The 54,035-nt window shown below is 43.3% G+C and carries 52 protein-coding genes and 2 pseudogenes; 22 read left to right on the plus strand and 32 right to left on the minus strand.

All coding sequences use genetic code 11. The features are described from left to right. Positions 1-154: 154 nt before the first annotated feature. From JGK07_RS06715 to JGK07_RS06730, 4 genes and pseudogenes are all read right to left on the minus strand, one after another. Positions 155-3,102 (minus strand): annotated as a pseudogene (locus JGK07_RS06715) (UPF0182 family protein). 585 nt (positions 3,103-3,687) lie between these two features. After that, complete coding sequence (locus JGK07_RS06720) at positions 3,688-4,980, minus strand: glutamyl-tRNA reductase (protein ID WP_293224295.1); 1,293 nt, start codon at positions 4,978-4,980, stop codon at positions 3,688-3,690. Positions 4,981-5,132: 152 nt separating this feature from the next. Continuing rightward, a complete protein-coding gene (glpX, locus tag JGK07_RS06725; RefSeq protein ID WP_293176740.1) occupies positions 5,133-6,170 on the minus strand; it encodes a class II fructose-bisphosphatase in 1,038 nt (345 codons plus the stop codon). Between the two features lie 66 nt (positions 6,171-6,236). After that, on the minus strand, positions 6,237-6,476 hold the full coding sequence (locus tag JGK07_RS06730; RefSeq protein WP_293189110.1) for a hypothetical protein: 240 nt from the start codon (positions 6,474-6,476) through the stop codon (positions 6,237-6,239). A 43-nt stretch (positions 6,477-6,519) separates the two neighbouring features. Between JGK07_RS06730 and JGK07_RS06735 the strand changes: the two genes are divergently transcribed. Next, complete coding sequence (locus tag JGK07_RS06735) at positions 6,520-7,137, plus strand: CP12 domain-containing protein (RefSeq protein ID WP_293176760.1); 618 nt, start codon at positions 6,520-6,522, stop codon at positions 7,135-7,137. Between the two features lie 132 nt (positions 7,138-7,269). On the opposite strand, the gene JGK07_RS06740 is transcribed toward JGK07_RS06735, so the two are convergent. The 10 genes and pseudogenes from JGK07_RS06740 to JGK07_RS06785 all read right to left on the minus strand — a co-directional run bounded on the left by JGK07_RS06740 (position 7,270) and on the right by JGK07_RS06785 (position 22,615). Then, entirely contained in the window at positions 7,270-8,064 is a 795-nt protein-coding gene (locus JGK07_RS06740; protein ID WP_363319244.1) for a dienelactone hydrolase family protein, read from the minus strand. A gap of 101 nt (positions 8,065-8,165) precedes the next feature. Beyond that, the gene (locus JGK07_RS06745) at positions 8,166-9,083 is read right to left on the minus strand and encodes an AraC family transcriptional regulator (protein WP_293176734.1); all 918 of its coding nucleotides are present in this window, start codon (positions 9,081-9,083) and stop codon (positions 8,166-8,168) included. 109 nt (positions 9,084-9,192) lie between these two features. Then, positions 9,193-9,579: a VOC family protein gene (locus tag JGK07_RS06750; RefSeq protein ID WP_293189112.1), complete on the minus strand. Its 387-nt coding sequence runs from the start codon at positions 9,577-9,579 to the stop codon at positions 9,193-9,195. Positions 9,580-9,718: 139 nt separating this feature from the next. Then, entirely contained in the window at positions 9,719-10,393 is a 675-nt protein-coding gene (locus JGK07_RS06755; protein ID WP_293176730.1) for an SOS response-associated peptidase, read from the minus strand. Between the two features lie 106 nt (positions 10,394-10,499). Then, a complete protein-coding gene (uvsE, locus tag JGK07_RS06760; RefSeq protein ID WP_293176728.1) occupies positions 10,500-11,444 on the minus strand; it encodes a UV DNA damage repair endonuclease UvsE in 945 nt (314 codons plus the stop codon). Positions 11,445-11,642: 198 nt separating this feature from the next. Then, the gene (locus tag JGK07_RS33125; protein ID WP_363319246.1) at positions 11,643-15,431 is read right to left on the minus strand and encodes an AAA family ATPase; all 3,789 of its coding nucleotides are present in this window, start codon (positions 15,429-15,431) and stop codon (positions 11,643-11,645) included. Positions 15,432-15,767: 336 nt separating this feature from the next. Continuing rightward, a pseudogene (locus JGK07_RS06770) lies at positions 15,768-16,592 on the minus strand (sigma-70 family RNA polymerase sigma factor); the annotation flags it as partial. A gap of 695 nt (positions 16,593-17,287) precedes the next feature. Beyond that, positions 17,288-20,587: a helicase-related protein gene (locus tag JGK07_RS06775; protein ID WP_293176726.1), complete on the minus strand. Its 3,300-nt coding sequence runs from the start codon at positions 20,585-20,587 to the stop codon at positions 17,288-17,290. Positions 20,588-20,749: 162 nt separating this feature from the next. After that, positions 20,750-22,402 (minus strand): AarF/ABC1/UbiB kinase family protein, encoded by a 1,653-nt coding sequence (locus tag JGK07_RS06780; protein WP_293176724.1) that lies wholly within the window; start codon positions 22,400-22,402, stop codon positions 20,750-20,752. A 57-nt stretch (positions 22,403-22,459) separates the two neighbouring features. Continuing rightward, positions 22,460-22,615: a hypothetical protein gene (locus tag JGK07_RS06785; RefSeq protein ID WP_293176722.1), complete on the minus strand. Its 156-nt coding sequence runs from the start codon at positions 22,613-22,615 to the stop codon at positions 22,460-22,462. A 143-nt stretch (positions 22,616-22,758) separates the two neighbouring features. On the opposite strand from JGK07_RS06785, the gene JGK07_RS06790 reads away from it, so the two are divergent. Further along, the gene (locus JGK07_RS06790) at positions 22,759-23,343 is read left to right on the plus strand and encodes a Uma2 family endonuclease (protein ID WP_293176720.1); all 585 of its coding nucleotides are present in this window, start codon (positions 22,759-22,761) and stop codon (positions 23,341-23,343) included. A gap of 58 nt (positions 23,344-23,401) precedes the next feature. Here the strand turns inward: JGK07_RS06790 and JGK07_RS06795 are convergent, their stop codons facing one another. The 3 genes from JGK07_RS06795 to JGK07_RS06805 all read right to left on the minus strand — a co-directional run bounded on the left by JGK07_RS06795 (position 23,402) and on the right by JGK07_RS06805 (position 26,447). Continuing rightward, positions 23,402-24,463, minus strand: a complete 1,062-nt coding sequence (locus JGK07_RS06795; protein WP_293176718.1) for a mannose-1-phosphate guanylyltransferase — start codon at positions 24,461-24,463, stop codon at positions 23,402-23,404. 46 nt (positions 24,464-24,509) lie between these two features. Then, positions 24,510-25,439, minus strand: coding sequence for a trypsin-like serine protease (locus tag JGK07_RS06800; RefSeq protein WP_293176716.1), 930 nt, complete (start codon positions 25,437-25,439; stop codon positions 24,510-24,512). 393 nt (positions 25,440-25,832) lie between these two features. Continuing rightward, entirely contained in the window at positions 25,833-26,447 is a 615-nt protein-coding gene (locus tag JGK07_RS06805; RefSeq protein ID WP_293196774.1) for a thylakoid membrane photosystem I accumulation factor, read from the minus strand. Positions 26,448-26,765: 318 nt separating this feature from the next. Between JGK07_RS06805 and JGK07_RS06810 the strand changes: the two genes are divergently transcribed. Together JGK07_RS06810 and JGK07_RS06815 are read left to right on the plus strand one after the other, a co-directional pair. Further along, complete coding sequence (locus JGK07_RS06810) at positions 26,766-27,674, plus strand: undecaprenyl-diphosphate phosphatase (RefSeq protein WP_293196775.1); 909 nt, start codon at positions 26,766-26,768, stop codon at positions 27,672-27,674. Positions 27,675-27,747: 73 nt separating this feature from the next. Next, a complete protein-coding gene (locus JGK07_RS06815) occupies positions 27,748-28,533 on the plus strand; it encodes a methyltransferase domain-containing protein (protein WP_293196776.1) in 786 nt (261 codons plus the stop codon). A gap of 258 nt (positions 28,534-28,791) precedes the next feature. Here JGK07_RS06815 and JGK07_RS06820 read toward each other — a convergent pair whose 3' ends face one another. Beyond that, positions 28,792-29,022 (minus strand): hypothetical protein, encoded by a 231-nt coding sequence (locus tag JGK07_RS06820; RefSeq protein ID WP_293196777.1) that lies wholly within the window; start codon positions 29,020-29,022, stop codon positions 28,792-28,794. 279 nt (positions 29,023-29,301) lie between these two features. Here JGK07_RS06820 and JGK07_RS06825 point away from each other — a divergent pair, with 279 nt between their 5' ends. Next, positions 29,302-29,424 (plus strand): hypothetical protein, encoded by a 123-nt coding sequence (locus JGK07_RS06825; RefSeq protein WP_293196790.1) that lies wholly within the window; start codon positions 29,302-29,304, stop codon positions 29,422-29,424. Between the two features lie 135 nt (positions 29,425-29,559). After that, positions 29,560-30,117, plus strand: a complete 558-nt coding sequence (locus JGK07_RS06830; RefSeq protein ID WP_293176708.1) for an adenylate kinase — start codon at positions 29,560-29,562, stop codon at positions 30,115-30,117. A 30-nt stretch (positions 30,118-30,147) separates the two neighbouring features. On the opposite strand, the gene JGK07_RS06835 is transcribed toward JGK07_RS06830, so the two are convergent. Both JGK07_RS06835 and JGK07_RS06840 read right to left on the minus strand, forming a co-directional pair. After that, positions 30,148-30,285: a hypothetical protein gene (locus JGK07_RS06835; RefSeq protein WP_293176706.1), complete on the minus strand. Its 138-nt coding sequence runs from the start codon at positions 30,283-30,285 to the stop codon at positions 30,148-30,150. A 120-nt stretch (positions 30,286-30,405) separates the two neighbouring features. Then, positions 30,406-30,657, minus strand: a complete 252-nt coding sequence (locus JGK07_RS06840; RefSeq protein WP_293176704.1) for a helix-turn-helix transcriptional regulator — start codon at positions 30,655-30,657, stop codon at positions 30,406-30,408. Between the two features lie 148 nt (positions 30,658-30,805). Between JGK07_RS06840 and JGK07_RS06845 the strand changes: the two genes are divergently transcribed. The 12 genes from JGK07_RS06845 to JGK07_RS06900 all read left to right on the plus strand — a co-directional run bounded on the left by JGK07_RS06845 (position 30,806) and on the right by JGK07_RS06900 (position 34,686). Further along, positions 30,806-31,003, plus strand: coding sequence for a hypothetical protein (locus JGK07_RS06845; RefSeq protein ID WP_293176702.1), 198 nt, complete (start codon positions 30,806-30,808; stop codon positions 31,001-31,003). Between the two features lie 103 nt (positions 31,004-31,106). Further along, entirely contained in the window at positions 31,107-31,439 is a 333-nt protein-coding gene (locus JGK07_RS06850) for a hypothetical protein (protein ID WP_293176700.1), read from the plus strand. A gap of 92 nt (positions 31,440-31,531) precedes the next feature. Continuing rightward, on the plus strand, positions 31,532-31,762 hold the full coding sequence (locus JGK07_RS06855; RefSeq protein ID WP_293189130.1) for a hypothetical protein: 231 nt from the start codon (positions 31,532-31,534) through the stop codon (positions 31,760-31,762). A 73-nt stretch (positions 31,763-31,835) separates the two neighbouring features. After that, a complete protein-coding gene (locus JGK07_RS06860; RefSeq protein WP_293189132.1) occupies positions 31,836-32,090 on the plus strand; it encodes a hypothetical protein in 255 nt (84 codons plus the stop codon). Positions 32,091-32,210: 120 nt separating this feature from the next. Beyond that, entirely contained in the window at positions 32,211-32,435 is a 225-nt protein-coding gene (locus JGK07_RS06865) for a DUF433 domain-containing protein (protein WP_293189134.1), read from the plus strand. 27 nt (positions 32,436-32,462) lie between these two features. Then, on the plus strand, positions 32,463-32,798 hold the full coding sequence (locus tag JGK07_RS06870; protein WP_293189136.1) for a DUF5615 family PIN-like protein: 336 nt from the start codon (positions 32,463-32,465) through the stop codon (positions 32,796-32,798). A 111-nt stretch (positions 32,799-32,909) separates the two neighbouring features. Continuing rightward, the gene (locus JGK07_RS06875; RefSeq protein WP_293189138.1) at positions 32,910-33,140 is read left to right on the plus strand and encodes a hypothetical protein; all 231 of its coding nucleotides are present in this window, start codon (positions 32,910-32,912) and stop codon (positions 33,138-33,140) included. Then, positions 33,115-33,411: a type II toxin-antitoxin system RelE/ParE family toxin gene (locus JGK07_RS06880; RefSeq protein WP_293189140.1), complete on the plus strand. Its 297-nt coding sequence runs from the start codon at positions 33,115-33,117 to the stop codon at positions 33,409-33,411. The genes JGK07_RS06875 and JGK07_RS06880 overlap by 26 nt, the downstream gene beginning before the upstream one ends. 117 nt (positions 33,412-33,528) lie before the next feature. Next, positions 33,529-33,735, plus strand: a complete 207-nt coding sequence (locus tag JGK07_RS06885) for a hypothetical protein (protein ID WP_293176690.1) — start codon at positions 33,529-33,531, stop codon at positions 33,733-33,735. A gap of 79 nt (positions 33,736-33,814) precedes the next feature. Then, positions 33,815-34,030, plus strand: a complete 216-nt coding sequence (locus tag JGK07_RS06890) for a hypothetical protein (RefSeq protein WP_293189142.1) — start codon at positions 33,815-33,817, stop codon at positions 34,028-34,030. Positions 34,031-34,084: 54 nt separating this feature from the next. Beyond that, a complete protein-coding gene (locus JGK07_RS06895; protein WP_293189144.1) occupies positions 34,085-34,339 on the plus strand; it encodes a CopG family transcriptional regulator in 255 nt (84 codons plus the stop codon). After that, positions 34,336-34,686, plus strand: a complete 351-nt coding sequence (locus tag JGK07_RS06900; RefSeq protein WP_190739752.1) for a type II toxin-antitoxin system PemK/MazF family toxin — start codon at positions 34,336-34,338, stop codon at positions 34,684-34,686. Before JGK07_RS06895 ends, JGK07_RS06900 begins: the two co-directional genes overlap by 4 nt. Positions 34,687-34,766: 80 nt before the next feature. Here JGK07_RS06900 and JGK07_RS06905 read toward each other — a convergent pair whose 3' ends face one another. Further along, complete coding sequence (locus JGK07_RS06905; protein WP_293189147.1) at positions 34,767-35,684, minus strand: GTPase; 918 nt, start codon at positions 35,682-35,684, stop codon at positions 34,767-34,769. A 230-nt stretch (positions 35,685-35,914) separates the two neighbouring features. Here JGK07_RS06905 and JGK07_RS06910 point away from each other — a divergent pair, with 230 nt between their 5' ends. After that, positions 35,915-37,276, plus strand: a complete 1,362-nt coding sequence (locus JGK07_RS06910; RefSeq protein ID WP_293189149.1) for an ATP-binding protein — start codon at positions 35,915-35,917, stop codon at positions 37,274-37,276. Between the two features lie 191 nt (positions 37,277-37,467). Here JGK07_RS06910 and JGK07_RS06915 read toward each other — a convergent pair whose 3' ends face one another. The 8 genes from JGK07_RS06915 to JGK07_RS06950 form a co-directional block, all read right to left on the minus strand. Beyond that, positions 37,468-38,127 (minus strand): Uma2 family endonuclease, encoded by a 660-nt coding sequence (locus JGK07_RS06915; protein ID WP_293176680.1) that lies wholly within the window; start codon positions 38,125-38,127, stop codon positions 37,468-37,470. 68 nt (positions 38,128-38,195) lie between these two features. Then, a complete protein-coding gene (locus JGK07_RS06920; protein WP_293176678.1) occupies positions 38,196-38,771 on the minus strand; it encodes a Uma2 family endonuclease in 576 nt (191 codons plus the stop codon). Positions 38,772-38,920: 149 nt separating this feature from the next. Then, on the minus strand, positions 38,921-39,178 hold the full coding sequence (locus JGK07_RS06925) for a BrnA antitoxin family protein (RefSeq protein WP_293189151.1): 258 nt from the start codon (positions 39,176-39,178) through the stop codon (positions 38,921-38,923). Positions 39,179-39,261: 83 nt separating this feature from the next. Continuing rightward, positions 39,262-39,468, minus strand: a complete 207-nt coding sequence (locus JGK07_RS06930; protein ID WP_293189153.1) for a type II toxin-antitoxin system HicB family antitoxin — start codon at positions 39,466-39,468, stop codon at positions 39,262-39,264. A gap of 39 nt (positions 39,469-39,507) precedes the next feature. Further along, entirely contained in the window at positions 39,508-40,347 is an 840-nt protein-coding gene (locus JGK07_RS06935; RefSeq protein WP_293189155.1) for a TdeIII family type II restriction endonuclease, read from the minus strand. Between the two features lie 14 nt (positions 40,348-40,361). Next, positions 40,362-41,732, minus strand: a complete 1,371-nt coding sequence (gene dcm / locus JGK07_RS06940) for a DNA cytosine methyltransferase (protein ID WP_293224298.1) — start codon at positions 41,730-41,732, stop codon at positions 40,362-40,364. A gap of 153 nt (positions 41,733-41,885) precedes the next feature. After that, positions 41,886-43,739 carry an ATP-binding protein gene (locus JGK07_RS06945; protein WP_293189159.1) on the minus strand — a complete coding sequence of 618 codons (1,854 nt, stop codon included), beginning with the start codon at positions 43,737-43,739 and terminating at the stop codon, positions 41,886-41,888. A 202-nt stretch (positions 43,740-43,941) separates the two neighbouring features. Further along, a complete protein-coding gene (locus JGK07_RS06950) occupies positions 43,942-47,937 on the minus strand; it encodes a magnesium chelatase subunit H (protein ID WP_293224299.1) in 3,996 nt (1,331 codons plus the stop codon). 640 nt (positions 47,938-48,577) lie between these two features. Between JGK07_RS06950 and JGK07_RS06955 the strand changes: the two genes are divergently transcribed. Together JGK07_RS06955 and JGK07_RS06960 are read left to right on the plus strand one after the other, a co-directional pair. Continuing rightward, the gene (locus tag JGK07_RS06955; RefSeq protein WP_293176662.1) at positions 48,578-49,564 is read left to right on the plus strand and encodes a calcium-binding protein; all 987 of its coding nucleotides are present in this window, start codon (positions 48,578-48,580) and stop codon (positions 49,562-49,564) included. A gap of 221 nt (positions 49,565-49,785) precedes the next feature. Then, on the plus strand, positions 49,786-50,829 hold the full coding sequence (locus tag JGK07_RS06960) for a calcium-binding protein (protein ID WP_293176660.1): 1,044 nt from the start codon (positions 49,786-49,788) through the stop codon (positions 50,827-50,829). An 81-nt stretch (positions 50,830-50,910) separates the two neighbouring features. Here JGK07_RS06960 and JGK07_RS06965 read toward each other — a convergent pair whose 3' ends face one another. After that, a complete protein-coding gene (locus tag JGK07_RS06965; RefSeq protein ID WP_293224300.1) occupies positions 50,911-51,570 on the minus strand; it encodes a Uma2 family endonuclease in 660 nt (219 codons plus the stop codon). 120 nt (positions 51,571-51,690) lie between these two features. Further along, a complete protein-coding gene (locus JGK07_RS06970; RefSeq protein ID WP_293224301.1) occupies positions 51,691-52,164 on the minus strand; it encodes an ankyrin repeat domain-containing protein in 474 nt (157 codons plus the stop codon). 37 nt (positions 52,165-52,201) lie between these two features. Here JGK07_RS06970 and JGK07_RS06975 point away from each other — a divergent pair, with 37 nt between their 5' ends. Next, complete coding sequence (locus JGK07_RS06975) at positions 52,202-53,467, plus strand: lipid-A-disaccharide synthase (protein WP_293224302.1); 1,266 nt, start codon at positions 52,202-52,204, stop codon at positions 53,465-53,467. Between the two features lie 232 nt (positions 53,468-53,699). On the opposite strand, the gene JGK07_RS06980 is transcribed toward JGK07_RS06975, so the two are convergent. Beyond that, positions 53,700-53,834, minus strand: coding sequence for a YqaE/Pmp3 family membrane protein (locus tag JGK07_RS06980; RefSeq protein ID WP_293242042.1), 135 nt, complete (start codon positions 53,832-53,834; stop codon positions 53,700-53,702). Between the last annotated feature and the right edge of the window lie 201 nt (positions 53,835-54,035).

The raw sequence follows: 54,035 nt of genomic DNA on the forward strand, positions 1-54,035 counted from the left end.
AACCTAATACTTGTTTTTACCGGATATAGACATGAGGTGCGTCGCTATGAGATTTTTCATCTTTTTTTGAGATTGTTGATGGCGACACACCCTACAAGTATTATGGTAAGTGGCTCGCGCCGGACACGGCAATGCCGTTTCCCTACAAATATTATCAATTCAACGCGGGGGCTGCGCCTTCTACTGGCCTCACAATTGCGGGTTTATTCGTAGATTTTGGCTGAAAAAGTGCCTTCAGTGCCTTGTCGAGATTCTCCGCCATCACAATTCTATTTTCGTAGGCAACAATCACTCTAATTAAAGTTGGCAAACTATTGCGTTCAGCCTCCAAATAAAGAGGTTCCACGTACAGCAAAGATTGTTCGATCGGAATTACTAATAAATTGCCTTGAATCGCCTTTGACCCCTGCCGATTCCACAGAGATATTTGTTCGGAAATCACCGGATCTTGGTTGATTAAAGCTTCTATCTGTTCCGGGCCGTAAACTAATCGCTGTTTGGGGAATTGATACAATAGCAATTTACCATAATCATCATCATCCGATCGCCCTGCAATCCAAGCAATTAAATTATTACGACTGACTGGCGTAAATGGCAATAGCAAAATAAACTCTTCTGATGTTTCTGTCGGTAGTTTTGTAATCAAATAATACGGTTCTACGGGCTGCTGTTTGCCACCATAAATCTCATTAGGAACGCGCCACAAATCCTCCCGATTGTAAACAAATCTACGGGATATCTAATATGTTTGCGGAGTGCCGGAGGCATTTTGTCCAGGGGTTTGAAGAGTCCGGGAAAGATAGCCATCCAACTCTTAATAATCGGATCGGAAGGATTGCTAACGTAGAAGTTGACAGAGCCGTTGTAGGCGTCAATGACGACTTTTACCGGGTTGCGGATGTAGTTAAATTCATTGCTTCCTGGATCTGAATAAGGGTAGCGATCGCTCGCTGTATAGCCATCGATAATCCAGTAAAGATAGTTGGGAGATTTATCGTTTACCGAGGGTGAAGGTTTAATCTTGTTGCCAATTTTATCCGGTTTTTTTTCGATTTCGCCTTTGCTGAGATTGGCGTTTGCTACTACCAAATACGGGTCGGAATCGTAGCGCAAAAAAGGAGCAATCGCCCGGACTCTTTTGTTAATATTGCGGCGATAAAGTAACTTAGTTTCGGGTGTGAAATTGCGGGTTAGCGCCATTTGCCAATTTTTGAGATAACTCGCAAACAGCAAGCGCTTCCATAGAGAGTCGATCGCAATTCCGCCCGTACCGCTGTAGGTATTGTAAACATTGTCTTGGCCGCTGGGATAGTCGAATTCCTTGACTTTTGTCGGTGCGATGGCGTCTGTATCGGTGACTTCGCCGTAGTAAATGCGCGGATAGCCGATCGGGATACTGGCCCGAATGCTATCTTTAGTGACATCTAAAACAGTATCTCCTGTCTGGGCTGTCACCCCAATATCCTTGACAAAATAATCGGGTAAACCGCCGGCACCGACTGTGTTTACGGGAGATAGAGTAAAGCCGTAACCGTGAGTGTACACGAGGTGTTCGTTTACCCAAGTTTGAGCTTCCGGCGCCACCGCTGTGTAATCTAATTCCCGCGCCGCCAGAATTACTTGCTGGCTTTCCACATCTCCCTTTTTTGCTGTGGCGTTTTTGATTGTGTAGCGATCGATATCAGCATCAGGAAATGTATAATAAGGTCGAATTTGCTGTAACTGTCGGTTGGCTTGCAGCAGTGGCTGTTTGTCCCACAGCCGGATGTTGCTAATAGTAAGTTGATTTTTTTCTAAGTCTTGATATGTAAGTTTTCCGCCTGGATCGAAGGTTTTGATTTCAATTTTCTTGAGGTCAAAAGCTTGTTGAGTAAAGGCAATGCTGCGCTGGATGTAGGGCTGTTCGCGGGCTAGTTCGTTGGGTTTGACTATCAGTTGCTGCACGATTTTTGGCAGCAGCAAACCTAGAGATATACTTAAAGTTAAAAATGCTAAGATGATTTTTTTTAAGTTATTATTGTTGATGTTTAATTGGAAAACAGGCCAAAGCATGAAAAGTGCGATCGCCCCAGCCACCACACTCAAAAAGCCATAGACGGGAAGCCGCACCGTCACGTCAGCGTAACCAGCCCCGTAGGTAACGTCTCCGCGCGAGTACAGCAAGGTGTAACAGCCCAGCCAGTACCGGAGCGAGATGGCTACCATGCAAGCTGCTCCCAAGCCGTACAAGTGCCGCTGTTGCGATCGCGAAAACCCCAAAAATATCCCTTGACTCAGGCTGTTTCCAGACAGCAAATAGGTTAAAGTGCAAGATACTAAACCGTACACAGATACAACAGTCAGCCCGAAACTTAGTAATTCTAAGATGGGCAAGATAAATACATAAAAGCTAATATCTTGATTAAAAATCGGGTCGGTGATGTTAAAATTAGTAGGGTGGAAATAGTGTAAAAGTTTAGTCCAGCGACTAGCGGCAATTATCCCGATCGCCAAACTGAGCAAAAGAGCGATCGCCCGCAACCAAAAATCCGGCTTAATTGCTACAGCGAACATCATCCCCAGCAGCAAGCCCAACTGCCACCAATCAGACGATAGCTGCACCACGCCAACCTGGATTGACTGAAATCCGAAGTGAATTGGCGGCGCAGACAAACCCCCGACTATCCTAAAATCGCCGATGCTACCGGCGGCTAAGAGCCCGCAGTGAATTACTGTTAAACTTGCGATCGCACTTAATCCAAATATCGCCAACAACAGCCAGGGAAACGCAATTTGAGATTTAGCAGCAGGTGATTGATGATTTTTCTTCGTGTTTTTGCCACTTGCGGGCGCGATTAACTGCCTAAAAACAGGTGATTTAATGTTTTCGGTGGGAAGTTGCAGGCGGCGGGCTAGGGCTAAATTTCCGAAGAAGAAGGCGGAAGATACCAAAAGTGCGATCGCGCCCAGCAACCCTTGAGTTTTCAGTTTTAACAGCAAAACCTGAAGATATCCAACTTCCTCAAACCACAGCATTTCTGCCACAATCCGCGAGGAAAACTCAAAAACTAACCACAGCCCTACAAGCAATAGAATTAATTGATGAATTCGCTTAATAGTCATTAGTTGTTAGTTGTTAGTTGTTAGTTGTTAGTTGTTAGTTGTTAGTTGTTAGTTGTTAGTTGTTAGTTGTTAGTTGTTAGTTGTTAGTTGTTAGTTGTTTGTTAAACTGGTTCCCAGGCTCTGCCAGGGAACCGATATCGAGAGGCTCTGCCTCATCCAAAAATGGAGGCAGAACCTCCGAATCTGCGTTACCAAGCTCCAGCCTGGTAACAAGTAATATTTTTTGCGGTTACATCTCACATCTTGCCGCATTCTCAATAACAGGCAAGATGCCTGTTCCACAAAAAATAAATTTTCTTGTGGGATGGGCATCCTGCCCGTCCGTGAAAGGCTAGTTAAGAATGGTGCAAGATATCAGTTACATCGGAATTATACAGTGCTGTCCCCGCTCGCGCGACTCGCCAGCAGGGACAGCAATGCACAAAATGATCGTTCCAATGCAAACAGAAAGGATATAAAACCCTAAATTTGAGTTAAGAAACCCCATTACTTAATGAGCAAATGGGTAAGTCCTAATTACATTAAAAGCTGATGCAAAACATCACCAATGACAACTGTCAACTGTCAACTGTCAACTGTCAACTGTTAACTGTACTGCTGATTTACATCAACATCCAAATTAAACAGAGTTTGCAAAGTGTGCATCGCTTGTCGGCGCGCCTCAATATCCTGCTGCGCCCGCAACTGCACCATCGGATCGTGCAAAATCTTATTCACAATCCCTCTTGTTAAAGATTCAATCACATCTTGATGTTTCTCCGAAAACTCGGAACCCAGACGCGATAAAGCTTTTTCTAACTCTTGTTCTCGAATTAATTCGATCTTATCCCGCAAACAGCTAATGGTAGGAACAGTTTCTAGACTGCGCCACCAGACATCAAAAGCCTCGACTTCCTGTTCCAGCAAGCCCTCAGCTTCCATTGCCATTTTGCGGCGGCTTTCGTGATTTTGAGCTACCACTGCTTTCAAATCGTCCACATTAAACGACTTCACGTTAGCCAATTCCTTAGCATCCGAGTCAACGTTGCGCGGCACAGAAATGTCCACCAACATCAAAGGGCGATCGGGTTTTAAGACAGCTTCTAATTTAGCTTTATTTAACAGCGGATCTGTAGCGGCTGTACTGGTAAACACCAAGTCAGAATCCGCAATTACCTGCATCATGTCCGAGAGCAAATGCAAGTGCAATGTAGCATCTTTAAACAAACCCGCCAATTCCTCAGCGCCTCGCATCGATCGATTGACGATCGCAATATGACTCGCTCCTTTCGACAGCAAATGCTGCACCAACAAGCGCGACATCTTCCCAGCACCGATAATTGCAATCCGGCTAGTTGCTAAATGCTGACCTTTTAATTGAGCTAATTCCGCCGCCGCTGAACTAATCGAAACCGCACCGGTACCAATGCTAGTTTCCGTGCGAACACGCTTCCCGGCTGTCAGAGCTTGCTTAAACAAACGTTCTAAAATTCTGCCAACACCTTTGTACTGCTGGGCGAGTTTGTGAGTTTGTTTCACCTGAGCCAAAATTTGTCCTTCTCCGAGCACCAAACTGTCGAGGCCCGCAGACACTCGCATCAAGTGCATCACCGCATCTTCGTGCAGCAAAATGAACAGGTGAGGGCGCAAAGACTGCAAAGGAAGTTTACTGCATTCCGAAAGGAACTGCATCACTTCTCGCACTCCCGGCTCTGACTCTGTGGTAACGATATAAATTTCTAAACGGTTGCAAGTGCTGAGGATTGCAACTTCTTGAATGTGGGGGTAGCCGCGCAATTGGGCGATCGCCGCTTCAATCTTTTGTTCTGGAATGCTGAGTTTTTCCCGAACTTCAACCGGCGCTGTTTTGTGGCTGAGACCTACGACTGCAATATTCATATCTGTCATTTGTCACTATTTATTTCTTAGTTATCTACAGTCACCTGTGATTAACTCTTAGTTTATCGCTAATTGTTAATCACTGGTGACTGTCAACGGTTAATAGTCAAAAATTAACATTTAAAATTTAACTGTTAACCGCTAACTAATGATTATTTCAATTGCAGAGATTTAGGCTGGTCAAACATATGGATTGTATCCACAAACCGAGCAGTCTTCGACTGAGAAGAAATAATCAAACTTTCAGTACGAGCGCCGCCACCAAAGAAGCGAACTCCTTCCATCAGCGTTCCGGGAGTAATTCCGCAAGCCGCAAACAGAACTGTTTCTCCAGATGCCAATTCTTCAGCATTGTAGATCTTGTCTGGATCTGTGATGCCCATTGATGTAAGTCGAGCGATATTGCTCTCTTTACTTTCACCGATCAAACCAGTTTTTACAACAGCCGGATCGTAAATTAACTGTCCTTGGAAGTGACCGCCCAAACAGCGCATGGCTGCTGCGGAAATCACACCTTCAGGTGCAGCACCAATACCCATCAGGGCGTGGATGTTGGAACCAGAAAACGCACAAGAAATCGCAGCAGAAACGTCGCCGTCGCTGATCAGTCGAACTCTTGCACCAGCTTGGCGAATTTCATTAATTAAATCTTTGTGACGAGGGCGATCCATCACCACAACCACCAAATCTTCAACACTACGGCCGAGACAATCAGAGATAATTTTGAGGTTTTCGGTTGGTGTCTTGCGAATATCTACATGATTTCTGGCAGCCGCAGGAGCAGCCAATTTGTTCATGTAGAAATCGGGAGCAGCAAACAAACCGCCTTTTTCAGAGATTGCCAAAACAGCCATCGAACCGTTTTGACCGTAAGCAACCAGGTTAGTACCTTCGCAAGGGTCAACAGCGATATCAATTTCGATCAATTCATCTATGTTGCAGACATCTTTAGCATCTTCACGAGTACAAATACCCACTTGTTCGCCGATGTAAAGCATGGGTGCGTCATCGCGTTCGCCTTCACCGATCACGATGCGGCCGCGCATATGAATTTTGTTCATCCGCTCGCGCATTGCTTCTACAGCCACTCTGTCGGCTTCATCTTTCTCGCCTTTGCCCATCAATCGAGCGGAGGCGATGGCTGCCTGCTCAACTACTTCGATAATCTCTAAACCGATTGCATTATCCACGAACTATATACTCCCAACTAAGTCTTGCGTGCCTTGTGCTTTTTGCACTCCCAGCCATCAAGTTTATCAGAGGCGGGGATCTGTGCGAGCGCAAGCAGTTGGTTTGTTTGTGTTAACTTTTACTTCTTTGAGACTGGGGCTGATAAATTGGGCAAAATAAGCTGAAGGCTCGATCGCCCGAATGCTTGACTCTTGCGATGGCGATCGTCTTACACAGGCGGGCCCGATCGTCCAAGAGCGGACTCTCGGAGGCGGAGGCGATCCCAGGCGTAAGTTGCGATAGTCATGGTAAATCAGGCGTCCCACAATCGAGATACACTCTAAGTGTATGAGCTGGGAGCAAGAAAAAATGATGATGAAAGCCCAAGATATTATGACAAAGGAAGTTGTCACCATTCGTGGTTCGGCAACGGTAGCTGAAGCAGTGGCGATGATGAACGAACTGTGTCTGCGCGCGCTAATTGTGGAACGCCGCCACGAACAAGACGCCTATGGCATAGTCACAGAAACGGATATTGTTTACAAAGTAACAGCCTACGGAGTAGACCCGCAAAAAGTCCGCGTCTTCGAGATTATGACCAAACCGTGCATCACGGTGAATCCCGACTTGGGCGTGGAATATGTGGCGAGGTTGTTCGCCAATACCCGCATCCGTCGAGCTCCGGTGATTAAGGACAAACTGCTGGGCATTATTTCGGTAACGGATATTTTGACAAAAAGTGATTTTGTTGAGAAGCCGAAGAGTGTTGTCTTTGAGGATGAAATTCAAAAGGCGATCGCCGATGCTAGAACAGTCTGTTCAGAGAAAGGTGCTACTTCTAAACAGTGCGCCGTAGCTTGGGACATCGTAGAGGAAATGCAGGCTGAGGCCGCTCACCAGCGATCGATCAAGCTTGAAAAAACGGCTTTTGACGAGTATTGCGAAGAAAATCCCGACGCGGCCGAAGCCCGGATGTACGACAGTTAATTTAGTCAGTTGACAGTTGACAGTTGACAGTTGACAGTTGACAGTTGACAGTTGACAGAAGGTAGAAAGCTGAATTTTTAATTATGCCTTCTACCATCTGCTTTCAAATACTAACGATCTCGCTGGTAAGCTTTAAAGTTTGTTTTGAAAGAGTTCAATAACCTGTTGCCACGCATCAGCAGCAGCTTCTCTGTATCCTATTATATTAGGATGGTGTGCTAAAAACGGGTACTTATCTACGAACAATCCACCAAAGAATCCATGTCCTGCATCGTATCGAAATACACGATGATTGATTTGATGTTTCTGTAATTCTGCCTCAATTTTTTGGTTTTCTTCCTGTGAAACCAATGTATCCTTCGTACCAAAAAATGTATAAATCGTGCCTTTGATTGCCGATGTGCGATCGATAGTTGGAGTATATTCTCCATAGCTAGAAGTTGTAATCCCCCCGCCATAAAACGAAGCAGTTGCTTTGATATCCTGTAAGGTTGCAGCCATATAAGCAATATGACCACCAAAGCAAAAACCAATGCAGCCAATAGAATCAGCTTTAACGTTGGGTAATGTGTTTAGATAGGCAATAGTTGCTTGAATATCGCTGAATATTTCCCAATATTTGACTTGTTGATAGTATTGCAACCCCAATTGGTAAGCTTCTGGACTATAACCAATATCTGGTTCGCTAAACCCAAATTCAAAACCGGGAGCAATACGTTGATACATCGCAGGTGCAATTGCTATATATCCTTGTTGTGCTATCAATTCGGTAATATCCCGAATATTTTCATTGACACCAAAGATTTCGTGAAACACAATAACCGCAGCAAAAATTCCCTTTTCTACTGGTTGGGCTAAGTAAGCATCGATTTGTAAGTTGTTGTTAAGGATTTTGACTGTTGTGGTATTAATTTCGCTATTTTTCATTTGCTTTTTCCAGCTTCGCTCGTTCAGTTTTCTAATCCTGCTCATAGCTTAGAAAATTGGCGATTCTGAATTCTAGAAAAAAATTGCGGGATTTTGGTAGATTATTGCGATCGCCCTGACTGAAATTGTTTAGGTGTCATCCCCAGCAGGTGCTTGAAACATCGAGTCAAGTGACTTTGATCGCAAAATCCGACTCGGAAAGCAATCTCTGCGATGCTCAGTTTGCTCTCTTGCAACAGATACTTGGCTTTGTCGATGCGGCGCTGCAAGATATACTGGTGAGGTGTTATGCCCATGCTTTGCTTGAACAGGCGTAAAAAGTGATAAGGGCTGATTTGGGCGATCGCAGCAAGTTCAATTAGTTTTATCTCTTGATGAAGATGTTCGTTAATATATTCCCTCACCTGTTGCAGTTTGGGTTTAGATAATCCATCCGTATAGCTAGAAAGCCGAGGTTGTGTGGTGCAGTAATTCCGCAACAGGTGAATCGCTAATGCGGTTTTAAGACTATCAATCAGCAAATAACCGCCGATTTGTCCAAATTCTAATTCTTGTCTTAAAGCGCCGAATATCCCTTGAATCAGGATATCTTGTTCTTCCATGTAATGAGGAATGAGTTCAATGCGATCGCAATTTACCAAATCTTGACCCACTTGTTCCAGGAGTGTAGGGGCGATCGCCAAAATGGTAAACTCAGATAAAGTATTCCAATTGCAGCGCTGGGAAATACCCGCCGGAATCACCGCAATGTCTCCCTGATTCCGGGCTTCTGTTTTCAGCTTACCATCCAACCATCGTTCTCCCGATCGCTCTCCCGATACATCAAAAGCAGGACAATGGGCAATAACGTGCCATGTACCTTGATGTTCGGGCGTGTCAAACTGCGGCTGTTGATGGTGTTCGTAATAGATTTTATCCCATCCCGAACTTGTCAAGACAGCAGGCTGAGGCAACATAAAATCTGTTGCCTTTTCTTGGCTGAAATCAATCAGTTTTACCTCTGGTTCTGATGTTGTCATCTTTTATCGTTAGCGCACTGGTAGTCAGAAACCGGGTTTTTACGAGAATACTTGATGACAGTGGAGAAACTCGAAAAAACCCGGTTTCTTTAGTCGGATCCGAAAAATCTTAACTGTTTGGTTCAATCATACAAAACACGTTCAACTTATTTCCATCAAGATCCCGGAAATATCCCGCATAAAACCCCGGCAAAGCGTCTCTCGGCCCTGCTGCTCCTTCATCCTGAGCGCCAAGTGCGATCGCTTTGTTATAAACTAAGTTGACTTTTTCGGGACTGTCAACTTGAAGAGCTATCATTACTCCATTGCCAACAGTTGCTCGGTTACCATCAAATGGTTTTGTAATAGCAAGTCCTGGCATCTCTGGAGAAACGCTCCATGCGATAAATTGGTCGAATTCCATGAATCGTTGAGCGCCAATTTCAGCAAGCAAAGTATCATAAAAGTTGGCTGCACGTTCAAGATTGTTTGTGCCGATTGTAACGTATCCGATCATATTTTTTGTCCTTTCAGTGATGTTAAGATGAAGAAAAGTCTTTAAGAATATCACAACTGAGTTTAACTGTAATACTCCTCGACTTCTTAGTCTGCGGAGGCGGACTTCCTGTGTGTAGACGCGGTTTCACACCGCCGAGTTATAAGGGGATAGCTTGAATGCACTCAGGACTGTCTTTAGTTGGACTGTTGACGATCGCACTTACGGCATTTGCTATCATTGCTGCTGGATCGTAGGGCTTTAACAGTGGCAAAACTTCCTGAGCCTTGTCAACAGAAGGATCGAGCCATTGTTCCCAATCGCTTGCGGGGAGAATCACCGGCATTCGATCGTGCACGGGTTGCACTGTTTCGTTAGCAGCAGTAGTAATTATACTGCAAGATACAATGTTTTCTGCTTCGGCAGATTCCCAATTTTCCCACAAACCGGCAAACGCAAAAGGTTCGCTGTTTGTCATTGTAAAATAGTAAGGCTGTTTTTTCTTGCCCTGCGGTTGCCATTCGTAGAAGCCGTCAGCGATTATCAAACACCGCCTGTGCTTGATGGCGCTGCGAAAAGCAGGTTTTTCTGCTACTGTTTCCGATCGGGCATTAATCGTATGGCTGGCGATTTTCATATCTTTTGCCCAACTGGGAATCAAACCCCAGCGCATAAATTGAAACTGTCGCTGATTTTTTTCGGGAGAAACTGTGACGGTAGCAATTGATTGACTTGGGGCGATGTTGTATCGCGGTTTGATGTCGGGAATTTCCGAGAGTTTGAAGAATTCGGCGATGATTTTAGCTGGAGTATTTAACGTGAATCTGCCGCACATAATTTATAGTTGGTATTAACAAGAAAGTAGATTGCGATTTACCGTTGGGTGGGGGCGGGTTTTTGAGATTATTCGTATTAGGCCGAGATTGTTGGCGAACCCGCCCCTAGGAGACACTGCTAAATTGTGGAACATTTGCAGACAACCATTCGGCGCGCAACTTGTCAATAGCTAATTCTTTGAATTTAGCTTCTACTTCAATCCAAGGAGCATCATAATAGCAATTGGGCATATCTACAATCAAGTCGCTGTGGCGCGGATCTGCAAAAAATTCTTTGCCATTTGATATGTGGACTAATTGCCATTCAGGAACAGGCCAAGAAGTGCGGGCTGCTGCGAGCATTTCGGCAACGTTTGGATCGTTGTAACTTTCTAAATGTTCGTGAATGACGTGGTGGTGCGCGTCAAAAACCATTGCTACGCCTGTATCGAGACAAACGTCTAACAATTCCGACGAACTGTAGGCGTATTCGTCATTTTCAAAGGTTAAGCGCGATCGAATAGATTCGGGTAAGTCGCGGATGACTGATTTGAGTTGCGAAGTGCGATCGCCCTTACCGCCGTGAATGTTCATCAGTGCCCAGGGCGATCGGGGCTGTTGCAACATATCCATAATTAAAGCATGAGTCGCCAGAATTTTAATGCTGTTTTTCACAACATCCGGCTTGTCGGAACTGAGGACAACAAATTGATCGGGGTGGAACACCAAACGGATATTGAGGTCAATTGCCCGATCGCCAACTCTTCGCAATTCCTCATTCATCGAATCTAAAACTGTTTCCCCCAAATCTATATCTGCAAAAGGGAAGAGTGCAGAAGTCATGCGATACAATTTAATCCCATTGGCGTAGCAGAAATCAAGCGCTTTGTCAAGTCTTTTTAAGTTATCTGCATACAACTCGCGCAATACTTTTTCTTGTTCTATTTCTGTAAGTTGCAACAGCCGCTTCCGCGTGACTGTGCGGAAACGAACTGCATCGGAAGTCGTAATGCAGACCAATCCTAATTCAGGCTGTTTTTGACTTAATAACACTGGGTTAAGTTTGCTCATTTAAAATAATATCTATCTCTAATCTTACTTTAACATAGGTTTGTAGTCAGGACTAAAGTCCTGAATTTGGAGGGACTAAAGTCCCTAATACAAACCTGAATCTAACTACAGTTTCTAGTTTAGACTTAGTTGCTGCGGGCGATCGCCTATCTTAAGTCAGAGATGTGCTTAAGTACATCGCACAGCAGAAAGTGCGTATTACTCTGCCATAGATTCGAGCAGACGACCAACTACAGGGTCAATCTGCCAGTAATCCTTACCATCTTGCTTCTGATTTCCTAAATGCGAGACAAGACTGAGGAGTTCAGCCCATCTGAGAGTCTGCTTGACAACTTCAGGCGGTACATCATCAAGAACCTCAATTAATACCTCAATCGCGACTGCTTCTCCCCATTCAGCTAAAGTTCTCATCACCAGTTTTCTTTGAGGTTCGCAACCGTCAAAACCCATTGAATTAATTAATTTGTCAGATTTATTAAATTGATTCTTCAGTTGGGCCAAGGAATCTTGCCAGCAATGCGGATTAGCTTGAGCAAATTGATAGAATTCTTGCAGGAGGTTTGACCAATTCCCTGTAACTGCCGTAATCTTATTTCTAACTTCTAGTTTGCTCGGCAAATTGGCATCTTCCAACCAATGTCGCAGCGCGGCATCGTGCCAAGGTTTGAGACTTAAAAATCTCAGTTCCTTAAAGGAATCAAAACCTGTCCAATTATGAATAACTAACTGCCAAGCCTTCTGAGGATAGGCGACAAAAACAAGCTGGAGAAATGAGTCCTCTTTTTTCAATCTTTTGATTTTCTTAATTGCCTCATCAACCCAATCCTTACTCCAAGAAGTGGTGGCTGATACAACAACGAGCGTCGTGGTATCTTTCTTGCGACGGTTACTAATTTCTGTCAAACGCTGGCTGAAATCCGATCGATCTGAGAGATTTTCTAAATAGTGAACTTTGCAATCCTTCTTACTAAATGCTGCTTCCATAAAAACTCTCAAATCGTCAATTCCTGCGGCTTGGCACCCAAATATAATAGAGACACCGTACTCGCGGAGCAGAAGTTCTGATTCCTGTTTAACAGTTAAAGGACTGCGCTGGGAATCAGCTTTATTTTTAACCAAAAGAGGAGACCGAAAAGTAGCAGGTTCGTATTCATGTGGAGGTTCGCGGTGTCTCAGAAGTTCTGCTTCAATTTCTGGTTGCGTACCCATAAGCAAGGCTAAATTAGAATTTCTCAGAGTGAAGTAACCTGGATTGCTTTCTCGTAAAACTCCTAATCCTATCATTTCTTCTAGTAAAGCAAGAATTTCATCTTCCGATGACCTTCCCGCGAATCCGTCAGACCACCAATACAAGACTTGCTCGCGAATCCAAGATACAGAAAACCCATCCTCCATACCTGTTTCATTCTGCTGAGAACCATCAGCAATTGAGTAGGCAATTACTTCGTAGCGCGGATCGAGTCCCAGTGTCAACTTAAAGCGATCGCGAATATTATTGCGAAGGTCTTGACTTTGATAAGCTTCTTCTACATGGCGAGAAGTAATCACATAAGGCGGACTAATTTTAGGATCGAAAGTAGGGATATCTGGGTTAGTGATGTGCTTGAGTAGCTGCTCGCAATAAAGTTGAATCAAGCTCGGATAATAGTTAGTCTGCCACAGAATGCGCGGGATTAAATTTGGTGATTCAAAACGATAGCCAAGACTAGCCAGCGGACGTTCTACCAAAGCTGTTGCGGCTCGCATTTCACCATTATTCAGCAGAGGCCCAATGCAGATAGGCGCGCCAAAGTGAGCCAGCGGATGGTTTGCTTGTCTAGTGGTTCTCAGAACGTTGTGCAATCCGGCAAAGACCACCTTAAAACGTCGGTGAGTTTCCGTCATTAATTTTCTGAACTCATCGCAGCGCAGGAAATCCTCCTTACCATCAGCTTCCAAGAAATTATCTGCCTCATCCAACAACAGCAAAAAGCGCCGCTGATTGTCCGATTCTAGCCAACTTTTAATCCGCTGCAAGCTGCTTTCGCGGACGGAATTTCGCCGGTTGGTATCGGGAATTTTTAATTTATCCAATTCTTCGTTTAGTAGATGCCAAATCTTATCTAACAGTTGCTTGCGTCCAATTTCTTTGATATCCAAAAATAGGGCGTTCCTGCCCGCGTCGGTTGCGTGAAAAGTCCGGTGTACATATTTAAGCAAAACCGTTTTACCTAACTGGCGGCCTCCATAAATTAAACAAGAACCTTCTCGATCGATTATGGATTCCCGTTCTCGTACTCGCCCGTAAAACATCTCAGGGGGAACCTCTCCTGCTGCGGTTTTATACGGTTCTAGGAAAGTAAAGGGTAAGGTACAATCAAACAATACAGGTAGGCGTGTTTTTTGTTCTCCGCAAAGATAGAGCATCAGCACATCATCTATAACAATGAAAGTGCTCCGACGCTGCCGACATAAATCAGCCAAATCTCGGCGTCTCTTGACGGTCATTCGCCCAAAATGAAAGACGAAGACCGGCCCTCCAAGAGCAGTTTCTCCAACGGCATTGAGGAGATCCTGTTCGTTCGGTCTATCCCATACGCAAAGAATGCGGTAATGACCCTTCGCGGCTGAACCATAGGCAGACACAGGACAGCGATTTTGGTCAAATATCGGCTCAGCTTTAACGTCAATCCAGGTATTTTGTCCTGATTTTTTAAATGTAAGAGATGTTATGTTAAAACCGAGGTTGCTGAGAATTTGGCGAGCATCTTTCTCTGTGATTTCTTGCTTCCTTCCCTTGGCTGCAAACCAAGCGTCTAGCATTTCAGCGGCTTTTTTGGCTTGAGCCCCCTGCGGTATCTGGATTTTGGCGATACTTTTTCCTTTGGAAATATTGGGAATTAGCTCTTGCTTTTTTTGTCGATCGCGATCGCACTCCTCAAGCACTTTTTCGATCGCAGCATACTTATGCTCGAAGAAGTCTTTAAAAGCATCTCTCTTTTCCTCTGGTTCAGGAAGCGATCGCCGCTCTTGCAGCATAGATATATATTCCTTAGCCGTCAGGATATCGCCTTGCTCCAATACACTGCAAATTCTGGTATAATCAGCCTGATTTTCAACTTTTTTTCCTTGCTTATTTTCAGAATTTGGCAGCTCAATCTGAGTTGTGGTTGGCGGTTCTGTTGGTGGAATATCTGGGATATATTCAGGGGTTGGCTGCGCGATCGCCTCCTCTGTCAATACCGAGTTCAACTCTGCTACTGGTGGTTGTTCGACAACAGGAACAGTTTCAGATTCCGGCTCATCAACTAAGGAAGTTTCGTCTAAGTTATTGTTAGTAGAAACAGCAGGCAAATCTGGTATTGCTTCCGCCTGGATCATCAGTTTTCCTCTTACTGCTGCCATCGCCAGAGTTCTTCCAAATGATTCTGCTACGGCATCCTGTAAAGAAGCTAAATGCTCGTCATCTGCTTCTTCCCATTCTGAAATTAGTGTTAGAAGTTTGCAGAATGGATGATTGCCATCAGCCAAGATTTGGGTGTCGGGATGCAAGTCAGACTTGTGGGATTCGGAGATGGCGCGTTGAAGTTCGCGGGCTTTTTCCTGACATTCCAGCAATGACTGAAAATTGCTCTCTACTCGATGGGCGATCGCTAAAATTCGTTCCAGAACCCTCAAAGCAGAGTCGCGGACAAGGGCGATCGCACTTTTTTGCTTCTCGGCCAAATCCACACGCTCAAGTACAGACCTGATATCTGTTAAAGAACAAATTTCTTCAACTTTCAGCGTTGTCGATACTGCCAAATATTCAGCCACTTCTAGCACCTTGTCGCGAAGCTGAATAAACTTTTTATGGGACTCGTCAAGTTCTTGAATCAGCTTTTGAGATATAGGTATACCAGGGTTTAGCAACTTTCGACTCGCCTCTGACAGCCGTTTCTCTAATTGGGAAAAAACATCTTCTAGTGCGGTGAGTTGTTTGAGTAAGTCTGCTGAATTTTGTTTCATCGGTTTAATCGCTTTATTTAAGTCATTTTCTGTCAGTTCGGCAATGTGGAAATTATGCTCGTTCAAATTTGCATAGGTGAGATTGTTTTGACTTCCATCGGCACTTGACAGGTGAGTCTGAGCCAACTTTGTTTGTTCTATATTTGATTTTTCTATGAAATTGTTAAAAGGAATTAATGGTTCGGTCGTATTAGCTGTTTCAACTATTTTATCACGAACAGGCTCCAGTAAGAAAGTGTCGCGGCTGGGAGACAAGTTTTCTGAGATATTGAACTGTCTGGGCTGGCTCGGTTTGGCGATCGGTCTTTTTGTCTCAGTTTGATAAACTGGTGTAGGGCGAATATAATCTTTTAAAATGCTGTTGCGGTTGGGATGGCGCAATCTTAGTAAAGCCTTACCCTCAATTTGCCGAATCCGCTCGCGGGTAAGATTAAATATATTGCCGATTTCCTGTAGACTTTTCTCGCTGCCGTCATCCAATCCGAATCGCATCCGAATAATGTCACGTTGTCGAGGGGTAAGAGTATCTAAAACGCTTTCTAAATCTTCGGTAAACAATTTTTTAGATGCTTGTTCTTCTGGTGTTTCTCCATCGAATTCAATCAACTCTCCCAATGTACAGTCTTCATAATCACCCATTTTAGTATCTAAGGAAATGATAGATTTAGCCGATTGAATAACCAATCGCATTTTTACAATTGTCATCTCCATTTTAGTAGCGATTTCTTCTTCGGTAGGCTTGTGGCCGATTTCTTGAGAAAGCTGTTTGGTAGTTTTCTTAATCTTCGAGATAGTTTCATAAACGTGAACTGGTAGGCGGATAGTCCGCGATCGATCGGCAATAGCCCGCGTAATTGCCTGACGAATCCACCAATATGCGTGGGTAGAAAACCTGGTTCCCTTCGTGCAATCAAACTTTTCTACAGCCTTGATTAAACCGATATTTCCCTCCTGAATCAAGTCTAAGAAATCCAGCCCTCGATTTTGATATTTTTTAGCGATTGAGACTACCAGCCGCAAGTTAGACTCTACCATTTTGTCTTTAGCTTTTCGGCTCCCCTCTAACTCTAACTCAGCAATTTTACGAGCTAATTCAATTTCTTCGTAAGCTTTGAGCAGGGGAATTCGACAGATTTGTTGCAGGTAAACCCGAAGCGAATCTGACAGTATACGATCTTTTTTAAATTCGATGTTGTCAGGAATAGTTTTATGCCAAGCTTCATGAAATTCGTCAAAGTTGCTAAAGCCATGATTTTCATACAACTCTGTCAAAAAAATATTGAAGAGCATTTTTAAATGAGAGTTTGTCGGACTGGCGAATGGGATATCTTTAATATGTTTGACTTTTCCTAATACATCTTCAGATTCATTGCGTTTGTGTTGGCGACGGTTGATAATGGATAAAGTCAGAGTTTCTCCATGCTGAAAAAGAACGATCGCGGGAATCGGTAAAATTTTATTAATCTCGCGGATAATCCCGTCAAGTTGTTCTATAGTGTACGCACTCCTCCGCAGTGCGATCGCGAAAAACAAGTACGAAGTAAAAAAGGCACTCTCACCACTGCTAGTATCAAATTCGACAAACTGGTCATTATCTGCAATTTCTGTCCCGGTAAACTGGAAGAGAAAATCAACCGACAGCCATTCCTCTAAGAGAGCTTTTTGGGAGTTGAGCTTTTGATCTATGTCAAATTCGGCAATAAAATTCTCCGAACTATTAGGATAAAACGGAAGAGTTTTATCACTGCGGTATCCAAGAGTAAAGAACAAATTACGGGCGTTATCCGCTAGTTTTCCCTTTGCAAAACTACTTAAAGCTTGATTGATAGATGCTTTGGCTTGTTGTTCGCTGACGCTCATTTAATCACCAGCCAGGTAATCAGTTCAAAATCCGTTGTTGCTTTAACCTGATGCGCTTGCTCAACCAACACAGCACGGCGGCTAGACAGCAGATTGCCGATGCTCCGCTTCTTGTAAATATCTGCAATTGAATCAACGGCCAGCTTGAGCAAATCGTTATACAAACTCATATCAAATCCGTTATTAGTTTCTCGATCGAACAAATTGCACAACTCTTCATAGGGAACCGTACATCCCGCGCACAGCAACCGATATATTTCAAGTATTTGTTTGGGTTGAGCAAAACTCAATCGCACTTCCTTATTTTCGCGCACGTAAACTACAAAATATGGTTGCAGCGGGTTGACGGTTTTATTATCAAGAGAATCGCCTTTTTGTTTGAGGCAAAAAATTACGCCAGGAGCAATTATCGGGTACTCCGAGTTAGTTGGAACTACTGCATAAAGTCCTAAAGGAGCATCTTGGAGTAGTTTGCGGTTGCTCTCAATGTATTTGGCTAGTTCCATTCGGAAATCATCGAGAGTGAATTCCGTTAGGGCGACACTTTCGGTGAAATCTTCGATATCCAGCACCTCGTCTCTCAATCGCAGCAACTGCTTGTCGCGGTATTTCAAATCACTCTCAATTAGTTCTTGAATCTCCTTTACCTCCAGCAGATTATCTTCAAATGTACCAGCTATGTCCGCTAAAGCCATCCGTGCTTCTACTCGATTTTTCAGATTGATGTACTGATCCAGGTCCTCTGTCGGCCAAAAATTGATTAATTGTACGGTGTGATTGGGGCTACCAATGCGATCGCACCTACCGAACCGCTGGATAATTCGGACTGGGTTCCAGTGGATGTCGTAGTTAATCAGATAATCGCAATCTTGTAAATTTTGCCCTTCTGATATACAATCTGTGGCAATTAATAGGTCAATCTCGCCGTCTTGCCGCATAGATGGAATTTGGGCGCGTTTCTTGGCGAAAGGTGAAAAATTTGTCAGGACGTGATTGAACTCATTTTTGCCAAAGGTAGTCTGATTTTTCGCCGAACCACCAGTCACCAAAGCTAAGTTAATTTTCAAGTCTAATGTAGCCCACTCCCGCAATCCTTCGTAGAGATAGACTGCGGTATCTGCAAAGGCAGTAAAGACTAAAACCTTGCGATTTGGTTGACCATGCTTGTTAGTCGTAGGATGCTTGACTTTCTCGGCGATTAGTGATTTTAACTCAGCCAGCTTGGCATCGCGTTCAACAGAAATGCTTTGGGCAGAATTGTAGATTTGTTTAAGCTGTTTCTTGTCGTTTTTTAGGTCTTTTAACCAGGTTTCGACATCGAGGTGCAGCATTTTAACTTTTAGCTTGCCAACCTCCCACGCCGCTCGTAAATCCTCGTCTTCTTCTGCCTCAAACTCTAAATAGTTGAAATCAATTACCGCGTTTTCGTCTTGCCAATTCTTGAAGGATTCGAGTCGTTTTTGTAACTCGGATATTTTGTCAATAGTCCGCTGCATTGTGATAGCGAAGGAATTCACCGAGCTTTCCAGGCGTTTCAAAAAATTAACCTTTATCATGCCGATCAGAGAGCGTTCGCGATCGCTCTGTTTGAAGTTTTGCACTCTTTTATTTTCATAAGCCGAACGGTATGGCGGCAGGACATATTTTGAAGGGTTGAATAGGGAGAGTTGATATTTAGAAATTTCACTGTTAAGCTGTTCGTAGGACATGAACTCACCCTCTCGGTCAATCTCAGGAAATACCGAGATGGGTTTGAGCCGTTCTGGAAAGCCGCCTAATTGGGCGATCGCATCTTTGTAGTATTTTTGAATGTGTTTGCGCGATCGGGCGATCGTCAATTCGTCAAGCAGTTTGAAGAAAGCAGAACTTAGTTCTTCCAGGAGTTCGCTAGTTTTGCGATCGCGACTTTTCTTTGCCCACTTGGTAAATTTCCGCTGAGCATCAGCTAGTGTATCGCGCAGACTAACAATTCCCAGCGATTCCCTAAACGCAGCGTCGCTACCTTCTGTTATAAAATAAAGTTGATTCCGCAAATCCTTTAAATCATTGTTAACCGGAGTTGCTGATAAGAGTAGCACCTGAGTTTTGACACCGCTCTTGATAATATCATCCATCAGCCTTTCGTAACGGCTCTTTCTAATTAGATTGCCAGATTCGTCCCGTTTGCTCTTGATGTTGTTGCGGAAATTGTGCGATTCATCAATAACTACCAAGTCGTAGTTACCCCAATTAATCGTTGCTAAATTAATGTCCCCAGAGTAACCAGAGTCACGACTCAAGTCGGTGTGAGACAGGACTGTATAGTTGAAGCGGTCTTTAACCAAAGGATTGAGATCGCTATTGTTTTGTGCTAGATATACAGTCCAATTATCGCGGAGTTTTTTGGGACAAAGAACCAAAACTTTTTCATTGCGAAGTTCAAAATATTTAATCACCGCGAGAGCTTCAAATGTTTTACCTAAACCAACGCTGTCAGCAATAATACACCCGTTATATCGTCGGATTTTATTGATGGCTGCCTTAACTCCGTCTTTTTGAAATTCAAATAGAGATTTCCAGATTTCTGTATCAAATAGGTGTAGCTGTTCGCTGAGAATATCGCTTTTTTCTAGGTCATCGAGAAATGTCTCGAAGATATGAAACAGAGTTTTGTAGTAGATAAACTCAGGATAATTATTCTGGTAAAGTTGCTCTAGGTACAGCAGCACATCTTGTGTGACATCTTCGATTAGTTCGGCATCATTCCAGAGTTCATCAAACCAGGCTTTAAGGTCGCGGGTATCCCGTTTACTATCTACTTCTAAATTGAGTTCAATATTGTTGTTATTTTTACCTAATCCGAGTCCCCGCATGGTAAAATTAGAACTGCCCATAATAGCATTTTCAGTTCCGTTCTGAGCAATGTGATACATTTTGCCGTGCAGTAAATTAGATTGCTTGACCGACCGTATCTGGACTTTTTTCTCAATCCATTCTGCACATTCTTTCGCAACCCGTTTTTGCTGCAACCGATTCTGTAGCTGCAAGCCCTGATCCTCAATTTGGAACGCCTTTTTATCAGTTTTACTGGGGTCAAGGGACTTGATGAAGCGCGGTTCACCAAACAAAAATTTCAAGCTTTTAATACCTAGAAGTTGTTCCTTCAAAGCATCAAAGGCATAAATTGTAAAGTAAGCAGAAACAATGGATAGGGTTGAGTTTTCCTCGACCTTGGCTTTCAAAAAATTGCCCACATTTCCGCGATGACGGTTGTCTCTAATTGCCGACTTTGGGAGAGAAGAATCATGCTGTGACATAGCCTACCTTTATGCGGTTGTTGCATTAGGCTATATTCTACATCTTCCACGATTCTTAGGAACAGGCAAGATGCCTGTTCCACAACACATACTGATCTTGTACCACGATTCTCAAGAACAGGCAAGATGCCTGTTCCACAACACATACTGATCTTGTACCAATCATCCCCGCAAACGACCCGATCGCAAAATACTCACAATCAACCAAAAACCCAAAAAACTCGCCGCCCCAAACAAACCATTACTCAGAAAAGATAGCTGAGCAGTTTGCGCGTTAGAAGAGATAATTGCCGCTCCCATAATCAGCGAACCCACGACAATACTAAAAGAAAGTCGGTTGGCTGAATCCCCCAAAGTGCGACGCAGCGGGTCGAGTTCTTTTAGCGTCAAGTTCCACTTCAAAGTTTCGGAAGTAACTCGGTCTAAAAGCACTTCCACCTGTCGCGGAGATTGTAAAGATAAGCTTTTTAGATCCAAAGCAGTTCTCAGCAAAGCTTGCACCGGGTCTTCTCCTAATAACTGACGCCGAAACATATCGGTCATCAGCGGTTTGACCTGTTCTACAATATTAAATCTGGGATTAAAAGAACGCGCTACTCCTTCTAAATTAGCGAGAGTTTTTGCATACAAACCGAGATTACTGGGAAGCCTAATCTTATTTTTGCGAGTGATTTCCAGCACTTCATAAAAAATTTCCGACAAGTTCATTTGCGACAAGCTGACATTATAATACTTCCGCAGCATTCGAGCCAAATCGTTCTCTAGATTAGCTAAACTTGTAGGCTGAGCAAATTCTGCCATTTGCAATGTTAATTGAGCGCAGCGCTGAGCATCTAAATCGACAATTGACAGCAACATTTCTGTCAGATTCTGTTGGGTGCGCGGGTCTAATCTGCCGACCATGCCGCAGTCGAGCAAAGCTATCCGGCCGTCTTTGAGATAAAATAAGTTGCCTGGATGCGGGTCTGCGTGAAAGAAGCCGTCAATATATAACTGCTGGAAGAAAACGCGGCAAAGCAGGGTTGTAATTTCTTCGCGTTCGGCATTTATATCTCCTTTGTGGCGAATTCCTTGCAAATCGCCTGACAAAATTGGGACTCCGTTCAGCCACTCCATGACTAAGAGTTTTTTTGTAGTTAATTCCCAGTTAATTTCTGGGAGGACAACTTGTGTGGGATCAAACCAGCGACTTTTTGATAAATTGCGGCGCAGTTCGTCTGTGTAGCTGGCTTCTTGAATGAAGTCTAATTCTGCACGCAGGGCGATCGCAAATTCTTCTGCTAGGGCCACAATATCGTATTGTTGACCGAGGTCTGTCAGCATGACAAGTTCTGCTAAACCTCGGAGCACGGCGATGTCTTGTTCGATGACAATATCAATACCGGGGCGCTGAACTTTTAGGGCGACTTCGCGGCCGTCTTTTAAGGTAGCTTTGTGGGTTTGGGCGATCGAACCTGCGGCGATCGCCTGAGTGTTAAATTTGGAGAAGGTTTCTTCGATCGACTGTTTGAGTTCCTGGCGGACGATTGCTTCTACTTCCAACCATGATACGGGCGGCACTTCCGCTTGTAAAGAAGAGAGGGTTTCGATGTAAGCAGCGGGTAAAAGGTCGGGACGGGTACTCAACAATTGTCCCAATTTTACAAAAACTGGGCCTAATTCGACGAGGATGTTGCGGAGAACCGCTGGAGTTGGGAGACTGGGTGCGTCGGTTTTGCGGCCGGTGAGGAGACTTTTCATGTAGTCCCAACCGTTGCGGAAGACGACCTCTAGAATTTCTCCTTTGCGAGAAGTGTTTTGAACTAGGCTGAACACGTGGTGGCCTCCGGGTCGATCGGGTTTAAGGGCTATATAACTACTAGGATAGCGCTGTTAACCAAGCTGACCTTGGTCTTGAGGAATAACTTTGGTAGAAATAGCGGGAATGGGTGCAATTCCTGCTGGGGATAGCTGCGCCGCGCGTACTTTGGGGTGTGGGGGAGGGCGATGGCGTTCCGCCCCGCAAGCTACGGTTTTTGGCGGTGGCATTAATCCTCATGCTAATATTACAGTTAAACCAGACACGATCTTTTTATAATTAAAATTATTGAGTTGAAAAATTGTGTCAAAGACTTGAATTAGTAAGTTATTACAAGCCAAATTCTCAATGTGTTTCAAACCCAATAAAAAACATGATTGCCATCCAATCTCCTGCAACCTCGATCGAATTATCCATAGACTTAACTGACGAGCAATTTTTTCAGCTTTGTCAGAACAACCGCGATTATCAATTTGAACGTACAGTATCAGGGGAGTTAATTATTATGCCACCAACGGGCAGCGAAACTAGCAAGCGCAATATGGATCTATCGTATCAACTTCAAGCCTGGAGCAGGCAAAATAATCTAGGAGTTGCCTTTGACTCTTCTGGAGGTTTCACCCTCCGTAATGGTGCCGATCGCTCTCCTGATGCCTCTTGGGTCAAAAAAGAACGGTGGGATGCTTTAACACCGGAACAAAAAGACAGTTTTGCTCCTTTATGTCCCGATTTTGTAGTTGAGTTGCGCTCAAAGACTGATTCGTTGAAAAAGCTGCAAGATAAAATGCAAGAATATATAGATAACGGTGCGAGATTGGGTTGGTTAATTGACAGGCAAAATCGGCGGGTAGAAATTTATCGCCCCGGTCAAGATGTGGAAATTCTCCAAAATCCTGCCACTCTTTCAGGGGAAGATGTACTGCCGGGTTTTGTGTTGGATTTAGTAGAAATTATGTAATTCTAGAATTATAGATATCGAGTAAGGACACGGCAGTGCCGTGTCCCTACGGAATTAGTTACAGTAAATCTTTCAATTTCTCATCTTCTCCCAATACTTTAATCACCTGTTTTATCTCCTGCGTCCTGTCTTTTTTCACAATCAAAGTCACATTACCATCTCTGACAACGACGACATCTTCTAAACCGATGGTGACGATGACTTCATTCTCATCCGCTGCATAGAAAATAGCGTCTTTGGTATCAATTCCGATGTGTTTTGCTAACTCGACATTCGGCTTGTCTCCTTGCAACAAACGGGCGATCGCATTCCAGTCACCCAAATCGTCCCAACTAAAGCCTACAGGTAATACACAGGCTTTTTGCGTCTTCTCCATCAGCGCGTAATCGATGCTAATTTTCGGCAATTCCGAGTAAGCAGCAGCGCCTTTTGCTTCCAAAGCTGCCATCATTTCCGGCACATGATTTCGCAATTCTGTCAAGACAGTGCCAACTTTAAATACAAAGATTCCGCCATTCCAACTAAACTTGCCGCTGGCTACAAATTCCTCGGCGGTGGCGCGATCGGGCTTTTCTGTAAACCTAGCCACACGATAGGCCGGAAAACCGCCAAAACTGCCAATTTCCTCGCCTTGTTCGATGTAGCCGTAACCAGTAGAAGCATAACTCGGCTTGACTCCCAAAGTGGCGATCGCACTTTCCTTTGTCGCCAATTCAGCCGCCGCCTCCAAAGTCTTGACAAACTCCTCCGGTTCCCCAATCCAGTGATCCGCCGGGAAAAACCCGACAACCGCATCCTCACCGTAACGTTTCGCAATTTCGATCGCACTCCAAGCCACCGCCGGCGCAGTATCCCGGCCTTCCGGTTCCGCCAGCAAATTCTCAGGAGGTAGCAGCGGCAATTGTTCCCGCACTCCGTCGGCCAGCATTTCCGATGTTACTACCCACAAATCTTCCCAGCCGTTACCTAATGTTAATAGTCGATCGGCTGTAGCTTGCAGCAAACTCTTGCCGCTACCGTCGAGACTGAGAAACTGTTTGGGGCGCTGCTTGCGACTCAGCGGCCAAAAACGTTCGCCTTTACCGCCGGCCAGAATCACAGGAATTAAGGTTCTACTCATGGTTTAAAGTTTAAACAATTGATGTCTATATTTTAAATTCTACCTTCTATCTTCCACCTGTCACTTTGTCAATCCAATTAGCATAAAATGATACCCGCGTGTCGCCGGAAATTTCGCCAAAACTGCCATTATCGTCAATTTTATCAATATCGCCGATATTTGTTTTGAAAAATCCGCGATCGCTATAACCCCAAGAACTAATCCCCGCAATTTTCCCGTCCACAAACGAAGGCCCGCCCGAATCTCCGCTAGCCGTAGCTATTTCATTTTTCCCCAAACCGCGATCGGCTAATTTAGGAAAATGCCTCCCCAAACTATCGTGTTCGGCGGTTCCGTCATCAAAATCAAAAATTAACTGACTCCCCAAGACTAATTCAGACATATCAGATTCAGTAGAACTTTTGAATATTTCGCCTAGTGCATCGTAGCGGTTTTGACCTCCATATCGTTTCGCCTCAGAATTAGAATTCTCATTTTGTCCTTTATTACCCAGGCCGATATATCCATAGCCAATTTTTGTAAACACCTTGCCAATTTCATTTTTATTCCTGTTAATTTCGTACTGTTCCACAGTACGCGGTGCGGTTTTTTTAAGCTTTAAAATAGCAATATCGTTTCCGACTTCTGATTCGTAACCAGTCCATCCCGGATGGATATAATAGTTGCTAACAGGGATAGTAACTTGACCGCTGGGCAATTTAAAAGTTGCCGTTACAGCAGTTCCAGCAGGAACCTTGACCCCGCCTTCATTGAGGCAGTGGGCGGCCGTGAGTACGTACAATCCTCCGGTTAACACCGAACCCGTACACTGCACCGGTTCGAGGTAGGCGACACCTGTATATCGCTCTAAAGCTAGGGGTTTGCGGGAACTGCTATCGCCAAAAGCACTAATTATCGATCGCCCTGCTTCGGCTGCTTCTAAAACTAAAAGTACAGTCAAAACTGTCATTAATAATATTTTTATAATTTGCTTCATTTGATGCTGTTGATAATTCGTGAAAAAATTAGGATAGTTTGCGATCGCACTCCGACTCAAGAAACCGGGTTTTTGGCAGAATTACGGGCTGTAACCAATAATTTTGGTGAAAAAACCCGGTTTCTGGCTACCCGTTCGTCAGAGTCGAGAAACCGGGTTTTTGGCAGAATTCAGCCCTGCAACGATATATTTTGGTGAAAAACCGGGTTTCTGGCTACCCGTTCGTCCTATATAAAATTGCGTAAGTCCTGAATAGGCGATTAGCTATTAGGAATGAGAATTAAATAACTTACACAAGTTTGTGGGGTGTCCCGCCCGCTCTTTTTGGACGGGCGGGACGCCCATCCCACAATAACAATAAAAATTGTAACTTATTTAATTCGCGATCCTTAGCTATTTATTGGACAATTCGATGTTAAGTTCGTTCACGACACGGCGCTTGAGCGGGAGCGATTTTTCTCTAGGAAGCAAGTCGAATACTTTCCGAAAGGCATCATCTACCTTCTCAAAAGGTATTTGTCCTTTTTCATTAAAAACTACTTTTCCCGATTGGTCGAGGATGACAGTTTGAGGTACGAAACCTTCGTAATAATGACCGGGTTCGGTTATTTTTGGTGACGGTTGCGAAGGCAAAGAGTCAATGCTTATCGGCATAAAATCTGCTTCGCGGCCGTAAAATTCCTGGAGGTTTGAGACAACGATCGCGTATTGCTTGGAGTCGCTACTGTCGTCAGTGTAAAAAACTAACAATGCGGGTTTTTTGCGGTTGAAAGAATCTGTGAGCTTGACTTTAGGAGGAACGAGGGAACCGTTGCCGGCGTAGAGAGCGAAGATGGTGCCGTCGAAGCGATCGTCCGTGAGTGTTGCGAAGGCGGGCGGCTGACCGGTGAGCAGTATCAAGCTAAGTGCCAGCGTCACAGTTAACAGACTGGCTGAGAAGATTCTCCGCAGCGAGCTGATGCCAGAAGCAGCAGTAACAATTAATTTTTGGGATTCGGGAAATATCATAAGTTGTTGGCAGTTGCTGTAGGCTGGCGAAATCAGATGGAAAAACTTTCCTAATTGTATCAGCAACTGTATGCAAATGTTCCTGAGTAGGTTAGGGTAGTTTTGGATAGACTATGATAATTTGCTTGTTGTAGCGATCGCACGGTGATTCTACTGACTCCAGAACACCGTTTGCGATCGCATTTTCAGGAACTAGCTGGAAGTGCCAACCCGACAATAAATAAATTTATTGTGGCGCGGGCTTCTCGCTTCTGAGAAGGGTGCAAGATGTTAAATTCAACTGATGACTAGAAACTGACAACCGGGAATTCATAACTAATGATAGCTTTGCTTGATGCACTCCTCGCCCAAACGCCTGCTGCTGATGTTTCCGGGCCCGCTCCACTCAATCTAGTGCAGACGATTGTTTTAGGAATTGTACAAGGATTAACAGAGTTTTTACCTATCAGTAGCAGCGCTCATTTGAAGGTAGTGCCGATCGCCCTGGGATGGGGCGATCCGGGTGTTGCTTATACTGCTGTGATTCAGTTGGGCAGCATTGTGGCTGTGCTTTGGTATTTCTGGAAAGACTTGACAGCTATAACTTTTGGTGCAGTCAACGCTGTAATGCGGCGCGACTACGAATCACAGGAATTTAAAATGGCCTTGGGGATTGGTTTAGGAACAATACCTATACTCTTTTTTGGGCTGTTAATCAAGATATTGGTTCCAGATTTTGACAAGTCGCCATTGAGGAGTTTGGCCAGCATCGCCATTGCTTCGATCTTTATGTCGCTGCTGTTAGCAACAGCCGAAAAAATTGGCAAGCGATCTCGCACTTATGAAAAATTAACTGTTCAAGACGGTATTTTAATGGGATTAGCCCAAGCAATGGCGTTGATTCCAGGGTGTTCGCGATCGGGTTCCACCTTAACAGCAGGATTGTTCATGGGATTGGAAAGAGGCGCGGCTGCGCGGTTTTCTTTTTTATTGGGAATTCCGGCAATTACTTTGGTGGGATTAGTGGAATTGAAGGGTGTTTTAGGAGAAGGAATCGGCGACGCTGGAGTTGTGACTTTGGCAGTGGGAACGATTTCGGCGTTTGTATTTTCTTATTTGTCGATCGCCTGGCTGATGAAGTTCCTACAAACTCAGAATACGTGGGTGTTTGTGTGGTACCGGCTGGCCTTTGGCGTGGCGATTTTAACTGCTCTCGCAGGTGGTGTATTACAAAATCCACAAGGATAAGATAAATTTTGTAGGAGTGGCAAAAGTCACTCCTACTACACCCGCTAGTCATAAAAAATGACATAATTTAACTATGACCGCATATCACGAATCCATCATCGATCAGTTCACCCGTCAAGCTGTGCCATTCTCTAACTTGTACGGGCACACAAATCAAGAGTCTCTCGATTTACTGATGAAGATGGCAAGCGTATCTGACAATGATACAGTTCTAGATGTGGCTTGCGGCCCGGGTATTGTGGCGTGTGCTTTTGCGGCAGTTTCCAATCGCGTTACGGGCATCGATTTAACACCGGCAATGCTAGAACAAGCCCAGATTTTGGCAGAGCAAAAAAACTTGACTAATCTCTCGTGGCTGCAAGGCGATATCGAAACGCTACCGTTTCCCGATGATAGTTTTTCCATTGTGCTGAGTCGTTACGCTTTCCATCACTTCTTGCAGCCCGATGTTGTGCTGTCGGAGATGGTTCGGGTGTGTCGCGCGGGCGATCGCATTTTGATTGCTGATGTGGCAATGCCACCGGAAAAAGTGGATGCTTACAACTATATTGAGAAGCTGCGCGATCCATCTCATACTCGCGCCTTGACTCTGGAAGAGTTGCCGAAATTAGTCGCAGATGCGAATCTGCAAAATGTCAAATTAGCATTTTATAAAGTAGAATTGGAACTAGAACAGCAGTTAGCTGCTTCTTTCCCCAACCCCGGCGATGATGATAAGCTGCGACAACTTTTTAGAGAAGATATTGGTGTTGACAGTCTGGGGATTGGCGCGCATTTTCGAGGCGATGAAATTCATTATGCGGTTCCCATCGCTGCGATCGTTGGCGAAAAAGCAAAGTTATATAGCAATCCTAAATGATTTAAATCAATTTGTAGGGGTAGTGGATGGTGCGTGCCTACCCCATTGATTTTCTAAATATAATGTGCGTCGCCAGTAATAACTCTCGCTGCTACAACTATTAAGTCCAGGTACGTTGTTGCGCTTTAGCGCTCTTTCCAATATCCCAAAAAGAGCGCCCAAGCGCAACAACGTACCTGCTCAAAAATAAAATGCTAAGTCTTTAATTATAAGAGACGATTCCCTACGATCGCACCAGCAACTCCCCAAATCGAATACCTACTCTAGATACCAACCTCCCGGTTCAACCTCCAAATCCAGCATTGTTTTGAAATCAGCCAAATAGTTGAACATTTCCGAGTTCAAATAATTCTCTTCATTTTTGAGTCCGCCCTGCCACACCTTTTTATCGAAGGTTCCGACAACAAAATAGTCATTGCCGATCGCCTGCGGTGCGATTTTCTGCAAGCCTAATATCAATTCTGCCTCCAATTCATCTTGATGCGCCATAATTAACTCGCATTTCGAGCAGTAGCGACAGGTTTTTCCCTGTATGAGTGGGCCCAGGCCCTCAATCCAGATAAACAAAGCAAATTTCCGCAGATGTGTCAGTTTTTCACACTTCGGGCATTTGCTCAACCGGATATCGCTATACGGGTTCAGCATGAAGGAATATCGAGGTTTTAATTTGCCAATGTAAGTTTTAGACTTAGCCATCGCAGTAATCCCTGGAAAAATCAATGATTTAATGTTAGCAGCAAGACATTCGATCGGACATAATATGATGCAATCTTTGTTGCTTTTTGTATAGGCCCGATTGTCGATCGCGTTGCTCCTGATAAATACGATTTACTAGGAGGGTGGATTGCATTGCTGGGCGTTTTGGTGATTATGTACGCACCTCGCCGCTAGCAGCCGGAACCCGGGGAATCATACCATTTTCAATTATTGTAGAATGCAGCGGTATCGAAAAGTCGATCGCGCTCTGGACTTGTTCGCAAAGTCGATCGGCTAAAATTAAACTTGAACTCGGGCGCAGGAGTAGCTATGCAAAAAGTAGCAGTATTTGGCAACACCGGAGGCGGTAAATCCACTCTCAGCAAGAGATTATCGGACATCACTGGATTACCCCTTCACATCTTAGACAAGATTCAATATCGATCGGGCGGCGCTGAGGTTCCAAAGGAAGATTTTAAGCGCGCCCATCAAGAAATTTTGCAGACTGACAGATGGGTTATTGACGGGTTTGGTTGCATAGAAACCCTCTGGCTGCGACTTGATGAGGCGGATACCCTGGTTTTTATCGATCTACCGCTATACGTGCATTTCTGGTGGGTGACTAAAAGACTGATGTCGGGTTACTTTAAACCACCCGCAGGCTGGCCGGAAAACACCCCAATATTAAAGAGTTCGCTTACCAGTTACCGCGTGCTTTGGTTGTGCGACAAATATTTGAACCCAAAATATCGCGAATATATCGATCGGGCGCGAAGTACCAAAAGTGTTTATCACATCACATCGACTGAGCAGATTTCCCAATTTTTTGCATCAATTGAAAATGAGTTTAACTTTGAAGATGGTGCAGCAGCCTCACCAGCGGATTAAAATTATATCATCGTCGATCGAACTTTGGAATTATTGGCGAAGTTCCTCGATAGTTTGTGCTTTGAAAGTCACTACATAGGCATAGAAAGCTTTGCGATCGTCTCTGTAGGTGAGAATGTATCGCTTTAATTTGCGATCGCTCATTCCAGCATAATTGACGTTATTCATGGCTCAATATTCCCATCTATTTATAATATAGTATCAAGGGCGATCGCTCTGCGAAAATACTCCTCTTTCGTTCGATCGAAGGCAAATCGAGGGCGATCGTATCCTATTTTTCTCACCTCCTCACTCAGGCGGGCCAAAGCGATCGGGCAAGTCATCAAGAGTTAACCCACGCGATCGCAAAAAATTTGCCAAAGCTTTCATCTGGGCAATTGTGAATGTCGGCACGTTATCTCCGGCTTCCCAGCGACTCACAGTGCGTACCGATGTCCCAATTTGCCGAGCAAATTCTTCTTGGGACATTCCTAACTCATCTCTCAGTTTTTTCAGCAGTGATTCGCCAGCTTCTTCTTGAGGTTGTCTTCGCTTAATCATTACAAAATGTGACATTGTGTCTAGACCGCTTGACAAAACAATTTTGTCCAGACACTATGTCTATATAGACAGCAAAAGGGCAGAGTACGGGAAATCAGCCCTGCCTTTCTAGTGTCTCATTTTGCTCGCAATCTATGACAGAACAACGATGAACTACAAACAACAACTTTACCCGTGGGTGATTTACCGTCACCTGCCCAACCTGCAACGCCTGACAGTTGCGCGTTTTCGCCGCCGAAACGACGCCGAGGAACACTTGCGGATTATCAAAAGATTGCTGCCGCAAGTGGAGTTTGCGATCGCCTTTGAGGTGAATTCGCAGCAGCCAACAAATTGTGCAAGATAGTATAAGAGCGATCGCACTTTGGGAATAAAAGGGCGATCGCATTTCCCAGAATTGTAAATTGAGATATAATAGAGAGCAAGCAAAAACTCTTACAACCAAGTCTATGTTTACTTATAGCAAGGTACTGAATCAAGTTAAAAGCCTCACGCTTGCAGACCAACTGCGGTTATTAGAAGACTTGAAAAAAATGATTCAGTTACGAGAAGAAGTTGCAGAAGATGATGAAGTGATTTCAGCAGAAGAAATAGCAGAGAGTGAAGCTGCTTGGCAAGATTATAAAGCTGGTCGCGATCGGGGGATATCCTCCCAAGAACTCAAATTGAAGCTGTTGGTAGAAAAAATTGCAGCAAGTAATGTCTTTGAGGATATTAGCGATCCGGTGGAATGGCAGCGAGAGTTGCGTCAAGATCGTCCACTTCCTGGTAGGGATGAATAATATCGCACTTTGGAAAGATAAAGGCGATCGCACTTCCTTCGATCCTAAATTGCTATAATGACAATCAGCCCAAAAATATCAACATAAAGCCTATGTCTACTTATAGCGAGGTACTGAGTCAGGCTCAAAGTCTCACTCCTGACGAGCAACAGCAGCTTTTAGAAGTATTGTCAGCATTGATGCGCGATCGCCTAACAACCCATATTCAGGGTAGCAGTGAAAGATTGTCCAGGAAAAATTTAAAGAGATGGCGCGGTTTTTTGCCGTATCGTGTGGATGCTTTGGAATTCCAGTTGCAACTTAGAGCAGAATGGGATGAGTAAGAGAGGAAAGAAAAGGGGCGAGGCAGTCATCAAGAGCTATAATAATAAAAATAAAGAATAGTTGATATTAGCTATGCAGCGAATATTTGAGGCTATATTGAAGGGAAACCTTTTAGAATGGGCTAATGAGGTTCCAAAACAGGGCGATGAGCCTGTCAAAGTTTACGTTACTTTGCAAGAAGAGCGATCGACTTTAAGTGCTGAGTTTCCCCGTCAGAGAATAGTTGAAATATTGGAAATAATAGCAGCAAGTAATGTCTTTGCTGATATTAGCGATCCGATGGAATGGCAGCGAGAGTTGCGTCAAGATCGTCCACTTCCCTGGTAGGGATGAATAATATCGCACTTTTGGGAAAAAATGGCGATCGGCTCGCTGGTGAAAAGAGACAAGTTGCGATCGCCTACTTGATGACTTAAAATAGAAGAGACATAGAGCTGCGTGGTCAAAATGGACAGAATCTCCGTCAACCCTCAAATTCACTTCGGTAAGCCTTGCATAGTGGGTACGCGCATTACTGTACAGAGCGTTCTCGAATTACTAAATGAAGGGCTTTCTTTTGGAGAAATTATCCAAGATTACTATCCAGATTTGGAAATGGATGATATTCGGGCGTGTTTGCGTTATGCGATCGCACTGGTGGCGGCGGAAGATGTGCATTTGGCATTAGCTTAAATTATGAAATTTCTGATAGACTAAGATGTGTACGCTGTCACCACAAAGTTTTTGATTGATGCAGGACATGATGTAATTGTGGTCGCTCAAATGGGTCTAGCGCAAGCAAGTGATGAAGAAATACTGAGAGTAGCCCAAACAGAAAATCGCATCCTGGTTACGCGAGACAGAGATTACGGAATTCTTGTTTTTGTGAGGGCGATCGGAACAGGTGTAATTTACCTTCGAGTCTTACCTAAAATGGTGAATGAAGTTCACAAGGAACTAGCAGGAGTTATAGAAAATTACTCTGAAGTAGAACTAAAAGGGTCATTTGTCGTTGTAGAACCTGATGGACATCGGTTCAGAAAACCTCTGAGATAGGGAGTTAATTAGTTTGGTCTTGGAATAAAAGGGCGATCTAACTTTGGTGAATTTCAGACTATCTGGTATAATTAAACAGGTAGCTCTAATAATTTTCAACAGCTATGAACTATGAAAACTCAAGAACTTCGCCAGAACCTTAAGCAATCGATAGATAGCTTATCTCCTGAACGGCTGCTCGTTGTGGCTGATTTTTTAGCTTATTTAGCAGAACGTGAAAGCAATGAAGCTACGATAGAATTATTGAAAATTCCCGGTTTTATAGAAGCATTTAATAAAGCCCAAAAGGATGTAGCAGCAGGTAAGGTGACGACCGTTGAGCAACTCAAACGAAAATACTGATGAAAATCTGAATTTTTATTCAGTGGTTCTTAGCTTTGATGCTCAGGAGTTTTTTGAAGAAGCATCAGCTTCTTTACAACGCAAGCTAGATCGATGTTTTGAAATGTTGAAAACTGACCCTCGCAGTCATCCAAATATTAAGCAACTCAAAGGCGACTTAGCTGGATACTATCGCTATCGCGTTGGAGATTATCGGGTTGTTTATGACATTGATGAGGAGCAAAAGCGGGTGGTTGTGACTGTTATTGCTCATCGTCGTGAAGTGTATTAGGGCGCAATGCAGGGAAGATAAGGGCGATTTCCTACGGGATAGCTGCGATCGCGCGCAGTCCCCTCGATCCTAAATTGCTATAATGACAATCAGCCCAAAAATCTTAATGCAGAGTCTATGTCTACTTACAGCACGGTACTGAATCAGGTTCTCAAACTTGCACCAGATGAGCAAATGCGACTCATCTCTGAATTGTTTACACATATTCGTCAACGGGTGATTCTATCACCCAAGCGCAGTATTTTAGAATTATCAGGTTTGGGTAAGGAAATTTGGCATGGGATTGATGCTCAAGAATATGTCGATCGGGAACGAAATTCATGAAATGGATAGCTCAGTTACAGAGACAACTGTACTAAAGTTGCTATTATTTATTGATAATCCCACAGACTAGGAGATTAAGATGCAAGTCAAAGATATGACAGTTGAGCAACTGCGGGACTTGATTCGACATACCGTTGAACAGTGTTTAGAAGAATATTTGGGCGATGCTGATGCAGGTTTAGAAGTTAAGGAAGAAGTTAAGCTGAAATTGTTAGAGTCAATGAAGCGTAAACAATCAGGAGAAAACAGTCTTGAACCTGTGGAAGTTCATCAAAAACTCGGCATGAAGGCGTAATGAGCTATTCGGTGCTATAATAACAATCAGCCAAAAAATCTCAACATAAAGCCTATGTCTACTTATAGCGAGGTTCTGAGTCAGGCTCAAAGTCTCACTCCTGACGAGCAACAGCAACTTTTAGAAGTATTATCAGCATTGATGCGCGATCGGGTAACAACCCAAACTCAGAGTAAACGATCAGAAATTGATGCAGCACTGATTGAAATGGCACAAGATCCAGAGTATCAAGCTCAAGTGCTACAGATGGAGGCTGAGTTTGCCGTAGCGAGTTGGGAAGCGTTGCAATTGGGAGAATCTCCTGTATGAACCGGGGAGAAGTCTATGATGCTAGACTTGAACCTGTTGAGGGTTCTGAACAAGGAGGAACCCGTCCTGTGATCATCGTTAGTCGAGCTACAATCAATACATATAGCCCTGTAGTTTTGGCTATTCCCTGCACTACTTATCAAACTGGTAAACGAGTTTATCCCACTCAGGTATTAATTAAAGCTCCCGACGGTGGATTAACCAACGATTCTATCGCTATGGCAGATCAAGTACGGGTATTATCTAAATCTCGTTTATTGAGTTTACGAGGAATGCTTAGTGATGAAGCAATACTTCTGCTGAATCAAGCTTTATTAATTGCGTTGGATTTGCCTGGTCAAGTTTAATTGCATTTGAGGAAGATAAGGGCGATCGTACTTTGGGGAAATAAGGGCGATCGCGCTTGGGGAAGATAAGGGCGATCGGTTTACTCATCATCATACCTAGATAACCAGGCTCCTATCAGAGTTCCTACTATTCCAGCTCCTGAAAAACCTATTATTATTGGAGCGTTTAAAAGTCCGGCCACAGCAGCTCCAAATCCCGCCGCTGTTCCCATTGACTGCAAAACTGCCTCAACAAATTTTCTTCTAATAATAGCTTTTTGTGCCTTGTTAAAACGGGTTCGCTTTGTTATACTCGGAGTCAAAAAACTTAGTAAAGCAATCATACCTTTCATAGATACACGCTCCGCTACTACTGTAAAAAATTCTCCAAGCCATTCCTTACCGTCTGGTGTTCTGTCACTTTTACCATCAGGTGTTGTGTCATTCTTATTAACTATTGCAACTGCTGGAATCTGATATGCTATATCCGTATCTTTTATGCATTCGGCTATTGCTTGTCGAACACTTTGTGTTCTCTTAGTTAATTTTTTTTGATACTCTGAAGCACTAAGCTTATCAGCAAAAGTGAAAACTATAACAGCGTGTTTCCATGATTCTATACCCAATGCTTCTGAAATAATTTTGATTCCTCGCTTATCATTGTCTGTGATTCGAGTTTCGTCGAGCCTGTTTACATATAACATAGAATCAGGCTCTTTGATTTCGGAACGTATCTTCTCTATGTATATACGATCGTTTCCACTACCATCGCAAAGACCAGGAGTATCAAATATTATTGCTTTAACACCATTCATTTCAAAATTAAACCCAGTAATATCTGTTGTTGTTGTCTCATGATCGCTAACTTCACATACATCTTGACCTACTAATGAGTTTACCGTGCTAGATTTACCCCAACCTGCACGACCAATAACAAAAAATACTAGCCGTTGTCCCCTAAGTGCTTGCACCTTTCTTTCAAGAAATTCAATGAATTGTGCTGCTTTTTGGTCATCCATATTACTTTACTTTTTAAATTTATTGCAATAATTTACCGATCGCCCGTTTGTACAGCAGACGATACAGTCATCAAGGTATATTTTCTGCTAAGCCGTCAGTCGGAAATGTCGGGACTTTCCCAAGACAGCCCGATCGCAAATGTCGGAATCTTGTCGGAAATATCGGAATCTTGTCGGAAATGTCGGAAAGATCGGATATAATACGACAAATCGCAGCACACGACTGACCTATGGAAATCGCAGAAGTCTTAAAACTCGCCGACGAACTAATCTTCGCCAAGACGGGAGAACATATAGACTATCTGCAAAAAGCTATCCTTGAAGGGACATTCCAAGGTCGGACATACCCACAAATTGCTGAAGAGACTCATTCCAGCGAAGGTCATACCAGAGATATTGGTTCGGAATTATGGAAAATACTCTCAGAGGGATTCGGAGAAGATATTACTAAAAGAAATTTTCGAGCAATATTAGATAGTGGTAAAATTTACAATATTTCATCACCTATAGGCAAGAATTTTGTAGAAATTAATAACGTCAATATTTGCCAAGAAAGGGCGAGAAGTCCAACAAATTCCCAAAACTCCCCACAAACTCCTAAACAACTCCACATAGACTTAGGCGACGCACCGGAAATATTCACCTTTTTCGATCGCACTTCTGAACTCTCCACCCTCGAAAACAGGATAACGCGCGATCGCACACGCCTCATTGCACTCCTCGGAATCAGCGGAATCGGCAAAACAACCCTCTCCCTAAGCCTAATCGATCGCATCAAAACCCAATTCGATTACGTCATCTATCGCAGCCTCCGCTTTTCCCCAACCCTAGACGCAACCCTCACCAACCTGCTGCAAATCTTTTCCCAACCATCCGAAATTCCCCAAAACATCGAAACCAAAATTTCCCAACTCCTCGATTACCTGCGAAAATATCGATGTCTGATTGTCCTCGATGACGTACAGATGCTTTTTAGCAGCGGACAACTCGCGGGACAATATAAAACTGGATATGAAGATTATCAGTTATTTTTTAAACTTATTGCCGAAGTTTGTCATCAAAGTTGTTTGATATTGAATAGTTGGGAAAAACCCAGAGAAATTGCCAGATTATCAAAAGATAATCGTCCCGTGCGATGTTTTGTATTGGGAAGTTTAGGAGTAGCAGCTAAAGAGATTTTGAACTCCCAAAAGTTATCCGATGAGGAAACATGGGAAACTTTGATTGATATTTATCAAGGCAATCCTCTGTGGTTGGAGTTGACTGCAACCCTGATTCGAGAGTTATTTGGGGGGAGAGTTGCGGAGTTTTTGCAGTGCGAAATGCCGATTTTAGATGAATCGCTGCAATTTCAATTATCTCAACCTTTTGGGCGTTTGACTCCGGCAGAGTTGGCAGTGATGATTCACCTGGCTAATCAACCTGAACCCGTTGGTGTGTCGCAATTTTTCAACAAAATACCATTTTCCCCGTCAGAAATAGTCAATGCAGTGCGATCTCTGGGAAATCGGTTTTTATTGGATGCAATAGAAGATGAAAAGATAACTTTGTTTAGTTTGAATCCCGTGATGAAACAGTATGTGCAAAGATGAAACGGCGGTTGAAACCGCGTCTACACAAACGAAGTCCGCCTCCGCGGACTGAAGAAAATAAGATAATTTCAACTGCCCGGTCTTCTTCAACCCGCGGAGGCGGGTTTTGTCTGTATAGACGCGGTTTCAACCGCCGGGTATTATGCCGTGTTCGTATCCGTGCTCGCGCCGGAGGTGGCACTACCGTTTCCCTAGGGTAGCTGATTCTGTAAGCGCGATCGTACCCACTCTCTAAACTCTCTAATTCTCGCATTCTCTCCCTTTTCTGAGTCTAAATTCATAAACTGTGCGAGTTCTTTGACAGGAAACGAGGCAAATGCCAAACTCGTTTCCGACTCGGCATAACCCGTATCAGTTAAAATGTTAATTATTAGTTTTCCTTTCTTCCAAATCCAAACTTCCGGCACTTTAAGTTCCGCATAAACCGCCATTTTATTAATAGATGAGCTAGTCAAATCCATTTCCACAACTAAGTCTGGCGGCGGGTCATTTTTGAGATCGATAGTTAACTTTCCCCGCATTAAAGCTTCATTTTGGATATAAAAACATTCATCAGCTTCGTTGCCAGCTTTTTTCGGTTCCGAACGCCAAGTAGATGATTTTAATCCGATAATTTCAATCCCAATTTCCTCAGAAAGTGCTACAATTAGCCGCCCGAGAGTCCAGCTATACCTCTCATGTTCTGGTAAAGGTACCATGAGTTCTAAAGTTCCCTGATAGTAAGTCATGCGCGGCGTTGAACGTTCCGCAAATATTTCTAACAAGTGTTCGTAGGTTTCCCAACTGATATCATGTAAAACGAGGTGAGAACCTGCAAGCTCTTCTTTACTGTACGTCAGGGTTTGAACCATTGCCAATACTCCACGAGAACTTTAACTCTATTTTACTCTATTGAACATTGGACAGGTGCGATCGCACTTTACCAAATCGACTCAAGATTCAGCACAAATCCGGGGAGAACATCTTCACCTGATACAGTGACTGGAGATTCTAACACTTCAACTTCTTGATTCGGACGATAAATTTCTACTTGTCGAGACTTGCGATTAATTAACCAACCTAAAACAGCACCATTATCTCGATACTCTTTCATCTTATCCTGAGTTTCTTTCAAACTATCACTGGGAGACATTAACTCGACGACGAAATCAGGACAAATTGGGGGGAATTTCTTTTGTTGTTCGGGAGTCAAAGCATCCCAGCGTTCTAATTTTACCCAAGAAGCGTCAGGCGCTCTATTTGCATTATTAGGAAGTTTAAAACCTGTTGAAGAGTCAAACACTTTACCCAGTTTTTTTTGCTGATTCCAAATCCAAATCTGTGCCGTTAATCCTGCATTGCTGCTTCCAGTTTCTCCTCCTGCTGGTGACATGATAATTAATTCTCCCTTAGCCGTGCGTTCCAATCTAATATTTTCATTCTCCTGACAGAGTTGAAAAAACTGCTCGTCTGTCAGCTTGATAATGGGGTTTAGGTTGAGGGTGAGGGTAGTCATAGCGGTATTTTATCGTGGCTAAACGACCTATATTGGCGATCGTAGCATATTGAGTGAGTTGTGAGGACGATCGTGCTTCGTAAGTAATGCTTTTGCTAAATGGTAAACCACAGGAATTGATACAGCATGATCCAGAGGATAATCCACATTTATTCACTGCTTTTTACGTGGTGTTCAACATAAGAGCGCAGCACAGCATTCATCAGAGATTGATAACCTTTTCCTTGACTTTTAAACCAATCTAATACATCGCTATCGACTCTTAAAGAAATAGCTTGTTTTGTTAGCGGTTTTACCAGTTTAGCTGTTTCCCAAAAACTCGCATCTAACTCAGAAATATCAGAGGTATCGATCGCAGATTCTGGAATGTTTTCTAATTCTTCAAGTCGTTTGGGCGAGATAGTCATATTCAAACGGCAGAAATTGTATATACAAAACGTATCTACTTATAGAATAGCATAAAGGGCGATCGCCTGTGATGCTATTTCAACTACGCAAACATCGATCGATCTTTCGGTTGAGGAATAGGATAACCCAGTGCGTTAGCCGTTTCTATCCACTCCTGCATAATAATCTCTAGATTTTGCAATGCTTCTTGATAAGTTTCCCCATCCGCAGCACATCCCGGCAATTCAGGTGCTTCGGCAATAAATGCCTGGTCTTCCTCACTCCAGTAGATGATGACTTCGTACTTCATTATGGTTCAACCCCCGCCTTTATTAAAAACTCCCTCTCATTAAAACCCGAAAGCTAAAGCATCCATCATATATTTACTTTTCTCACGTCCCACTTCTAAATATATTTCCAATAATTCCTCGTAAGCAGTAGCTCCGCCTACAATATTCCAAAATTCATCTCCAATAACTACAGCTTCATCAAAAGGCAGATAATTCCTTGCCTGAGACCACTTATAAACAGCTTTTGTTACACCATAGGGATTATAAGGCATCGCATAGTAAGCTTGCAACTGCGGACGCTTTGCACCCCGCAGTAAATGAAACCTCAACAGACGCTGGATCACTTCTAAGCATTGACCTTTATTGGGCTTAGGAGCTTTAATTTCAAATAAGTATTCTGTTCCGTCATTAGCAAAAATATAAAGGTCAGCGCGTACAGTTTTTGTTGCCAAATCATCGGTTCGTCTAGCATTCAGCACTGCTGTTATCATCTGCTCAAAAGATGGTTTAGTTTGTCCTTTTTTATCCATAGATTCATAGTATTCTTTCTGACGTTGAGCTTCTTCAAAAGCTGCAATACTTACTTCCGCTCTGATATCATATCCTCGACGTGCATCCTGATGATGTTCAAGGGCGATTAACTTAGCGCATTCTTCAAGAGAGTTTCCTAATCTGGTACTTAAACCTCGCTCAAATTGATTAATTCGTATTAATTCTGTTGGAATTAATGCGGCTTGAAAAGGTTTTAATTCTCCATTAGTTGAACTGCGCGATAGATACTCTATTCCAGTAGTTGACTTGTGAATAATCCGACCTTTATATTCATCTACAATACCCTGAATAAAACCTTCAAGATATCCTTTAATTATTTCTCGTTGTTTTGTACTAATAGCTGCCATATTTTAAGTCACAATTACAAAATAATTTCGAGTAATGCTTTGGCTAAATGGTAAACCACAGGAATTGATACAGCATTACCCAATTGATGTTTGGCTGTAGTTTCATTTTCAGAAATTTTGAACCATTCGGGAAATCCTTGCAATTTTGCGTAATCCTGTGCAGTTAAAGGTTGAAAGTTTTTCTTTTCATAAATTTCCCTAATAAATGTTTCCTTATATGCTGCGGGTTCTTGACATTCAATCGAGATTGTTGCCACAAAGTCTCTAGTTCCAGTTGCGGTTAAAGTTGCGATCGCATCCGCATGAGGTAAGAAAATTTTAGAAATACCGTTAATCCCTGAAGAAATTTTAGAATTCACAAAATCATAGCCTTTCTCGTCTACACTCCGCAAAATTTCTTTTTCAACTAAGTTGTCAATTTCTGTTTCTTTCAAATCAGGAATTAGTTTGGCTAACACTTTAAATTCTAAAGGATTACCGTCCTTTTCTCCATAAATATTTTTTCTCCGATTTTTCATAATCGTTTGACAAATTAATTTTTCCCTGCTAGTTGTTTCGATTAAATCCCAAGAATGGATGGTAGTATGTCCATCTCTAATATCAGTAAATAAGAAAAAGTCGTTTAATTCATCTAGCTTTTGAAATCTGCCTCTGGAACCCGGTATTTTGCCATCAAATAAAACGGTTGGTGAAAATTTTTGCTTCGTAAAATTGCTACGCTGAATCCCTGGTATCACATCATAAAGCTTTATAGCGCTATCGATGGGTTTAGGAAATGTAAATCCCCAGCATTTTTCTATGTCATTCCTAATGCCAACTATAAACATTCTATCTCTATCTTGGGGTAGCCCAAAATCATAGGAATTTAGCACTTCGTATTTGACAACATAACCAGATGATGTTAAATTATCAATTATGTATTTCAAGCTTTCTATATTTCTTGGTTCTGTCAAGCCTTTGACATTTTCAAATATAAAAGCTTTGGGACGATTAGCTGTTACTACCCTAAATACATCTGTCCATAACTTGCCTCTTGGGTCGTCTAAACCTTGCATTTTACCTGCAATAGACCAAGGTTGACAGGGAACACCACCCACTAATAGATCTATGGCAAAAGGCAATTTATTTAGATTGGTAATATCTCCTAAATATGCCTCATCTGAATTGGCATTTTTAATAAAATTATCTCGATAAACTTGAATGGCTTTTTTATTAATTTCTGAATAGCCTAAGCATTTACAGCCTAATTCTTCGAGAGGAATCCTAAAGCCACCAATCCCAGCAAATAAGTCTACGAACGTTAATTGCGATCGGGTATTTTTAATAGAAGTTGGATTGAATAGTTCAAATAATTCAAGTTGTTGAGCATACATAGTTGGATTCATTTTATTTTCGTTATGACTGACCTTCGACATAAGATTATCGCATATTTACCGTATCTACTTATAACATAGCATAAAGGGTGATCGCACTTTGGGAAGACAAGGGCGATCACTATCATCTGTTATCTAAGTCACGTTTTTCTGTAGTCGAAATACTCATCGAAAATTACTCTCAAAGCCAAAACTTTGTTCTAATTGCTTCATGTAAGTATTCAATTTGTTTAAAACGTAGCCTGCTAAATAACCAGGAGTATTATTAACGGTATAACAAAATTCTAAGGCAATATATTTCTCATTTTTAGCATTTACTAATATATCAGGTCTAATATTTGGTAGGTCTGGATGGGGTTTCTCACAACTAAATGATAAATTGGATTCTTGATATAAATCTTGTAGAGCTAAATATAGACTTTTATTTAAAAGGCTATCGCTGATTTTATTATTGACTATATCTTTATTAATTTTCTCAAAAGGGTCTTTAGCATTTGCTAGTCCCTTTTCTACAGTACCACTTTTACGTTTTCCAGCAGTGATAGGACGACTTAATAATTGGAAGTATAAAGGAGTAGTAGATAAAGTGTTTTGAGCCGCTTTTTTTCCAAACCAATGATCAAGAACTTTATATTGGTTAATAAACTCTTCTCTAGAAATAGGAATCTTTGCCTCTTTAGAATAGGCAGCGATGCAATTCACTAAAGCATTTGTTGGTAAGTACATAATTTTTGTTGTTAATATGCCATTAAGTGCCAAAGTAAGACGACCAGGTTTCCAATCAGCTTTTCTTTGGTTATTTTCTTTAATATAAGTGAAAAGCGCACTGTAATTTGCGTTCCACATTTCGTTAATGTTATCAGACTGTTTAGCAAATTGAGCTACAACGCTTTCTGCTTTAGGATAAGAGAATATAAACCAGACTTCTGTCGGTCTAGGAACATTCTGCATCAACTGTTGTGTATATTTTGTTCTATCTCGTGAAAGATCTCTTATGTCTCTTAAATAGTCCCTGATAATAATTCTATCTTTGGGTTTTTGTTCATATTTATCCTTAATAATGTCATCAAAATCATCATCGTTTAATTGAAAATCATAACACGTTTTTCCTTGGTTAAAAAATGCAATTGTGTTCTTAGCAATAGTTGGATATTCTTCTATTGGTGGTCCAGTAAACTCTAGAGTAGGTATTTTTTGATAAAACATTGTACTAGAAAAAGTTTTTGCTAAATCTTGCATAGTTGTTAAATCTTGCCTATCTGTTACTGGCCAAATAATCAGAATAGGGTATTTACGTAGTAATCCATTTAAATCTCTAAAGAAAGCTATTACTTGCTCATTATCTTCACCCTGTAAGTTTTCTAAATAATCAATAACAATGCACAACTTATCTTTATTGTCATTTTCCGCCAAAAACTTAATAGACTCCTGCTTGAGACGAGTGAGTAGATTTTGCAACTTCAAACTTGGGTCATTAGTTAAATCACTTGCATCAATAGGCACAATTTCTTTGATACGAATATGTTTCCTCCATTCCAATGAACTTATGAAAGTTGATTTTCCTACTCCTGAAATACCGTATAAAAATAATAGATAACCAGATAGTTTAATTTGACTAACTACTTGAATTATTTTTTCTTCAAATTCAATTACAGGCGTAATAAACCGTGCCATTAGAGCTAAATTTTGTGCTATTTTTTGTTGATTGACTTCTTGTTGTAGGGTTTCCTCATAAGTTTCAGGTATAATTAATTCCAAAATTTCATCAGACAATCTATTGAAAGCAGTTTCTGTTATATTAGCAGATTCTGAAATTTTATTTTTATCAGTTTCATTCGAGACAACTGATGTATTAGTATCATTTATATATTCATCTACGGACTTCATGTAAGATTCGGTATCTGTTTTATCTGTAGATTGTACTACTTCAACCAAGTTTGATTTTTCAATATCATAAACTAAATCTAGCTCTAATTGTTTGTAACCGTTATTATCATTATCTGCTTTTTTTCTAGCCATATGTAGTTAACGCCATAATTGAGAATTACGAGTTAGGCAAGATACCTACTTATATTATAACCCAAGTTCTGCTCTTTAATTGTCTTAGACCAACAAGCTTTACTTAATGAGACTTTTAGGACTGTTAGATTAGCGCTATCATAGTGCGTCTTTTATGATTGGGAAGATGGGCAGGCCCAAAAGCCTGCCCCATACTAAAATCCTACTCTACCCCTTCAATCCGATCTTCCACCTCCTGATAAAGTTCACGCAACCTGTCCAAATTACTCTCCGAAGTCTCCCAATAACCCCGACCATTCACCTCCAGCAAAGTGCTGACAATCTTGCGGAAAGAATGAGGATTCAAATTCAGCAAACGCTTCTGCATCTCCTCATCTTGGATAAACGTACCGTTCACATCCTCATACACCCAATTATCCACCGCGCCGGCAGTCGCACTCCATCCAGTCGTGTTCACCAGACGCTTAGAAATCTCCCGCACGCCTTCATAACCGTGCGATAACATCCCCTCGTACCACTTCGGATTCAGCAGCTTTGTCCGCGAATCTAAACGCACGGTTTCTGATAGCGTCCGTACCTGGGCGTTGGCTGTTGTGGTATCAGCAACAAAGGATGTTGGTTTCTTCCCATCTGCGCGCAAACTGCCGATTAATTTAGTTGGATCGGAGTCGAAATAGTGCGACACGTCGGTTAGCGAAATCTCCGCAGAATCTAAGTTTTGGAAGGTGACTTCAGCAGTTTTTAAGGATGATTCAAAAATCTGCCTGTCTTGTTCCATTGTTCCGGGATTGTCGGAAGAAAAGGCGAAGGATTTGCGGGTCAAGTACATTTCCTGCAACTCGGCTTCACTTTCCCAAGTGCTGTTTTCTACCGCTAAGTTGACGTTAGATGAATAGGAACCGGAAGCATTGGAAAAGACGCGGGTGGCTGCTTGGCGCAGGTTGATTCCCATTTCTTCCGCTTGCTTCAATGCGTGTTTGCGGACGAAGTTCATTTCTAAGGGTTCGTCGGCTTCTGCTGCCATTTTCACGGCTTTATCTAACAAATTCATTTGGTTGATGAACAAGTCGCGGAATACGCCGGAACAGTTAATTACTACGTCGATTCGAGGCCGTCCCAACTCTTCTAAAGACAGCAATTCCAGTTTGTTTACCCGGCCTAAAGCGTCGGGTACTGGCTTCACTCCCACCATCCACATTACTTGGGCGAGGGATTCGCCGTAAGTCTTGATGTTGTCGGTTCCCCAGAGCACAACGGCGATGGTTTCGGGATAGTTGCCGTCGTTATCAGTGCGCTGTCTTTCTAATAGCCGATCGACTACAACCTTAGCAGACTTAATCGCCCCCGTCGTAGGGATTGACTGCGGGTCCAAAGCGTGCATATTCTTGCCAGTCGGCAAAACATCCGGGTTGCGAATCGGATCGCCGCCTGGGCCGGGGATAATGTATTCGCCCTCTAACGCGCGTAACAGTGCGCCTAATTCGTTGTCGGCGCAAACTTGCTGTAAGCAGAATTCGAGATACTCAAAGAGCGGTTTAATTAGCTCTACATCGACTTTTTTGTAACCGGCTGCGTGTAAGGATTCAATCCAAGGTGTTTTCTTGCCCATGTTGAAGAAATTTAACTTGGAAACTAGGGAAACTCGACCCTCAGCATCGGTTTGTTCTTTGACTAAAGCGGTGACGGCATCGCGACAGGCTAAGGTGATGTTTTGCAGCAGTTCGACATCTGCTAAAATGCCTTTGTCGTTGTTGGTGTAGATATCGTCAATATTCCGATCGCAACTTAGAGCAATAATCCGCGACAAACTGACTAATCCGTCTTCTTCCCGGTCTAAATTGGCAATGTTGACGAGTGTTGCGATCGCCTCTTCCGCAGTCGGTGGCTTCCCAACAACGTGCAAACCACAAGGTAACAACCGCGATTCAATCTCCATCAACTTGCGGTAAACCAAGCCAACTAAATTGTCCCGATCCTCCGCAGTCATGCCCGCAGCAACGCCTCTTTCCTGTTCCGGAGGTAAGGTGATATCCTTGTCCAAATTGACCAAACGGCATTTTTCGACGATCGCATCCACGATCGGCACACCCCGGCCCGTATCCTTCAAAGTTTGATAGGAAGCAATCAACTCGCTGAGTTCCTGCAAACCTTTGTACAAACCAGCATTTTCTGCCGGAGGAGTCAGATAGCTGATGGTTTCAGCATAACTGCGACGCTTAGCAATTGTTGCCTCGCTGGGATTGTTGGCGGCGTAATAATAAAGGTTAGGAATCTTGCCGATCAAACTGTCGGGATAACAATCGATAGACATTCCCATCTGCTTACCAGGCATGAATTCTAGGGAACCGTGAGTGCCAAAGTGCAGCACCGCATCCGCACCCCAAATGCGCTCTAAATAAGTGTAGTAAGCAGCAAAACCGTGGTGCGGACTAGCAGAACGAGAGAATAACAACCGCATCGGATCGCCTTCATATCCAAAGGTAGGTTGCACTCCGATAAATACGTTGCCGAAATGTTTGCCGAAAATCAGCAAATTTTGTCCGTCGCTGTTCAAATGCCCAGGAGGCGGGCCCCAATTTTCTTGCAAACGTTCCGAGTAAGGAGTGAATTCTTCGTATTCAGCTACCGACATCCGGTAAGCAATATTCAATTCCGGGCTTTGGTATTGGGCTGTTGCATCGTGGATGACTTCTTGCATCAGTTTTTCGGCGGAATCCGGCAGTTCTGGCAAGTCGTAACCGTTACCTTTTAGGGCTTTCAATACTTCGTAAATTGAGCCGAAAACGTCCAAGTAAGCGGCTGTGCCGACGTTGCCTTTGTCGGGCGGAAAGCTGAAGACTGTGATCGCAACTTTCTTGTCTAATTTTGGTTTGCGCCGCAGCATTGCCCATTTCATGGCGCGCTGGGAAATCGCCTCGATTCTATCTTGCAGGGCGATCGCCTTTCCAGTTGCGCCATCTCTACCCGACAAAATAATTGGTTCGATCGCACCATCCAACTCAGGAATCGCCACTTGCAAAGCAACTTGAATCGGGTGCAAGCCCAAATCGCTATTTTCCCACTCTTCCGTCGTTTGGAAAACCAGCGGCAAAGCCACCATATAAGGGCAGTTGAGCTTTTTCAAAGTCTCGATCGCCTTTGGGTGATCTTGTTTCGCCGGGCCGCCAACCAACGCAAAACCAGTCAGAGAAACTACCGCATCTACGATCGGCAGCGGTGCCACACCTTTGGGCCCAACTTCCAAGAAAAAGCTTTCAACCGGTTTCGAGAAGTCCAAACCGCCTGCAAAAATCGGTAACACCCGCGCCCCCATTGCCTCCAATTCCTGCACAATTGCTACGTAGTGCGCGTCATCTCCAGTAACTAAGTGAGTGCGCTGCAACACTAAACCAATGCAAAGTGCGAGGGGATCTTTGAGGTCTGCGGAAATATCTTTGCGGGCATTATACCAGTTCAGATATCCTTTGACATCCTCAAACATGGACGGTGCTAAAGGATGCCAAATCCCCATGTCGGGGTAGACAACAGGTTCTTGAAAAGTTAACTGTTCCTGGCCTTTGAATACATATTTATGTGACAGCATCAGCAAGAAGTTTTCCAAGTTTTCTTGGGAACCGCCCAGCCAATACTGGAAACTTAGCATGAAGTTGCGGGCATCTTGAGCTTTGTCGATCGGCAAATATTTCAGCACTTTCGGCAAAGTTTGCAGCAGTTTCAGCATTCCGTCTTGGAAGGAACTACCGGATTTTTCCTTCCGTTTTTTCATGAATTCGCCGATCGCGCTTTTGCTTTGTCCCAACTGCGCCATCGAGAAACTGCCCATTTTGTTGAGCCGCATCACCCCAGGCATCGACGGGAAGACGACGGCGACATCCAAGCTGTCGCGCAGCGGTTCTACAGCCGCTACCACTTTTTCGGCCAAATCTTCGATAAAAATTAGAGAAGCAATAAATACATTGGCATCAGCCACATCCCGCTTGAAGGCCTCGTAATTTTCCGGGCTGCGGAGTTCTTCGATCAGATAGCCGCTGATTTCTATTGCCAGATTCGGATTTTTGTTATTTATCGCTCGAACCGCTGCGGAGAGGGCGCTTTGATACTGCGGTTCTAGTACGACATAGACCACCTTCATGAGCGATCGCCCCTGCAAGTTTTCCGGCACGACGTGGCGAATGGTGGGCTTGACGTGAGTGAACATCCGGTTAGGCTCCTTTAAGATGCTGTTTTCGGCAATCGGGAATTTTTTTGTCCCCTAAGCATTTTTACCAGAAAACGCTTGCCATTAGGCGATTCGATCCTGCTAATTACACAATTCGACAAATTTATTGCAATTTTTAGTTACATTATTTTACAAATTCCTTGAGCAAATGCTCCAAATTATCTTTACAAAAATTTACTTGACATATCTTATAAAATATGTTTAAAGCAAGCTATCATAAAAAAATCCCCAAAAATCAACAAACCTTTGAGAAAAAAAATCCCGAAACAAGCTCGAACTTTTGTATAACAGATCATACTTGCGATAGAGCAGTTAATTGAGGGGGAAAAGGCATAATCTATGAAGATAGAATAAAAAATTCTAGTAATTTGTATGTCACAAAACTCAATATTTGCCTAGGAACTTAAAACCATTTTATAACTTCTGAATTCTATACAGTATATGCCAGGTTTATGAAGTGCAGTAGGGACAAGGCAATGCCGTGTCCCTACCGGAATTTCTCGATCCGAGGCGTACTTCATAAACATGGAATCTGCTGTAAGTTCCCGATCCGCGATCGAGTCAATGAAAAGCTAATTGGTATTCACAATCAAGCTCATCAAAACCATAGGTATAAAACATGGCTAACTACGCAATTTTCGACGAAAAATACTACCTCGCCCAATATCCTTGGGTCAAACCGGCCATTGATGCCGGAGTAATCGCATCTGGCAAAGAACACTTTGAAAAATTTGGTAGAGCAGGTGGCTTAACTAAAGTATCGCGTTATTTTGACGAAGCTACTTACCTTGCAGGCAACCCAGATCTCGCACCCTTTGTCAAAACTGTCAACCCAAACGCGCCTTTTGCCACCGGCCTCGATCACTTTATTCAGTTCGGTTACGATGAAGGACAGCGCCGCACTAAAGTATCGCCTGAGTACAACGAAGATTTTTATTTGGCAAATAACTCAGAATTGCGATCGTTTATCGGGGCTAATGCACCTTTCAAATCAGGATACCAGCATTTCATTCAATTCGGGGCCAAAGAAGGCCGTTTTGGAACTTCATTTTTTGAACCGGAATACTTAAAGAAAAATCCTGATATTGTGCCATTTGTCAACTCTGGAAATTTGAAAACTGGTCGGGAACACTACTTCAATTTCGGGAAAAACGAGCCAAGCCGCGACGCAACTTTTGTTGGCAGCCGTAGCAACGACATTATCACAGGCGTTGGCGTGGGGAATACCGAACTTGTGGGAGTAGAAGTAGGTATCGATCGCAACGGAAACCGGCAGTATGAAAGCTTTGGAACTAATGAATTCGATGTCCTAATTGGCAGCCCGGGAGTTGATACATTCGTCCTCGGAGTTCCTGCATCAGCCGGGAATCCCTCCGCCGCAGCGCTGTATACAGGTAACGGTCAAGCTACGATTCGCAACTTCGACATAGAAAATGATTTGATCCAACTGCAAGGAAATTCTTTAAGCGGTTACAGCCTGACTCCTGTTGGTGGCAATTTGTCAATCCAGCGTTTTGGAGATGTACTCGGCGTGATTGAAGGAGGTGCAAACTTGAATTTGAGTTTCATCCAATCTAATGGTAACGGTACTTTCGCGATCGGTTAGTCATTGGTCATTAATCATTAGTCATTAGTCATTAGTCATTGGTCATTAGTTGATACTGATGATTGATGGCTTTTGAGTTTTCTTGCGATCGCCCTTTTGTGTCTACCAGCAAAAAAAATGCTGCTAGATAATACTTAACTTGACATAATGAGCTAGTAGAGTTAGTAATAGTGGGTTGATTTTAACAAACAAATCTGTAGACTAAAAATCAGGTAAATGGCATGACAAACTATGACATCTTCGACGAACAATACTACCTTTCACAGTATCCGTGGCTGAAACCAGCACTTGATGCAGGAATCATCAAATCTGGCAGAGAACACTTTGAAAAATTTGGTCAAGCTGGTGGCCTCACCGCAGTATCGCGTTACTTTGACGAACAAACCTATCTAGCTCAAAATCCAGATATTGTTCCCTCAATCCGCAACTCAAGCAATCCAAACGCGCCTTTTGCTTCTGGTTTAGACCACTTTATCCAGTTTGGTTACGAAGAAGGTCGCACGCGAGTATCGCCTGACTACGACCAAGCATTTTATGTAGCAAATAATCGAGATTTGTTACCGTTTATTCAAAATGGAACCTTTAAAAATGGTTACCAGCATTTCATTAAATTCGGAATCAAAGATGGTCTGTTTGCGACTTCTTTCTCTGAACCGGATTATTTCACTGGCGATATCAGGTCACTTGTCAATTCAGGAGTGTTTAAAACTGGCAGAGAACACTATCTGAAATTAGGACAATTTGATCCTAATCGTACTGCGACTTTTGTCGGAACTTCTGGTAATGATATTGTTACTGGTTTCGGGGCGGGGAATACCAGACTCATTGGAGTTGAAGTAGGTAGAAGTGTCCCTAATGTTCTCACAAGTGGGATCTTCACGGTTTATGAAAGTAAGGGCGACAATGAATTTGATACTCTGATTGGTGGTACAGGTCAGGATGAATTCCTATTGGGTACGACTACGCCAATGGGTATTAGATCTGCATTGGTCAACATTGAGGTTTTCTACAATGGGCCTGGTTTTGCTACAATTCAGAACTTTACACAAGGTCAGGACAGTATCCGGCTGGGAGGATATTTAGATTGGTACATTCTGTCTCCTATCAACAATAATCTAGATTTACAAATTCAAACAAAATTCTCAGATAGCTCATCTGGTGCGATAGTATTGGACACGATCGCCGTAATTAAAGGTGGCGGCAATTTGAACTTGAATCGATTGCCAGAATCATTAAATAGTTTTTCATACTTTTTATTAGGCTAAAAATCCAGAAGCGATTAATGAGTGGGTGTTGAATTTGATGGGTGGAATCGCCCATTGAAACAAAATGGCGATCGCGCTTTGCTATTCCGGCAACTCGCCAAAGCGATCGCGGTATTGAGCTACCAACTCTTCAGCCGTCAAATACCTATTGCCTCGTTCATCAAACCAGTACAAAACCTCTAACTGTCGCTCTCCATCATTGTAACGACCTCGACCAATGCCTAAGCCTACTTCCGGCATCCAAAAAGGTTCACCAATTTGCTGTTCGTACTCGCCATTTACCAAATGATAAACTTCAAACGGTTGATGTTGGTCTCGTCGCCAGTAATAGGGATTGTAAATCACATAGTAAAGCACGCCCAACTTCGCGTAAATGTCAATTTTTTTATCGTATTCGCCGCCGTAAGTTTGAGAAACAATCTCTAGGGCAAACATTGGGGGAATATTATTTTCTTCCCACAGGACGTAACTGAGGCGCAAAGTATCGCCTTTGAATCTTTCGACACCCAGACTTAGAAAGCCGTCAGGAACGATTGGAACTAGATGACTTACTCCCGTCGTGTGATAAACTCCCATATCCACCGCAAAAAACCAGTCATTCCGCTCGCGCCAGTGAAATTTGAGCAAGAATAACAGTAAGTTGGGAAGAAAGTTTTGATTTTCGTTATCCACGGGAGTATCATCCGAAGAAGGGAGTTCGGCGCTGGTTGGCAAACGCATTTCTCGATCGAATAGTACCATGATAGAAAAATGGCAAATTTATTGATTAATTGTATCATCCAGAAACAGGGTTTCTGATTAGTTGGTAGTGAGGACTTTAGTCCTTAAGATCGGAGGACTAAAGTCCTCACTACAAACCGTTTAGCTTTTGCGCGCCAGCTTCAAAACCTCAACCACATCTTGGTGCTTTTCCGAAGATGCCCAGATTAACGCAGTCCAAGTATTATTATCCTTGGCTTTGAGATCGGAACCTCGATCGATCAAAACCTGCACAACATCAGCGCGCCCGCTACCCGCCGCACTCATCAAAGCCGTCAAACCAAAAGCAGTTTTAGCATTCACATCCGCCCCCGCATCCAGCAAAAGCTGTACAATCTCGGTATGTCCGGCAGCAGCGGCGCTCATTAACGGCGTCCAACCGTCATTATCCTGACTGTTAGCATCCGCACCTGCTGCGAGCAATTTTTTGACAATATCAGCATTGCCAACCTCAGCCGCAGCCGTCAAAGCCGTCGCGCCTTCCTCGTCTTTGGCGTTGATATCTGCACGTTGTTCGATCGCACATTCCACAGCCGCCACATCACCCATCTTGACGGCATCCATTAAATCTGTCATAGAATTCTCCCTTGTATCCTTTTAAATCTTAAATGCTATGACAGTCGATATTTTAATCCTTTCCAACGGGCCCGGAGAATTAGCAACTTGGGTGCGTCCCACCGTGCAAGCATTGCGCCAGCAATTGGCAAACAAGGGCACAGAAGCGCGAATCTCGGTGGTGCTGTCCCCCTGTCCGCACGCCACGGGAAAAGAAGCAGAAATCGCCGCGAACTACCCAGAAGTGGATAGAGTGCAAGCACCGGAGCATTTTTTTCGATTTTTATTATCGGGCAAAACTGCCCAAAATTGGGATTGGTATGAAACGGGAGTTGTTTTGTTTTTAGGCGGCGACCAATTTTTTACGGTTGTTATTGGCAAAAGGCTAAAATATCGCACTGTTACCTATGCGGAATGGGACGCGCGGTGGTATCGCTGGATTGATAGGTTTGCGGCGATGAAACCGGAAGTTTTGGCTAAAGTTCCGCAAAAATATGCTGATAAATTTACAGTTGTGGGAGATTTGATTGCGGAAGTAGGCGATCGCAAATCGGAGACAAAAGACGGCGTACAACCCCGACGGGAAATAGAGTTAATTGGATTGTTACCGGGTTCTAAGGCGGCAAAATTAGCTTTAGGTGTACCGTTGTGTTTGGCGATCGCGCAATCGATCCATCGAGTCCGCCCTGAAACGCGCTTTGTAATTCCGGTTGCTCCGAGCTTAGATGTGCAAACTCTAGCACGTTTTGCCGACGCCGAACACAATCCCTGCTTGCATTTATTTGCCAACGCTAGCGCGGAACTTCATTTAACAGAACCGCCGTTTTTGCAGACAGCAACTGGCTTACAAATAGAACTTTGGACGCAAAATCCTGCCTACGATTTGCTATCAAAATGCAGTCTGTGTTTGACTACTGTGGGGGCGAATACTGCGGAATTGGGTTCGCTAGCTGTACCGATGATTGTGTTGATTCCGACGCAGCAGTTGGATGCGATGAAGGCTTGGGATGGTTTGCCGGGATTGTTGGCAAATTTGCCGTTAGTCGGTTCTGTTTTTGCGACGGCGATTAATTGGCTGATTCTGCAATTGGGGAAGGGAAAGCTTTATGCTTGGCCGAATATCTGGGCGGGCGAGGAGATTGTGCCCGAGTTGATCGGGCGGCTGGAAGCGGATGTTGTGGCGGATCTGGCGATCGACTATTTGAGCAATCCTGATAAATTAGCACGAATGGGCGATCGGCTCCGCAGTGTGCGCGGCGAATCAGGGGCGGCGCGGAAAATCGCTGAATTGGTTTGTGAAGAAGTCGATTTTTGCGATCGTTAATTGTGGTAGGGGCCCTTTCACCAACAATATCTAACGCCAACCAACAATTTACATAAACCCGCCCCCACCCCACAGAAAATATCAACCTGCATTATCTTAGCAATTTTCCTGATTTTCCCAAATATCGTAGGGGTGGGTTAACCAACAATATCGAACACCAACCAACAATGTAAATACGCTGCTGACAGATATTGTTTGTGAACCCGCCCTTACAGGTCTTTTTGATATCAACCTAGCCCCGATCGTGCTTGGCAATTACCCAAATAGCCTGAACAACGCCGGGAATAAATCCCAAAAATGTCAGAACCAGGTTGATCCAAAAATCACCTCCAATCCCGACAGTCAAAAATACGCCCAGCGGGGGAATAAAAGTCGATTTTTGCGATCGTTAATTGTTGTAGGGGCTCTTTCACCAACAATATCGAACACCAACCAACAACTTACATAAACCCACCCCCACCCCACAGATAATATCAACCTGCATTATCTTAGCAATTTTCCTGATTTTCCCAAATATCGTAGGGGTGGGTTAACCAACAATATCGAACACCAACCAACAATGTAAATA

It is taken from the genome of Microcoleus sp. PH2017_24_DOB_U_A, from assembly GCF_020738205.1.
Classification (GTDB): domain Bacteria; phylum Cyanobacteriota; class Cyanobacteriia; order Cyanobacteriales; family Microcoleaceae; genus Microcoleus.

What these genes read in the sequence shown, in the direction of transcription:
- JGK07_RS06735 (WP_293176760.1), top strand. Translation starts at nt 6,520, where the DNA reads ATGATGATGAAAGCCCAAGATATTATGACAAAGGAAGTTGTCACCATT.
- JGK07_RS06830 (WP_293176708.1), top strand. Translation starts at nt 29,560, where the DNA reads ATGCAAAAAGTAGCAGTATTTGGCAACACCGGAGGCGGTAAATCCACT.
- JGK07_RS06755 (WP_293176730.1), bottom strand. Translation starts at nt 10,393, where the DNA reads ATGTGCGGCAGATTCACGTTAAATACTCCAGCTAAAATCATCGCCGAA.
- JGK07_RS06930 (WP_293189153.1), bottom strand. Translation starts at nt 39,468, where the DNA reads ATGAAGTACGAAGTCATCATCTACTGGAGTGAGGAAGACCAGGCATTT.
- JGK07_RS06920 (WP_293176678.1), bottom strand. Translation starts at nt 38,771, where the DNA reads ATGACTACCCTCACCCTCAACCTAAACCCCATTATCAAGCTGACAGAC.
- JGK07_RS06910 (WP_293189149.1), top strand. Translation starts at nt 35,915, where the DNA reads ATGGAAATCGCAGAAGTCTTAAAACTCGCCGACGAACTAATCTTCGCC.
- JGK07_RS06945 (WP_293189159.1), bottom strand. Translation starts at nt 43,739, where the DNA reads ATGGCTAGAAAAAAAGCAGATAATGATAATAACGGTTACAAACAATTA.
- JGK07_RS06775 (WP_293176726.1), bottom strand. Translation starts at nt 20,587, where the DNA reads ATGTCACAGCATGATTCTTCTCTCCCAAAGTCGGCAATTAGAGACAAC.
- JGK07_RS06840 (WP_293176704.1), bottom strand. Translation starts at nt 30,657, where the DNA reads ATGATTAAGCGAAGACAACCTCAAGAAGAAGCTGGCGAATCACTGCTG.
- JGK07_RS33125 (WP_363319246.1), bottom strand. Translation starts at nt 15,431, where the DNA reads ATGAAACAAAATTCAGCAGACTTACTCAAACAACTCACCGCACTAGAA.
- JGK07_RS06915 (WP_293176680.1), bottom strand. Translation starts at nt 38,127, where the DNA reads ATGGTTCAAACCCTGACGTACAGTAAAGAAGAGCTTGCAGGTTCTCAC.
- JGK07_RS06855 (WP_293189130.1), top strand. Translation starts at nt 31,532, where the DNA reads ATGTCTACTTATAGCGAGGTACTGAGTCAGGCTCAAAGTCTCACTCCT.
- JGK07_RS06785 (WP_293176722.1), bottom strand. Translation starts at nt 22,615, where the DNA reads ATGCCACCGCCAAAAACCGTAGCTTGCGGGGCGGAACGCCATCGCCCT.
- JGK07_RS06835 (WP_293176706.1), bottom strand. Translation starts at nt 30,285, where the DNA reads ATGAATAACGTCAATTATGCTGGAATGAGCGATCGCAAATTAAAGCGA.
- JGK07_RS06805 (WP_293196774.1), bottom strand. Translation starts at nt 26,447, where the DNA reads ATGATATTTCCCGAATCCCAAAAATTAATTGTTACTGCTGCTTCTGGC.
- JGK07_RS06890 (WP_293189142.1), top strand. Translation starts at nt 33,815, where the DNA reads ATGCAAGTCAAAGATATGACAGTTGAGCAACTGCGGGACTTGATTCGA.
- JGK07_RS06820 (WP_293196777.1), bottom strand. Translation starts at nt 29,022, where the DNA reads ATGGCGCATCAAGATGAATTGGAGGCAGAATTGATATTAGGCTTGCAG.
- JGK07_RS06860 (WP_293189132.1), top strand. Translation starts at nt 31,836, where the DNA reads ATGCAGCGAATATTTGAGGCTATATTGAAGGGAAACCTTTTAGAATGG.
- JGK07_RS06960 (WP_293176660.1), top strand. Translation starts at nt 49,786, where the DNA reads ATGACAAACTATGACATCTTCGACGAACAATACTACCTTTCACAGTAT.
- JGK07_RS06925 (WP_293189151.1), bottom strand. Translation starts at nt 39,178, where the DNA reads ATGACTATCTCGCCCAAACGACTTGAAGAATTAGAAAACATTCCAGAA.
- JGK07_RS06810 (WP_293196775.1), top strand. Translation starts at nt 26,766, where the DNA reads ATGATAGCTTTGCTTGATGCACTCCTCGCCCAAACGCCTGCTGCTGAT.
- JGK07_RS06750 (WP_293189112.1), bottom strand. Translation starts at nt 9,579, where the DNA reads ATGATCGGATACGTTACAATCGGCACAAACAATCTTGAACGTGCAGCC.
- JGK07_RS06790 (WP_293176720.1), top strand. Translation starts at nt 22,759, where the DNA reads ATGATTGCCATCCAATCTCCTGCAACCTCGATCGAATTATCCATAGAC.
- JGK07_RS06875 (WP_293189138.1), top strand. Translation starts at nt 32,910, where the DNA reads ATGAAAACTCAAGAACTTCGCCAGAACCTTAAGCAATCGATAGATAGC.
- JGK07_RS06815 (WP_293196776.1), top strand. Translation starts at nt 27,748, where the DNA reads ATGACCGCATATCACGAATCCATCATCGATCAGTTCACCCGTCAAGCT.
- JGK07_RS06950 (WP_293224299.1), bottom strand. Translation starts at nt 47,937, where the DNA reads ATGTTCACTCACGTCAAGCCCACCATTCGCCACGTCGTGCCGGAAAAC.
- JGK07_RS06895 (WP_293189144.1), top strand. Translation starts at nt 34,085, where the DNA reads ATGTCTACTTATAGCGAGGTTCTGAGTCAGGCTCAAAGTCTCACTCCT.
- JGK07_RS06800 (WP_293176716.1), bottom strand. Translation starts at nt 25,439, where the DNA reads ATGAAGCAAATTATAAAAATATTATTAATGACAGTTTTGACTGTACTT.
- JGK07_RS06900 (WP_190739752.1), top strand. Translation starts at nt 34,336, where the DNA reads ATGAACCGGGGAGAAGTCTATGATGCTAGACTTGAACCTGTTGAGGGT.
- uvsE (WP_293176728.1), bottom strand. Translation starts at nt 11,444, where the DNA reads ATGAGCAAACTTAACCCAGTGTTATTAAGTCAAAAACAGCCTGAATTA.
- JGK07_RS06965 (WP_293224300.1), bottom strand. Translation starts at nt 51,570, where the DNA reads ATGGTACTATTCGATCGAGAAATGCGTTTGCCAACCAGCGCCGAACTC.
- JGK07_RS06845 (WP_293176702.1), top strand. Translation starts at nt 30,806, where the DNA reads ATGAACTACAAACAACAACTTTACCCGTGGGTGATTTACCGTCACCTG.
- JGK07_RS06720 (WP_293224295.1), bottom strand. Translation starts at nt 4,980, where the DNA reads ATGAATATTGCAGTCGTAGGTCTCAGCCACAAAACAGCGCCGGTTGAA.
- JGK07_RS06970 (WP_293224301.1), bottom strand. Translation starts at nt 52,164, where the DNA reads ATGACAGATTTAATGGATGCCGTCAAGATGGGTGATGTGGCGGCTGTG.
- JGK07_RS06795 (WP_293176718.1), bottom strand. Translation starts at nt 24,463, where the DNA reads ATGAGTAGAACCTTAATTCCTGTGATTCTGGCCGGCGGTAAAGGCGAA.
- JGK07_RS06850 (WP_293176700.1), top strand. Translation starts at nt 31,107, where the DNA reads ATGTTTACTTATAGCAAGGTACTGAATCAAGTTAAAAGCCTCACGCTT.
- JGK07_RS06745 (WP_293176734.1), bottom strand. Translation starts at nt 9,083, where the DNA reads ATGACAACATCAGAACCAGAGGTAAAACTGATTGATTTCAGCCAAGAA.
- JGK07_RS06975 (WP_293224302.1), top strand. Translation starts at nt 52,202, where the DNA reads ATGACAGTCGATATTTTAATCCTTTCCAACGGGCCCGGAGAATTAGCA.
- JGK07_RS06935 (WP_293189155.1), bottom strand. Translation starts at nt 40,347, where the DNA reads ATGGCAGCTATTAGTACAAAACAACGAGAAATAATTAAAGGATATCTT.
- JGK07_RS06740 (WP_363319244.1), bottom strand. Translation starts at nt 8,064, where the DNA reads ATGAAAAATAGCGAAATTAATACCACAACAGTCAAAATCCTTAACAAC.
- JGK07_RS06955 (WP_293176662.1), top strand. Translation starts at nt 48,578, where the DNA reads ATGGCTAACTACGCAATTTTCGACGAAAAATACTACCTCGCCCAATAT.
- JGK07_RS06905 (WP_293189147.1), bottom strand. Translation starts at nt 35,684, where the DNA reads ATGGATGACCAAAAAGCAGCACAATTCATTGAATTTCTTGAAAGAAAG.
- JGK07_RS06885 (WP_293176690.1), top strand. Translation starts at nt 33,529, where the DNA reads ATGTCTACTTACAGCACGGTACTGAATCAGGTTCTCAAACTTGCACCA.
- dcm (WP_293224298.1), bottom strand. Translation starts at nt 41,732, where the DNA reads ATGAATCCAACTATGTATGCTCAACAACTTGAATTATTTGAACTATTC.
- JGK07_RS06865 (WP_293189134.1), top strand. Translation starts at nt 32,211, where the DNA reads ATGGACAGAATCTCCGTCAACCCTCAAATTCACTTCGGTAAGCCTTGC.